56 protein-coding genes, 1 tRNA gene, 1 pseudogene and 1 riboswitch are annotated in these 54,517 nt (G+C 61.7%); of the genes and pseudogenes, 35 read left to right on the forward strand and 23 right to left on the reverse strand.

Annotation, left to right across the window (positions count from 1 at the left end; translation table 11 throughout):
* The first annotated feature begins 916 nt into the window (after positions 1-916).
* On the forward strand, positions 917-2,395 hold the full coding sequence (locus B9A11_RS19225; protein ID WP_058249407.1) for a class I adenylate-forming enzyme family protein: 1,479 nt from the start codon (positions 917-919) through the stop codon (positions 2,393-2,395).
* A 27-nt stretch (positions 2,396-2,422) separates the two neighbouring features.
* Here B9A11_RS19225 and B9A11_RS19230 read toward each other — a convergent pair whose 3' ends face one another.
* The 3 genes from B9A11_RS19230 to B9A11_RS19240 form a co-directional block, all read right to left on the reverse strand.
* Positions 2,423-4,075 carry an FAD-dependent oxidoreductase gene (locus B9A11_RS19230; protein WP_058249406.1) on the reverse strand — a complete coding sequence of 551 codons (1,653 nt, stop codon included), beginning with the start codon at positions 4,073-4,075 and terminating at the stop codon, positions 2,423-2,425.
* A gap of 270 nt (positions 4,076-4,345) precedes the next feature.
* The gene (locus B9A11_RS19235) at positions 4,346-5,248 is read right to left on the reverse strand and encodes a 5-dehydro-4-deoxyglucarate dehydratase (RefSeq protein ID WP_200807322.1); all 903 of its coding nucleotides are present in this window, start codon (positions 5,246-5,248) and stop codon (positions 4,346-4,348) included.
* Between the two features lie 36 nt (positions 5,249-5,284).
* A complete protein-coding gene (locus tag B9A11_RS19240) occupies positions 5,285-6,082 on the reverse strand; it encodes an NAD-dependent epimerase/dehydratase family protein (protein WP_058249404.1) in 798 nt (265 codons plus the stop codon).
* Between the two features lie 115 nt (positions 6,083-6,197).
* Between B9A11_RS19240 and garD the strand changes: the two genes are divergently transcribed.
* The 4 genes from garD to B9A11_RS19255 all read left to right on the forward strand — a co-directional run bounded on the left by garD (position 6,198) and on the right by B9A11_RS19255 (position 8,927).
* Positions 6,198-7,706, forward strand: coding sequence for a galactarate dehydratase (gene garD, locus B9A11_RS19245; protein ID WP_058249403.1), 1,509 nt, complete (start codon positions 6,198-6,200; stop codon positions 7,704-7,706).
* 9 nt (positions 7,707-7,715) lie between these two features.
* Positions 7,716-8,402 carry a FadR/GntR family transcriptional regulator gene (locus tag B9A11_RS19250; RefSeq protein WP_058249402.1) on the forward strand — a complete coding sequence of 229 codons (687 nt, stop codon included), beginning with the start codon at positions 7,716-7,718 and terminating at the stop codon, positions 8,400-8,402.
* A 119-nt stretch (positions 8,403-8,521) separates the two neighbouring features.
* Positions 8,522-8,692 carry a hypothetical protein gene (locus B9A11_RS21485; RefSeq protein WP_159452527.1) on the forward strand — a complete coding sequence of 57 codons (171 nt, stop codon included), beginning with the start codon at positions 8,522-8,524 and terminating at the stop codon, positions 8,690-8,692.
* Positions 8,693-8,702: 10 nt separating this feature from the next.
* Positions 8,703-8,927, forward strand: coding sequence for a hypothetical protein (locus B9A11_RS19255; RefSeq protein ID WP_058249401.1), 225 nt, complete (start codon positions 8,703-8,705; stop codon positions 8,925-8,927).
* On the opposite strand, the gene B9A11_RS19260 is transcribed toward B9A11_RS19255, so the two are convergent.
* Together B9A11_RS19260 and B9A11_RS19265 are read right to left on the reverse strand one after the other, a co-directional pair.
* Positions 8,924-9,712: a metallophosphoesterase family protein gene (locus B9A11_RS19260; protein ID WP_058249400.1), complete on the reverse strand. Its 789-nt coding sequence runs from the start codon at positions 9,710-9,712 to the stop codon at positions 8,924-8,926. The two genes, B9A11_RS19255 and B9A11_RS19260, sit on opposite strands and share 4 nt — an antisense overlap.
* The gene (locus tag B9A11_RS19265; RefSeq protein WP_058249399.1) at positions 9,709-10,620 is read right to left on the reverse strand and encodes a diacylglycerol/lipid kinase family protein; all 912 of its coding nucleotides are present in this window, start codon (positions 10,618-10,620) and stop codon (positions 9,709-9,711) included. Before B9A11_RS19265 ends, B9A11_RS19260 begins: the two co-directional genes overlap by 4 nt.
* A gap of 93 nt (positions 10,621-10,713) precedes the next feature.
* Here B9A11_RS19265 and speD point away from each other — a divergent pair, with 93 nt between their 5' ends.
* Positions 10,714-11,088, forward strand: coding sequence for an adenosylmethionine decarboxylase (gene speD, locus B9A11_RS19270; protein WP_058249398.1), 375 nt, complete (start codon positions 10,714-10,716; stop codon positions 11,086-11,088).
* Here speD and B9A11_RS19275 read toward each other — a convergent pair.
* From B9A11_RS19275 to B9A11_RS19310, 9 genes are all read right to left on the reverse strand, one after another.
* Positions 11,055-12,587 (reverse strand): polyamine aminopropyltransferase, encoded by a 1,533-nt coding sequence (locus tag B9A11_RS19275; protein ID WP_058249397.1) that lies wholly within the window; start codon positions 12,585-12,587, stop codon positions 11,055-11,057. The genes speD and B9A11_RS19275 overlap by 34 nt on opposite strands.
* Positions 12,584-12,802, reverse strand: coding sequence for a DUF350 domain-containing protein (locus B9A11_RS19280; RefSeq protein ID WP_058249396.1), 219 nt, complete (start codon positions 12,800-12,802; stop codon positions 12,584-12,586). Before B9A11_RS19280 ends, B9A11_RS19275 begins: the two co-directional genes overlap by 4 nt.
* A gap of 23 nt (positions 12,803-12,825) precedes the next feature.
* The gene (locus tag B9A11_RS21490) at positions 12,826-12,990 is read right to left on the reverse strand and encodes a hypothetical protein (RefSeq protein WP_159452528.1); all 165 of its coding nucleotides are present in this window, start codon (positions 12,988-12,990) and stop codon (positions 12,826-12,828) included.
* Positions 12,991-12,999: 9 nt separating this feature from the next.
* Entirely contained in the window at positions 13,000-14,307 is a 1,308-nt protein-coding gene (locus tag B9A11_RS19285; protein WP_058249395.1) for a DUF4178 domain-containing protein, read from the reverse strand.
* Entirely contained in the window at positions 14,304-14,921 is a 618-nt protein-coding gene (locus B9A11_RS19290; RefSeq protein WP_159452529.1) for a DUF4178 domain-containing protein, read from the reverse strand. Before B9A11_RS19290 ends, B9A11_RS19285 begins: the two co-directional genes overlap by 4 nt.
* 129 nt (positions 14,922-15,050) lie before the next feature.
* The gene (gene repC, locus B9A11_RS19295; protein WP_058249393.1) at positions 15,051-16,121 is read right to left on the reverse strand and encodes a plasmid replication protein RepC; all 1,071 of its coding nucleotides are present in this window, start codon (positions 16,119-16,121) and stop codon (positions 15,051-15,053) included.
* Positions 16,122-16,295: 174 nt separating this feature from the next.
* A complete protein-coding gene (repB, locus tag B9A11_RS19300) occupies positions 16,296-17,252 on the reverse strand; it encodes a plasmid partitioning protein RepB (protein ID WP_058249411.1) in 957 nt (318 codons plus the stop codon).
* Positions 17,252-18,427: a plasmid partitioning protein RepA gene (gene repA, locus B9A11_RS19305; RefSeq protein WP_058249392.1), complete on the reverse strand. Its 1,176-nt coding sequence runs from the start codon at positions 18,425-18,427 to the stop codon at positions 17,252-17,254. Before repA ends, repB begins: the two co-directional genes overlap by 1 nt.
* Positions 18,428-18,718: 291 nt before the next feature.
* Positions 18,719-19,588 carry a hypothetical protein gene (locus tag B9A11_RS19310; protein WP_058249391.1) on the reverse strand — a complete coding sequence of 290 codons (870 nt, stop codon included), beginning with the start codon at positions 19,586-19,588 and terminating at the stop codon, positions 18,719-18,721.
* 147 nt (positions 19,589-19,735) lie between these two features.
* Here B9A11_RS19310 and miaB point away from each other — a divergent pair, with 147 nt between their 5' ends.
* From miaB to B9A11_RS19385, 15 genes are all read left to right on the forward strand, one after another.
* Positions 19,736-21,058, forward strand: coding sequence for a tRNA (N6-isopentenyl adenosine(37)-C2)-methylthiotransferase MiaB (miaB, locus tag B9A11_RS19315; RefSeq protein ID WP_058249390.1), 1,323 nt, complete (start codon positions 19,736-19,738; stop codon positions 21,056-21,058).
* Between the two features lie 221 nt (positions 21,059-21,279).
* Positions 21,280-21,879, forward strand: a complete 600-nt coding sequence (locus B9A11_RS19320; protein ID WP_058249389.1) for an OmpA family protein — start codon at positions 21,280-21,282, stop codon at positions 21,877-21,879.
* Positions 21,880-21,896: 17 nt separating this feature from the next.
* Positions 21,897-22,220, forward strand: coding sequence for a hypothetical protein (locus B9A11_RS19325; protein WP_058249388.1), 324 nt, complete (start codon positions 21,897-21,899; stop codon positions 22,218-22,220).
* Between the two features lie 187 nt (positions 22,221-22,407).
* Positions 22,408-23,388 (forward strand): PhoH family protein, encoded by a 981-nt coding sequence (locus tag B9A11_RS19330; protein ID WP_058249387.1) that lies wholly within the window; start codon positions 22,408-22,410, stop codon positions 23,386-23,388.
* 18 nt (positions 23,389-23,406) lie between these two features.
* Positions 23,407-23,799 carry a hypothetical protein gene (locus tag B9A11_RS19335; RefSeq protein ID WP_058249386.1) on the forward strand — a complete coding sequence of 131 codons (393 nt, stop codon included), beginning with the start codon at positions 23,407-23,409 and terminating at the stop codon, positions 23,797-23,799.
* 70 nt (positions 23,800-23,869) lie between these two features.
* Complete coding sequence (gene ybeY / locus B9A11_RS19340) at positions 23,870-24,403, forward strand: rRNA maturation RNase YbeY (RefSeq protein WP_058249385.1); 534 nt, start codon at positions 23,870-23,872, stop codon at positions 24,401-24,403.
* Entirely contained in the window at positions 24,403-25,338 is a 936-nt protein-coding gene (locus B9A11_RS19345) for a hemolysin family protein (protein ID WP_058249384.1), read from the forward strand. Before ybeY ends, B9A11_RS19345 begins: the two co-directional genes overlap by 1 nt.
* On the forward strand, positions 25,331-26,854 hold the full coding sequence (gene lnt, locus B9A11_RS19350) for an apolipoprotein N-acyltransferase (RefSeq protein ID WP_058249383.1): 1,524 nt from the start codon (positions 25,331-25,333) through the stop codon (positions 26,852-26,854). The genes B9A11_RS19345 and lnt overlap by 8 nt, the downstream gene beginning before the upstream one ends.
* Positions 26,855-26,890: 36 nt before the next feature.
* A riboswitch (SAM-SAH riboswitch) is annotated at positions 26,891-26,940 on the forward strand.
* Positions 26,941-26,943: 3 nt separating this feature from the next.
* Positions 26,944-28,122: a methionine adenosyltransferase gene (gene metK, locus B9A11_RS19355; RefSeq protein ID WP_058249382.1), complete on the forward strand. Its 1,179-nt coding sequence runs from the start codon at positions 26,944-26,946 to the stop codon at positions 28,120-28,122.
* A 115-nt stretch (positions 28,123-28,237) separates the two neighbouring features.
* The gene (locus B9A11_RS19360) at positions 28,238-28,870 is read left to right on the forward strand and encodes a COG3904 family protein (RefSeq protein ID WP_234988906.1); all 633 of its coding nucleotides are present in this window, start codon (positions 28,238-28,240) and stop codon (positions 28,868-28,870) included.
* A 40-nt stretch (positions 28,871-28,910) separates the two neighbouring features.
* Positions 28,911-29,624, forward strand: a complete 714-nt coding sequence (gene trmB, locus B9A11_RS19365) for a tRNA (guanine(46)-N(7))-methyltransferase TrmB (protein ID WP_058249381.1) — start codon at positions 28,911-28,913, stop codon at positions 29,622-29,624.
* 114 nt (positions 29,625-29,738) lie between these two features.
* Positions 29,739-31,082, forward strand: a complete 1,344-nt coding sequence (aroA, locus tag B9A11_RS19370; RefSeq protein WP_058249380.1) for a 3-phosphoshikimate 1-carboxyvinyltransferase — start codon at positions 29,739-29,741, stop codon at positions 31,080-31,082.
* On the forward strand, positions 31,079-31,579 hold the full coding sequence (locus B9A11_RS19375) for a hypothetical protein (protein ID WP_058249379.1): 501 nt from the start codon (positions 31,079-31,081) through the stop codon (positions 31,577-31,579). Before aroA ends, B9A11_RS19375 begins: the two co-directional genes overlap by 4 nt.
* Positions 31,580-31,636: 57 nt before the next feature.
* A complete protein-coding gene (gene cmk / locus B9A11_RS19380) occupies positions 31,637-32,251 on the forward strand; it encodes a (d)CMP kinase (RefSeq protein ID WP_058249378.1) in 615 nt (204 codons plus the stop codon).
* 58 nt (positions 32,252-32,309) lie between these two features.
* Positions 32,310-33,302 carry an aldo/keto reductase gene (locus B9A11_RS19385; RefSeq protein WP_058249377.1) on the forward strand — a complete coding sequence of 331 codons (993 nt, stop codon included), beginning with the start codon at positions 32,310-32,312 and terminating at the stop codon, positions 33,300-33,302.
* Here B9A11_RS19385 and B9A11_RS19390 read toward each other — a convergent pair.
* Together B9A11_RS19390 and B9A11_RS19395 are read right to left on the reverse strand one after the other, a co-directional pair.
* Entirely contained in the window at positions 33,299-34,489 is a 1,191-nt protein-coding gene (locus B9A11_RS19390) for a winged helix-turn-helix domain-containing protein (RefSeq protein ID WP_058249376.1), read from the reverse strand. The genes B9A11_RS19385 and B9A11_RS19390 overlap by 4 nt on opposite strands.
* A gap of 6 nt (positions 34,490-34,495) precedes the next feature.
* Positions 34,496-35,521, reverse strand: a complete 1,026-nt coding sequence (locus tag B9A11_RS19395) for a LacI family DNA-binding transcriptional regulator (protein ID WP_058249375.1) — start codon at positions 35,519-35,521, stop codon at positions 34,496-34,498.
* A gap of 108 nt (positions 35,522-35,629) precedes the next feature.
* Between B9A11_RS19395 and B9A11_RS19400 the strand changes: the two genes are divergently transcribed.
* The 4 genes from B9A11_RS19400 (at position 35,630) to B9A11_RS19415 (ending at position 38,739) form a co-directional block, all read left to right on the forward strand.
* A tRNA-Arg gene (locus B9A11_RS19400) sits at positions 35,630-35,706 on the forward strand.
* Between the two features lie 155 nt (positions 35,707-35,861).
* Positions 35,862-36,719: a hypothetical protein gene (locus B9A11_RS19405; RefSeq protein WP_058249374.1), complete on the forward strand. Its 858-nt coding sequence runs from the start codon at positions 35,862-35,864 to the stop codon at positions 36,717-36,719.
* Entirely contained in the window at positions 36,716-37,183 is a 468-nt protein-coding gene (locus B9A11_RS22655) for a plasmid mobilization protein (RefSeq protein ID WP_009810490.1), read from the forward strand. The genes B9A11_RS19405 and B9A11_RS22655 overlap by 4 nt, the downstream gene beginning before the upstream one ends.
* Entirely contained in the window at positions 37,183-38,739 is a 1,557-nt protein-coding gene (locus B9A11_RS19415) for a relaxase family protein (RefSeq protein WP_083499968.1), read from the forward strand. The genes B9A11_RS22655 and B9A11_RS19415 overlap by 1 nt, the downstream gene beginning before the upstream one ends.
* A gap of 199 nt (positions 38,740-38,938) precedes the next feature.
* Here the strand turns inward: B9A11_RS19415 and B9A11_RS19420 are convergent, their stop codons facing one another.
* Positions 38,939-39,355 (reverse strand): MerR family transcriptional regulator, encoded by a 417-nt coding sequence (locus tag B9A11_RS19420; RefSeq protein WP_058249369.1) that lies wholly within the window; start codon positions 39,353-39,355, stop codon positions 38,939-38,941.
* A 70-nt stretch (positions 39,356-39,425) separates the two neighbouring features.
* Between B9A11_RS19420 and B9A11_RS19425 the strand changes: the two genes are divergently transcribed.
* Genes B9A11_RS19425 through B9A11_RS19435 form a run of 3 tightly spaced genes read left to right on the forward strand, consistent with a single transcriptional unit; the run spans position 39,426 to position 41,379 of the window.
* Positions 39,426-40,196, forward strand: coding sequence for a transglutaminase-like domain-containing protein (locus B9A11_RS19425; protein ID WP_058249368.1), 771 nt, complete (start codon positions 39,426-39,428; stop codon positions 40,194-40,196).
* Positions 40,196-40,831: a cation efflux transmembrane domain-containing protein gene (locus B9A11_RS19430; RefSeq protein WP_058249367.1), complete on the forward strand. Its 636-nt coding sequence runs from the start codon at positions 40,196-40,198 to the stop codon at positions 40,829-40,831. The genes B9A11_RS19425 and B9A11_RS19430 overlap by 1 nt, the downstream gene beginning before the upstream one ends.
* Positions 40,831-41,379, forward strand: a complete 549-nt coding sequence (locus B9A11_RS19435) for a methyltransferase family protein (protein ID WP_159452530.1) — start codon at positions 40,831-40,833, stop codon at positions 41,377-41,379. The genes B9A11_RS19430 and B9A11_RS19435 overlap by 1 nt, the downstream gene beginning before the upstream one ends.
* Before the next feature lie 201 nt (positions 41,380-41,580).
* Here the strand turns inward: B9A11_RS19435 and B9A11_RS19440 are convergent, their stop codons facing one another.
* Positions 41,581-41,958 (reverse strand): hypothetical protein, encoded by a 378-nt coding sequence (locus B9A11_RS19440; protein ID WP_058249366.1) that lies wholly within the window; start codon positions 41,956-41,958, stop codon positions 41,581-41,583.
* Positions 41,942-42,517: a TetR/AcrR family transcriptional regulator gene (locus B9A11_RS19445; protein ID WP_234988907.1), complete on the reverse strand. Its 576-nt coding sequence runs from the start codon at positions 42,515-42,517 to the stop codon at positions 41,942-41,944. The genes B9A11_RS19440 and B9A11_RS19445 overlap by 17 nt, the downstream gene beginning before the upstream one ends.
* A gap of 138 nt (positions 42,518-42,655) precedes the next feature.
* Here B9A11_RS19445 and B9A11_RS19450 point away from each other — a divergent pair, with 138 nt between their 5' ends.
* From B9A11_RS19450 to B9A11_RS19460, 3 genes are read left to right on the forward strand one after another with little or no spacing between them, the layout of a single operon-like run.
* On the forward strand, positions 42,656-43,153 hold the full coding sequence (locus B9A11_RS19450) for a cytochrome b (RefSeq protein WP_058249364.1): 498 nt from the start codon (positions 42,656-42,658) through the stop codon (positions 43,151-43,153).
* A gap of 4 nt (positions 43,154-43,157) precedes the next feature.
* Entirely contained in the window at positions 43,158-44,456 is a 1,299-nt protein-coding gene (locus tag B9A11_RS19455) for an efflux RND transporter periplasmic adaptor subunit (protein WP_058249363.1), read from the forward strand.
* On the forward strand, positions 44,453-47,554 hold the full coding sequence (locus B9A11_RS19460; RefSeq protein WP_058249362.1) for an efflux RND transporter permease subunit: 3,102 nt from the start codon (positions 44,453-44,455) through the stop codon (positions 47,552-47,554). Before B9A11_RS19455 ends, B9A11_RS19460 begins: the two co-directional genes overlap by 4 nt.
* A gap of 416 nt (positions 47,555-47,970) precedes the next feature.
* Here the strand turns inward: B9A11_RS19460 and B9A11_RS19465 are convergent, their stop codons facing one another.
* From B9A11_RS19465 to B9A11_RS19475, 3 genes are read right to left on the reverse strand one after another with little or no spacing between them, the layout of a single operon-like run.
* On the reverse strand, positions 47,971-48,870 hold the full coding sequence (locus B9A11_RS19465) for an HNH endonuclease (protein WP_058249361.1): 900 nt from the start codon (positions 48,868-48,870) through the stop codon (positions 47,971-47,973).
* Positions 48,871-48,874: 4 nt separating this feature from the next.
* A complete protein-coding gene (locus tag B9A11_RS19470; protein WP_039966215.1) occupies positions 48,875-49,171 on the reverse strand; it encodes a hypothetical protein in 297 nt (98 codons plus the stop codon).
* 4 nt (positions 49,172-49,175) lie between these two features.
* Positions 49,176-49,598 (reverse strand): helix-turn-helix domain-containing protein, encoded by a 423-nt coding sequence (locus tag B9A11_RS19475; protein ID WP_058249360.1) that lies wholly within the window; start codon positions 49,596-49,598, stop codon positions 49,176-49,178.
* 367 nt (positions 49,599-49,965) lie between these two features.
* Here B9A11_RS19475 and B9A11_RS19480 point away from each other — a divergent pair, with 367 nt between their 5' ends.
* From B9A11_RS19480 to B9A11_RS19495, 4 genes are all read left to right on the forward strand, one after another.
* Positions 49,966-51,060 (forward strand): tyrosine-type recombinase/integrase, encoded by a 1,095-nt coding sequence (locus tag B9A11_RS19480; RefSeq protein ID WP_058249359.1) that lies wholly within the window; start codon positions 49,966-49,968, stop codon positions 51,058-51,060.
* A 493-nt stretch (positions 51,061-51,553) separates the two neighbouring features.
* The gene (locus tag B9A11_RS19485; protein WP_058249358.1) at positions 51,554-52,054 is read left to right on the forward strand and encodes a hypothetical protein; all 501 of its coding nucleotides are present in this window, start codon (positions 51,554-51,556) and stop codon (positions 52,052-52,054) included.
* A 16-nt stretch (positions 52,055-52,070) separates the two neighbouring features.
* Positions 52,071-53,276, forward strand: a complete 1,206-nt coding sequence (locus B9A11_RS19490) for a hypothetical protein (RefSeq protein ID WP_058249357.1) — start codon at positions 52,071-52,073, stop codon at positions 53,274-53,276.
* A gap of 62 nt (positions 53,277-53,338) precedes the next feature.
* Positions 53,339-54,085 (forward strand): phosphatase PAP2 family protein, encoded by a 747-nt coding sequence (locus B9A11_RS19495; protein ID WP_058249356.1) that lies wholly within the window; start codon positions 53,339-53,341, stop codon positions 54,083-54,085.
* A 108-nt stretch (positions 54,086-54,193) separates the two neighbouring features.
* Here B9A11_RS19495 and B9A11_RS19500 read toward each other — a convergent pair.
* Positions 54,194-54,517: pseudogene (locus B9A11_RS19500) on the reverse strand (transposase); the annotation flags it as partial.

A 54,517-nucleotide genomic window follows, 5' to 3' on the forward strand; every position in this document is an offset into this window, starting at 1 on the left:
CCGTAGCGCCTCAGCGCCGCCGGTGAAGGGGGTTCTAAGGTTATCACCCAAAACCCGCAAGCGGTTTTTTCAAAGAAATCCAACTTTTCGCAAAAATTCGTGCAACCCTCTGTAAAGCAATGGTTTTGTTTCCCCTGAACTTCACTGATCCCCCTCTAAACGCTTCTGGGCGCTCCCCAACGGCTACGAATCCCACCGTGAATCAGTCTGAACCTGCCGCGCACAAGCCAAAGTCCAGCGCCTTGTCTGGCGCAAAGCCTCTTTCTCGGTAACGCGGCCCAAAAGCTGCGTGCACAGACCGTTCTATAGACTTGCACGGCAATCACGACGGTGCGGGGCCCGACCTGTATCTTATTGCCGCCAAGATAGTGGACAGAAAGCCGGTCCAATGGCCCGGCAGACTGCGCATGAGGATGCGTATGCCTTGGGCTCCGTCCCCGAACGCGTGATCCAGGCGGTTCAGCACTTGGAACGGTTTATTAAGCTTGGTGCTGCATGATGACATCTATAAAGGCGAAACCGGGACCCAGCGGACTTTGGGGTATGCAATCGAAATCGGCCACCCGGACGGCGGGACACGGTGCACGTTGGACATCCCCAACGTGCATACCAACTGCCATGACGTGCTGAATGGTGGGGGGGCGGGCACGCTGCTCGATAATGTCATTGGGGAGGTGGCTTTCTTGACCGTGAACCCAAATGGGCGCGCGCCATCTAGGACCATCCCGATGAGCCCGCCGTTTGTGGCTTTTGGGATGTGCCGCGACCGGCCTTGCCTGACTGGCACTATGCGAGGCGGCAAACCGTTTCTGGTCTTGGCCGCCGAGCAGACGTCCCAGCATAGTCGCTTGATCTGCACCGCCGCAGGCGTGTTCAAACACCCTCTCACGGACAAACGGCCCAAACGGAGCAACGCATGACCGGGCGGATCAGCGACCTTATTGCCCGCAACGTCGAAAAGCGGGCGGACGCGCCCGCGATCAAGGATTACGACGGGCAGGTCTATGATTGGCGCAGCTATGCCGGGCTGATCGATACCGCCGCTGCGCTGCTGCGTGCCAATGGGGCCGCCCCGGGCGAGCGTGTGATGATCGTGGGTGAAAACTGTCTTGCGGTGCCGGCGCTGATCTTTGCCGCAGCCCAAGTCGGCGCGTGGGCCGTTCCGGTCAATGCCCGTATGTCCAGCTCGGAGCTGGCCCAGGTCACCGCCCACGCCAAGCCCGCGCTCACCCTTTATACCAGCCACGTCTCCGAAGAGGCCAAGCGCCACGCTGGGGACGCCGGGCCCATCGACGCGGGTTTTGGCGCGCTCCAGATGCACCGAGACAAGCGCAATCCCGCGCCCGATCCAGAGATCGCCGTCCTTCTTTACACCAACCAATCGACCGACGGCCCAATGGGCGTGATGCTTTCCCACCAAAATCTGCTGTTCGCTGCCAAGGCGTCGGCGCAGCTGCGCGGCATGACCGAGCGCGACCATATCTACGGCGCTCTGCCGCTGACCCATGTGTTCGGCGTGGCCTCTATGATGATGGCTGCCGCACATGCAGGGGCGATGGTCGAACTGGTCACCCGCTTTGATCCCGCGCGCCTGTTTGAGGCGTTGCAAAAAGGCGCGACGGTCATGCCCGCCGTACCGCAAATGCACGCTTTGCTCATGGCCCATGCCAAAGAGCACGGGCATACCAAGCTGCGCCGGTCCAAGCTGCGCTACGTGTCGTCGGGCGCAGCCCCGCTGGACCCCGCCTGGAAAAAGCAGGCCGAGACCTTTTATGGGATCGCACTGCAAAACGGCTATGGCATGACCGAAAGCACCTCTGGGATCAGCGCCACGGGCAACCGCATGGGCGATCCCGACACCAGCGTGGGCCCGCCCCTGCCCGGGGTTGAGGTGGCTCTGGATTACGGTCTTGGCGCGGATGCCCAGGTGGGCGAGGTGCTGACCCGTGGACCGCACGTCATGGCCGGATATTTCCGCAACCCAGAAGCCACTGCCCAAGCGATAAAGGATGGCTGGCTGCGCACCGGCGATCTGGGCCACATAGACGACGAAGGGCGCCTGCACATCGTAGGCCGTGCCAAGGAACTGATCATCCGAGGCGGTTTCAACGTCTACCCCCCCGAGGTCGAGGCTGCGCTGAACAGCCACCCCGGCGTGGTGCAATCCGCCGTGATTGGCCGAGCCGCGAACGGCGACGAAGAGGTGCTGGCCTTTGTCCAACCGCGCCCGGGCGCGGGGGTGACGGTCACCGATCTGACCGACCATGTGGCGCGGCGGCTGACAGGGCATAAACGCCCAACCAGCATTGTGCTGGCCGATACCCTACCCGCCACCGCGACCGGTCAGATCCTCAAGCATAAGCTGCTTGAGGTCTTTGGCGGGCGGCTCTGTTAACGCACGCCAATTCTGTTCACGCCGCCCTTAGCTGGCCTTGGGCAGCGAGGATTCCACCTCGGTCACCTTCTTGGCGTGCCAATCGACGTGGTAAACGCGGCTCAGGTGATCCTCCAGGTAAGACCCCAGCGCGTCAAAGGTGCTGGACAGCTTGGTGAATTCTTCGCGGCCAAGTACCAGAACGACGCCATCCGTGACGGCTTTGACCGTGCCGTAACGAGTCGACTCGCCCATGATCATGCGCTCGCCAAAGTGACCGCCGGGGCCGACTTCGTGGGTGATGTCCTTGCCTTGGCCCTCGTCATAGTAGCTGACCTCGAACTGCCCGCTGACCACGGTGTAGAACCCGTCCGAACGGTTGCCGCGCTCGAACACCGGATCACCGGCGGCATAGTGGACATAGCGCGCGGCCTGCGCGTTGGGCACTTGCAGCGCCACAACCGACCGCGGGCGCAACCCGTCGAGCATCCAGTTCATAAAGACCCGCAGCTTGGTGTCGAACCCCGGCATAAAGCTAAGGTAATAGGCCCGCCACAGCAGCCACGCCACATACCCCGACAGCTTGACGCCAAAGACTTCGGCCACCCCGCGCCGCGCGCCGAGCGAAGCAAGCGCCCCCCGGCTCTTGTACTGGAACGGCTTCAGCGCCTTGCCCTTGACAGTGGCGGCAATGTTGCTGGCCAGCTGCGCCGCTTCGCGCACGGCAAATTGCGCGGTGGGCGGGGCGAAATCGTTGCGCTCGGTGGCGTTCTCTTTCATCGGGATCAGCGCGCAATCGCCCAGCGACCAGACGTTGTCATGCCCCTTGGCGCGCATGAAGCGGTCCACGGCGACGCGCCCTTGGGTCAGTTCCAGCCCCATATCCAGCACAACCGGCGACGGCGCGTTGCCGATGGTGGCGATGATCGTCCGCGTCGGGATCGTCTCGCCGGTCGAGGTGACAAGGCGACGCCCCGTGACAGACGCCACCCCGGTGTTGAACATCAGCTCGACGCCGCGCTTTTTCAGCTGGCGCACAGCGTAGGCGGCGAGGCTCTCGGGCAGTTCATTGAGCGCACGCGGCGCGAATTCCACCGCGATCACCCGCACTTCGGACGGGTCGATGTTGGGGTAATACTTGAGCGAGCGGTCAATCAGTTCCTTGACCTCGCCGATGGTCTCGATCCCGCTAAAGCCCGCGCCCACCACGACAAAGGTCAGCGCCTCGCGCTTGACCTCGGGCAGTTGCGTGACATCGGCGTGTTCGAGCCGTTCGATGATATGGGCGCGCAGACGGCGGGCATCTTCGAGCGTTTTCATCTTGAGCGCGTGCTCTTCGAGCCCCGGCACGCGGGACAGATCAATCCGAGAGCCCATAGCGACGACAAGGTGATCGTATGCGATCTCGGTCGGGCGGCGCTGCACCCCTTGGAAAACCGTCACGACCTTGCGGGCGAAATCCACCGAGTGGATTGTCGCCTTGCGCAGACGCACCTTTTTCAGCAGTTCGCGCAGCGAGGTGACCGCGTGCATTTCGGTGATCGCGCCTGCGGCGACCTCGGGCAGCAGCGGCTGAAAGACAAAATAGTTCTCTTCGCTGATCAGCTGAATATCGGCGCTGTCGCCAAAGCGTTTGCGCAATTCGCGCGCCGCATAAAGGCCGCCAAAACCGCCGCCCAACACCAGTAGTTTCTGTTTCATCGGCCTCATCCTTTGAATGTGTTACGAAGCCTCCCCTTGAGCGGCGAACTAGCACAGCAATCCTGACCTGTCATCTGGATTCTGAAAATTTATCGTTTAAAACCAAATATTTAGCGGTATGCAAATGTGTACATAGGTGGGCAATGCGATTTTTCCCCTGCCCGCAAGGCGCGTAAAAGCGAACAATCCCAACGGGCTAATTCACCCGCCAAACGCAAAAAGGCCCGCGCGTGCAGCACGGACCTAAGACAGGGCGAAAAACGCCGGAAATCAGGAATAATCGGCGATCAGGGTGCGCATCATCTCGACTTCTTCCTCTGTCAGAGAGGTCAAAGGCGCGCGCACCGGCCCGGTTTCGAAGCCGCGCAAGGCGACGCCTGCCTTGATGGCCGAGACCGCGTAGCCGGTCTTGCGGTCGCGGATCTTGGCGAAGGGATAGTAAAACTCGCGCAGCATCGCTTCGCAGGTGGCATCGTCGCCCTTTTGAAAGGCCGCGTGGAATTTCAGCGCCGTTTCAGGCACGAAATTGAACACCGCCGAGGAATAGGTATCCACGCCCGCGCCGCGATAGGCCTGCGCGAACAGCTCATGCGTGGGCATCCCACCGATATAGGCCAGCCGGTCGCCGTTGTTCACCGTGATGCGCTTGACCGTGTCGATGTCGCCGGTGCCATCCTTAAAGCCGACGAGGTTGGGGCACTCGTCCGCCAGCCGCGCCAACGTTTCCGCCGAGCAGACGGACTGCCCGCGATTATAGACGATCACACCCATGTTGGTGGATTTGCAAACGGCGCGGATATGCGCCTCGATCCCGTCTTGGGGCGCGCCGATCAGGTAGTGGGGCAGCAAGAGGATGCCGTCACCGTCCGCCGCTTCGATACCTTGGGCCAGCTCGCAGGCCAGCTTGGTGCCATAACCACAGCCCGCGATGATCGGGTCGTTGGGCTGGGCCTGCTTGGCGGTCTTGACCACGTCGATGATCTCGGACGGGGTCAGCGAGAACATCTCGCCCGTGCCGCCCGCCACGATCAGGCCAGCGATGGGGTGCGGCTGGAGCCATTCGAGATGCGCCGCAAAGGCGTGTGCGTTGAAATTATCCTCGGCATCAAAGGGGGTTACCGGAAAGGACAGCAGGCCCGAGCGGATGATATCGCGCAAGGCGTTCGGTTCGATCATGAGAGAATTTCCCTAAATAGCGCCGCGCGGGCGTCAGTCTTCGGAATGAATGCCGTCGGTGCAGAACAGCCCGCCCTGGTACAGCACATCGGCGGCATCGGGCGCGGGCTTGGGCGTGGTGGCGTCGATCTGCGCGCGGAACTGTTCCGAATTGTCCTGCGGGCGCCAGCCCAGCCAGTCGACCTTGGAGTTGTCCCAAAAGGACGCGCTGTTGGCTGACGCGCCGTAGATGATCGGGCAGCCCAGCTTCGGCACGTCGAAAATGCGCTCGATCATGCGGACAAAGTCGTCATACGACAGCCAGGTAGACAACATCCGGTGGTTCGCAGGCTCGGGAAAGCTGGAGCCGATGCGCACGATCGCCGTCTCTTGGCCGAACTTGTCATGATAGGCGTTGGCGACCGCCTCGCCAAAGACCTTGGAGATGCCATAGAGGCCATCGGGGCGCGGATAAACTGTGTTATCAATGACTTGGGATTGCGGATAGAACCCGATGGCGTGGTTCGACGAGGCGAACAGGATCCGCGGCATCCCGTGTTTGCGCGCCGCCTCATAGAGGTTCATCACCCCTTGGATGTTGGCGTTGTTGATGACGGACCACGGCCCTTCGGTGCTTTTGCCGCCGAAATGCACGATGCCGTCGCACCCCTCGACCAGCGCCTCGACCGCCTGCGCGTCGCCCAGATCGCATTGCACGATCTCTTCGTTCGCGGCGGCCTCGCCCATGTCGGACATGTCAGACAGGCGCAAGGTATCGGCCAGATGCGCCAGCCGAGTGCGCATGACGGACCCAAGGCCCCCTGCCGCGCCGGTGATAAGCAGTCGTTTCATGGTTTTCCTCCGCTGTGGCTTTAACTTGTCAGACAGGTTGTCGGGCAAGGGGTAATAAACGTTTGACAAGTTGTCCAGTGAAATGTCACCTCAGCCGCGAAGCAAGGACAAAGCCATGACCGATACCCCTCTCGCCATCACCATGCACCCCGCCGATAACGTCGCGATCATTGCCAATGATGCTGGCCTGCCCGCCGGGAAAGAGGTCGCCGGGGTGACGCTGCTGGACCGCATACCCCAAGGGCACAAGCTGGCCCTGCGCGACATCCCCGAGGGCGGCGAAGTGCGGCGCTACAACGTGGTGATCGGCTTTGCGGCGCAGGCGCTGCCCGCCGGGTCCTGGGTCTACGAGCATCGTCTGACCATGCCCCCCGCGCCGGACGTCGACGCCCTGCCAATGGCCACGCGCGTGAGTGATCCCGGCCCCGCCATCGAAGGGCGCACGTTTATGGGCTATCGCAACGCCGATGGCAGCGTCGGCACGCGGAACCTGCTTGCGATCACCTCGACCGTGCATTGCGTGTCGGGGATCGTGGACCACGCCGTGCGCCGGATCCGCGAAGAGCTGCTGCCGAAATATCCCAATGTTGACGGGGTCTTGGCGTTGGATCACATCTATGGTTGCGGCGTGGCGATTGACGCCCCCGACGCGGTGATCCCGATCCGTACCCTGCGCCACATCTCGATGAACCCGAACTTTGGCGGCGAGGTGATGACCGTCAGTTTAGGCTGCGAAAAGCTGCAACCGGATCGGCTCTTCCCCGAGTTTCAGACCGACCTTGTGCGCCTTCAGGACGAGACTGGGTACGCGGCGATGATCCGCCAGATCATGACGCAGGCAAAGGCGCATCTGGAACGGCTCAACGCCCGCACCCGCACCCCCTGCCCGGTGTCCGATCTGGTGGTGGGGATGCAATGCGGCGGCTCGGACGCCTTTAGCGGGGTGACCGCGAACCCCGCGCTTGGCTATGCCGCCGATATGCTGGTGCGCGCCGGGGCGACGGTGATGTTTTCCGAAAACACCGAGGTGCGCGACGGCATCGACCAGCTGACCGCCCGCGCCGCGTGCCCTGGCGTCGCGCAAGAGATCATCGACCAGCTGACGTGGTACGATGCCTATCTGGACCGCGGACAGGTGGACCGCGCCGCCAATACCACGCCGGGGAACAAGGCCGGGGGGCTGTCGAACATCGTGGAAAAGGCCATGGGCAGCATCGTCAAATCCGGCAGTGCGCCGATCATGGCGGTGATCCCTCCCGGCGAGCGGGCGCAGACGCGCGGCCTGAACTACGCTGCCACCCCCGCTTCGGATTTCATCTGCGGGACGTTGCAACTGGCGGCGGGCTGCACCTTGCACGTCTTTACCACCGGGCGCGGCACGCCCTATTCGTTGCAAGCCATGCCGACGCTCAAGGTCGCCACCCGAAGCCAGCTGGCGCGGCGCTGGCACGACCTGATCGACATCGACGCAGGGCCTGTGGCCACGGGCGAAGAGACGATCCAATCCATGGGCGAACGCCTCTTTGAGGAGTACATCGCCACCGCCTCGGGCCGGCCCACCTGGGCCGAACGGCACGGCATCCACAACAGTCTTGCGCTGTTCAACCCCGCCCCCGTGACCTAAGAGAGCCTCATGAGCGAGACAAAACCAGCCACACGGGTCGCCACGGTCGAAAGCGCGCTGCGCACCCGGATCGAAGACGGCACCTATAAGCCCGCCGATCGCCTGCCCTCGGAATCGCAACTGACGGCGGAATTCGGCGTCTCGCGCAGCGTCGTCCGCGAAGCCATCGCCCATCTGCGCGCCGAAGGCTTGGTCGAGGCGCGTCAGGGGGCCGGGGTCTTTGTCTTGATGCGCGCCGCGCCCCCTCCCCTGCCCTTTCACGACGTGGACCCGACGCGGCTGTCCTCGGTGATCGAACTCTTGGAACTGCGCACCGCGGTCGAGGTCGAGGCCGCCGGTCTTGCCGCACAGCGCCGCAGCCCCGCCCAAGAGGAACGCCTGCTAGAAGCCCTCGCCGCGCTGACCCAAGGCCCGCTGGCCGAGGCGGATTTCGCCCTGCATCTGGCGATTGCCGAGGCCACGAACAACACCCGCTTCCCCGAGTTTCTGCGCATGGTTGGCCCGTCGGTGATCCCCCGCCACGCCTTGGGCAGCGAGACCCCACCCGAGGGCTATCAACATCTGATCGACGCAGAGCACAGGCAGATCGTCGATGCGATCCTTGGCGGCGACGCGCCCGCCGCCCGCACCGCCATGCGCCGCCACCTAGAGGGCAGCATCGCGCGCTATCGGGCGGTCTTGCGTGGGGCGGTTTAGGGCCGTAGCCGCGAGGTCGCACAATCCCCCCGCCCCTGCCATGGAAAAGGCTTAATCTGACGTTAACCAAGGGTTAGGCGGGCGCAGAACGCGCCCCACCGTCAAACGAGACCCCGCCCATGACGCCCATCCAAGACACCGTCCTGACGCTTCCGTCGCTTGCCACCCTGCTCAGCGCCCTGCCCTTTATCGGCGGGGTGATCTACGTGCTTTGGGCCACGTCCAGCCCGCGCCGGTTTGAAAAATCGGGGTTGCTGGACCGGGACAGCCGTGTTGATGACAGCCACTAGGACTGACGCCATGACCCCGACCCAGATGATTATCGAAACCCTCGGCCCCTATGAAACCGAACTGACCTATGGCATCGTCGGGCTGATCGTGGTGCTGGGAATTGCCGCCGATCATAGCCCGTGGTTGCGCCGAAAACTGCGCCACAAGGGACGCCGGATCGATAACTACTCTGGCTCTTACGACAACGACGGGTTCATCAGCTGGGACTACGACAGCGGTGACACCAACGACTAAAGCCGCGTCCAGCGCCCCGCGTCATACTGAAACCGCAGGGGCGCTTGGGGTTCAAACCCGGACAGGCCTGCCACCATGCGCGTGATCCCCAGCCGGTTATCGGAATAGTCCAAGACCGCAAAATCGTTTTCCTCGCCGCGCAGGCGGTTCGAAAGACCGGTGCCCACGTGGACTTGCAGCATCCGATCGCCCACCTCGGGCGTCACGAACCCCGCCGCGCACCATTTATGCAAATGCCCAGAAAGCACGAGATTGGCGCCCGCCTCATTGAGCGCCTTCAATGCGGGGGCGGCGCGCTTCATCGGGGTCTTGTCGGAATAGCGCGGCTCTTCAAACGGGTGATGCCCAACGACGATGTTCAAACCCTCACTGCCCTGAAAGGCTTGGCAGGCGCGCCACAATTGCAGGCGCCGGACCTTGCCCGCCTGCCACGCCCACGGATCGGCGGTGTTGAAGGCTTGCAAAGTCACTCCGTCCTGCGACCAGACCGGGGCCAACTCGCGCGAGACATAGCGGCGGTAGCGGCCAAAGGGGCGCAGAATACGGTGCCAAAAGGCGTCCAGCGGCATGTCGTGGTTCCCCGGCACGCTCAGCCAAGGGCATTCCAGCCCGTCGAGGAACGCCCGCGCGGCGCGGAACTGGCTGTGGCGCGCGCGCTGGGTCAGATCGCCGCTGACGATCACCAGATCGGGGGTGATGGCGCGGATCGCCAACCGCAAAGGCTCCAGCAACTCGGGACGCTCGCGGCCAAAATGCAGGTCAGAGATATGAACAAGCCGGGTCATGCGGCCGGGGCGATCACGTGCAACGGCGTGGCGGAATGGGCAATGCGCAGCGGGCCTTTGATCCAGCGCCGCTCACCGTCCAGCGCCACCAGCGTCTTGGCGCGGCCAGAGGTCAGCGTGATCTCTCGCGCGGTGTCGATGTGGAAATCCTCACCCTTGCGGGCCGACCCGGCGGCCAGAGACAGCGCCGATTTCACCAAGTCCAAACGCCCCGTGTTCGGAGCGGCGAACAGGGCAAAGCGCCCGTCCCGCACGGCATCCGCCCCGGCAAGGTTATAGGTCTCGAGCTGATAGGCGGACGCCGCCACAAACACCAAGGGCGTACGGATACGGTGGCGCGCGCCGTCCAGATCGGCTTCCAACTTCAAGGGCCGGTGCACGCCCAAGAGGGTCAGTAAGGTTGACCAATGCGCCGCCAGCCGCGAGCGCCCGTAGCGGTTATAAATATCCTCGCGCCGATCAAGGATCGACGGGTACAGACCAAGGCTCACGTTGTTCAGAAACGCGCGGCCATTAACCGTACCGAGGTGTACGGCTTTACTGGCCCCCTGCCCCAGCTGCGCGACGGCTCCGTTCAGGTCCTCGGCCAGCCCCAGCGAGCGCGCGAAAAAGTTGAACGTCCCCATGGGCAGAACCCCCATCCGCGGCGCTTTCTTGTGACGCAGCAAAACGTCGGCGACGGCGGAAATGGTGCCATCGCCGCCCGCCGCGACAACGGTGTGGCAGCCCCCGCCGATGGCGTCCTCAATGGTACGCTCCAGGTTGGATTTGGGATGCAGTTCAATGATATCTGCGTGGACGTTTTCCTCGCGCAGCGCCTGCGCGATCCGATCCGTGCGAGAGGTGCCGCCATCGTCTTCGCCCGATTTTGGGTTCACAAGAATGCAAATGCGCTTGGACTGGGTCATGGCGGGCCTGTTTGGTTTCATCCCCTCTATAACCCGGAAGGCGCGCGGCGGTTCCCCATGGTCTTACACGCGCAGGGGCGGTATCAGGGCGCTATGACTCACCCTCACGCGCCGGGCGCGCATCTTTTAATGGATCTCTATGATGGGCGCGGGTTCGATGACCCCGCCGTGATCGAGGCCGCCTTGCGCGCCGCCGCCCGCGCCGCCGGAGCCACGGTGCTGAGCGCCGGTTTCCACCACTTTGGCACGGGGGCCGGGGTGACCGGGGTGCTGATGCTGGCCGAGTCGCATATCTCGATCCACACGTGGCCCGAACGGGGCTTTGCCGCCGTCGACATCTTTATGTGTGGCGAAGCGCAGCCAGACCGGGCGGCGCAGGCGATCGAGACCGCCTTACGCCCCGCGCATGTGGAGCTGACCCGCGTGCTACGCGGTCACTCGAACCACGCGCTCCAACCGTCGAGGTAATAACCGACCAAGGCGTGGGTCTGGATGTGGTTCGGCTCTGCCTCTAGCCGCGCCATATCGGGGGCAAAGACCTGCGCCGCGCTCCACGCCTGCTGGTCGAGATACCGCAGCCCTTGCGGCAGCGCCGGCGCGCGATCCAAACGCATGGGCGACACCATGGTAAATCCCCATTCGCCAAAGCTGGGCACATAGCTGTGATAGGGCAGCACGTTCAGCGCGCCGCCAAGCGGGTTGGCCGTCTGCTCCCACGTTTCGACGATGGACCAAAACGCCTGCCGCGCAAACAGCGGCGCGCCGCTTTGCGTGACGATCACCGAACTCGCTCCGATGCGCTGCACCAAGAGGGCGTAGAACTCGGCGCTATACAGTTTCGACAGCGCAAGGTTTTTCGGGTCCGGCAGGTCAAGGATCACCACGTCGTAGATGGTCTGATCGGCCTCGATGAACTGCCAGGCATCCTGGTTAATGATGGTCACCCGAGGGTCGCTGAGCGCATGATCGTTCAGGGGCGCCAGCTGCGGATGATCCTTGAACAGCCCCGTCACCGCCGGGTCCAGATCGACCAGCGTTACCTGCCCGACGCCGTCGTGACGCAAGACTTCGCGCACCGCCATCCCGTCGCCGCCCCCAAGGATCAAGACTTGGGTTTGGCGCGGCGCGAGGCCCATCGCCGGGTGCACGAGGCTTTCGTGATAGCGATATTCGTCCAGCGTATCGAACTGGATCGAGTAATCGAGGAACAGCCGCGTGCGGTCGCGGAACTGCGTCACGGTGATGTTCTGGTAAGGCGTGGTTTCCGACAGGATCACGTCGTCTTCAAACAGGCGCGCTTGGGTGACGTTCAGCATCTGCTCGGACTGGACAAGGGCCGCGCCCGTCGCGACCAGGGCCAAGGCCCAGACCACCCGGATCAACCCCACGACCTCTGTGCGAAACAGATACAGCGACACGCCCGCGACCAGCAGGTTGAGCAAACCGAACGCAAGGCTCGCCGACATCAGCCCAAGGTGCGGGACGATCAACAGCGGAAAGGCAAGGCTGGCGATCAGCGCCCCGGCGTAATCCACCGTCAGCACGTTTTCGAAGTGAAAGCGCTTGGCCCCGATCTGTTCCAGCACGCGGGCGATCAGCGGGATTTCCATCCCCGACAGCACGCCCACCGCCGCGAGGAACCCATAGAGCATCGGACCCACACCGTTCAGCGCGCCGTAGGCGTAGAACAAGGCCGGAGCCATAAAGCCGCCGACCAACCCGAGCAGGATCTGGATCCACACGAACCCCGGCATGGCGTCGCGCACAAACCGAGACAGCCACGCGCCCACGCCCATGGACGACAGGAAAACGCCAATCACAACAGAGAACTGCCGCACGCTGTCGCCCAGCAGATAGCTCGACACGGTCGCGGCGATCAGTTCATAGATCAGCCCGGCGACAGCAACGAGGAACGTCGCCAGCAGCAGCCAGACGTCGCGATGCCGCGCCGTTTCGGTTTGGCTCATGACAGGATGACGGCCGCGATGATGATGGCGATGGACAGGAACAAGAAGCCGAACAGGATCGCCAGCGCGATGTTCTGGTCCTCTTCGATTTCCTTGATAATCTCGAAGGGGGTCGCCCAGTCGATGACCTTCCACACGATATACATCATGATCGCGCCCACCGAGGTGAACACGATGGTGCTGATGATGTCGGTAAACATTTGAGACAGGTCCATCACAGGCCCCCTTTTTCAGAAAATCATTTCACACTGCCGCCGGCGTAATACCCGCCAGAGGACCCGATCCGCACGGACCCCCTGCCCGGCACGTCCTGACTTTCGCCGCCAATGCCTTGCGCCCCGAGGTACGTCGCCCCACCGATCAGCCCAAGGCCGACCAAAACAAAGAAAACGCGGAAAATCATGGCTTTCTCCTAGTCATCGGACCAATCGCTGCCGAACCAGCGCGCTTTATGCGCCAAATACCGGCGAAGCAAGGGTATTCCGGCCACCAAAGAAAACAGAATACCTATATAAAACAGGTACTTACCGCTTGTTTGACCCTCATATACGGTCATTCTGACCAATCCGGCGGCGCGTTTCAGGCCCGCAGGCGTAAATTTCTGCTCTCGGCCCCCGGTCCAGCCCGCCGCCTCGGTGACCGAAAGGGTCAATTCATAGGTTCCCGGCATATCCGGCAAAAAGCGGATGTCTGACGCGCGGTTGGTTTCGGTCCATGATCCGTCGGCATCGCGGCCAGAGTAATGCTCGCTGATCCGCCCGGTTTCAAAGCGGGTCTCGCCCTCGGGGTCGGTCAGCTCGGCCTCGATCCAGATCCAGCCGTTTTGCACCGCGCTGGTCAAATGGATCTCGGTCAGCCCGCCAGTGTCGGTAATCTCAATCGGGATCGTCTGAGGTTGGCCTGTGTGCAAGGCTACATCATCGGACCGCACAAGCGCGCCGCGGTCAAAGCCCAAGGCAACCGCAAGAACGAAACTGACAAAGGCCAAAACGCTCCCTGCCCCGATCAGGAAACTCCCGTGACGCAGCTTGTTGACCGGAGAGACCGGGATCACCCCGCGCGGCTTGGGCGGCTGCGCGAGCTTAAAGGTCTGGAGGTCTTCGAAGGACAGATACTCTGTCAGGTGGATTTCGCGTTCCCCGTTGGTGACGGAAAATTCAAGCATCTGCCCGGTGGTCAAAGCCGAGATCGTTTTCGTCATCGTGCCCTTGACCGGAACATAGCTGAACTCGCCCTCGGCAAAGGTCAGCTTGGCATTCGTTGTCTCGTAATAGCGAAACGTTTTGCCAAAGGCGGCAACGGTGGGGCGGCTGTCGGAAGTCTCGACCCGGTGTTCGGACATCCAAAAGTCTTCGCGCAGGCGCCGCGAAAAGGTGACATGCCCCTTTTCGACATTCAGCCAAGCGTAGCCGTGCGTCTCGGAAAAGACCTGATGTTCGACCCATTTCCAGACCGTATCCTGGTGCCATTCCTGCATTCCCAGCGTACCGATCACCGTATAGCGCACGCCTTTGATGGTGCCCGTGTCGCCCAGCGAAAACGGAGTCTCGGGGCGCGGCAGATCGTTGAACTTGCGCAGAACGCGGTACGCGTTGTTGGCGTCCAGCTCTGCGCCGCAATAGGGACAAATATGGGTTGTCACCCGTCCGCCGCCGTAAATGTCCAAGCCCGCCCCGCAGGACGTACAGTTGACCGAGTGCAATTCCGGAGAGCGAGTCATGCGCGACCCTCGATCTGGATGTCATAGGGGCTGAACCAGCGGCCCACATACAGCAGCGCACCGCCCTCCCAATACTCACAGGACAGGATCTGCGCCCTTGGTCCTTGCGCGTTAAAGAATCCATAGCGCTCGCCCACATGCAGTTCGTGATCAAAGCTGCCGCGAATGGCGAGACATTCGGCGGTCTCTTTTTCGTTTACCGCGTATTGTTCGCCGTCGATGGTCCACATGGCGCCCAGCTGTGTGCCTTGGGCTTGCGCCGGCGAAATGCTCTGATCCAAGAATTCGCGCTGGACGGCGATGTCGCCTTCATCGACCGAGACCCAGACCGGGGCACCGTGCTGATCCAAGCCCCAGAACTCATCCCAAGTGCCGCGGCCATAGGAAAACCGCGCTTGTCCGAAAATCCGGATCTCATCCTTGCCGGCGCGGATCGTATCGCCAATCGCAAACAGGGCAGGGGTGTCGTGCATCACGCCACTGTCCCCGGCATTGCGGACCACGTCATCCTCGATCAACAGCGCCGTGCCGCAGCTTTCGCAGCTGACCATCCGCACGAAACGGGTCTGATCGGGAACCGGTGTTCCACAATTGGGGCACGTAAACTCGGGCACGGTAAATCCATTGGGTTTCGACTTTGGGGCGACCTTAACCAGACATTTTCCATTATGCCAGAGGCAGAACTTCGGCGTGGTTTGGATCATCACCGGATGAATTGTCAGCTGACAATTTGCCAGACGGGCTTAGATTGTCAGCTGACAATTTCGGGATTTACCCGCTGACAACACGCTGTTGACCATCGGCATAATGTCAAAATTTCCGCAACGCGCGTTTTGCGCCAAACGCCTTAGATAGGCTCCGGGGCTTTGGATGTGCGCCAACCTTTCGTGAATACACAGCACGGAAAGGGTCGCGACGAGGGCGCCCATGTGGCGCTTGGCCTCGTCCCAAACAGGCCCATCAATCCCCAACATTGGTGCAAGCCGTGAGGCTATTCCGACCAAATCGGCTTCTTGTTGGATTGGTTCGGCAAAGAGACTGCGCGTCTCATGGCAAGCTTGCACAAACTCAGACAACGGCACATTCGGGTTTGTTTTTTTTACGGGCGTTGGCGTTGCGGCGGTTTCAGAGTCAAAAGCAAGTTTATTTTTATTGTCTATGTGCCGCTCATTTTGGACGTCAGGGGCGCTCATTTCTTGTGACTCAGAGACGGTTTTCAACAGGTTTTCCACATCTCTTTCCAGCTGCTGCAGCTCGGGCAGGGACAGCTTGCGACGCAACGCCAGTCGCAGATGATCGCAGGCTTCGGCAAAGGTCTCTCCCAGCTCGATCAAACGATGGCGAAGACCGTTCAGCCGGTCACGCAGTACATGCTTTTGTTCAGCGAGTTCGCGGGCAGCACGGCTGGCCTCGGCGGCCTCAGAGGCGCGTTCGACCATCGGCGTCAGATCAAAGCCAAAGGCGATCTCGACCCCGCCAGCGACGCGGCGGGCATAGCGCTTGCCATTGGGCGAGGCGTGACGGCGGACAATCCCGCAATCCACCAGCCGTTTCAGGTGCCGCCGCAGGGTGCTGTCGGGCATCCCGTTCAGGCGGTCACACAGCGTGCGATTGGACGGAAAAACGATCACACCGGCTTCGATATGGCGATCGGGATGAAAGGTCAAAAGAGCCTTGAGGACAGTGAGCGCACGATGCGTCAATCCGAAGTGCTCGGAGGCATCGGTCAACGCCTGCAACAGCGCCCACTTGTCCAAACCGTACGGGACAGCCGTCTGCGGCCGCCCGACGTCGATTCGGGACGTTTTCTGCATCAAATTTTCACGAGACAACAGAAAACCACCCACTTCGCGGCAACGAAGCGTTGACAGATTCCAGTCTGGCGGCTATCTCAAAGGTGCTAAGATCGAGAAGGGCCTTCCGGGATTATCCTGGGGGGCTTTTCTTTTGTCGGGGTCGTGCCTCCTATTTAGGTTTCCATTCTGCCATCAACCTTCCGACCGGTCTTTTTGCCAGCGGTCGTGAAGCTCTGCGATCAGCGTGTCGGCGTTCTCTTCCATCCACTGATCGAATCCGTTTGCGGTCCGCGCCGGAACCGTGACCACCAGCCCCTTGCCCGTGCGCTTCATCTCGGCCACGGCGGTGCCATCGGCCCCCAGCAAGACCACCGGTTTGACCGGGGCAGGGGAGGGGGCGTTTTCCTTGGCGGCGGCGCAGTCGAACACCATCTCGAACCGCTCATCGCTGGGCAGCCGGGGGAACACGTCCGTCTCGGTCGCACGCAGGGCGCGGCGTTCGGCGTCAGGTTCGGCCATCATCTTGACCAGCGCGATCCAACGTTCCCGCCCGATGCTGGGGGCAGAGCCGATCAGCCGCAGGAAAGACAGCGGAAAGGCCGTGCCGACTTTCAGCATCCGGCTGACCATGGGCAAATCGATGCTCAGCGCCGAACAGATCGTCGGACGGTCATAGCCCGCCTCTTGCAGCTGCGCGGCAAAGCTCGCCTTTTCGATAAAGGACAGATCCTGCCGCGCGGTGTTTTCCTGGCCCTGGGCCATGACCAGCGCGTGATCGTCCAGCTGCCGGACCATCGCCTTGATCGGCAGACCCAGCTCGCGCAGCGCCTTGAGACGGCGACGCCCGTAGACAATCTCGTAGCGGCCATGGGTGCTGGGATGCGGACGCAACAAAACGGGCACTTGCTGCCCGTAGACCTTGAGGCTCTCTTTGAGCTGCTCCTGCGCTGCGTCATCCAGACCAAGCCGGTCCTCAAAGCCCGCATCGTCGATCAGCTCGGCGTCGATCTCTTGAACCGCGTTCTCTTGAAGCTTGGACAAAGACGACTGAAGCGCCCCAACCGCGCCGCGCGGCATCATGCGCGCTTCGGCGGGTTTAGGACGGTCAGACTTGGACAAACCGGGCGATAAAATGCCTTTTCGTGCCATCAGCGACCCCATGCTTTCTGGATCAGGCTCTCTATCTCGTCATTGACAGAGTTGAGGCTGTCCACCGCGCGATCATAGGTGTTGCGGTTGAACTGTGACCGATCCACTTCATATAGTGTTTGATGCGTCAAACCGGCGTCAGAAATCGCCGTGGTTTTCAGAACCGGGGCGACCATGACCTCTTCGCCGAACAGTTGGCGCAAGAAGGCGACGACCTGCTGCTGCGGGCCATCGTTTGGCTCGTAGCGGTTGATCAGGAAACGCAAGAAATCGAACTCCATCTTGGCACCGGCGTCCGACACCACGTCCAAGAGGTCCGCGCTCATTTGCAGGAACTGCGACATCGACGCGACGTCCAGCATGTTCGGCACGATGGTGATCAACACCCCGGTCGAGGCACAGAGCGCCGACATGGTCAGATAGCCCAACTGCGGCGGGCAGTCGAAAATGATCACGTCGTATTGGTCTTCAACCTCGGCGAGACAGGCGGCCATCCGTTGGAAGAACGGTGGCTGGATGTTCGCCATCAGCGCCTGCGGCGTCTCGTGCTCGAACTCTTGCAGCATGAGCCCGCCGGGGGCGAGGTCGATGCCGGTAAAGAAGGTCTTTTGGATCACCGACGCCAGCGGCACCGGATCCTCGTAGCGGATCGCGTCATAGATCGTCCCGCTTTGGAGAAAATCGTACTCGGGGCGATAGCCGAAGAGCGTGGTCAGCGACGCCTGCGGGTCGATGTCAACGCACAGCACGCGATAGCCCTTGAGCGCCAGCCGCTGGGCGTTGTGGATCGACGAAGTCGTCTTGCCCGAGCCACCCTTGAAGTTCAGGAAGGACAGCACCTGCACAGAGTCGCCCTCGCGGCGACCTTTGAGGTAGGCGCCCTTGGTCTTGGCCGACGCCTCGAGCGTCTGGCGAATCTCCAGAAGGTCCGAGGCGGAATAGTGCCGCCGCCCGCCGGGTGTCATGTGCACGTCAGCGATTTTGCCATCAAAATGCAGCTTGCGCAGGAAGCTGGCGGAAATGCCCAGCAGCTCTGCCGCCTCGCCCGCCGAGAACAGCCGAAGCTCTTTTCTTGCGTCAGGCGCGAAAACCGTGTGCATATGGTCTTCGAGTGCCGACGCGAGGTTCTCCGCGTTCTGACGAACGCGTTCGTTGATGTGGATCTGTCCGGGCATTCAAGCCTCTTGCTCGCCGTTTTGTTGTAACGCTGTTTTTCGCCAACGCCTTATTTACCGTTTCTTTAAGCAAGCGCTGAAACGTTTGGCAACAGATTCGTGGGCAGGCTGTGGATGAAATCGGCACCACAGAGACCTTGAAATCGCGAAAATCGGCCCCAACGGGCGCGATAAGTCTTTAATATAAAATACAAAAATGACGAAAAACCGTCTGTGTCCCGGCGAAGAAAGAATTTTCCGAAAATCGCCGCGCCCTGTGGATAAATCAGCCGCCAAGGCGCGAATCGAGAATCAGAACCACTGCCCCGGTTCCATCAGCCCAAGGTCCAGCAACTGGCGCGAGTGCCATTCAAACGGGGTCGAGTTGTGCCAGCGAAAGCTGCGAATATCAAAGGTTGAACCGGGGTTGCGCTTCAACGCTTTAGCGGTGCGGAACGAGGCAATCGAAGCGGTCAGATTGTTGTGCCACGGGCAGGCGTAGGTGTTGTATTCCTCGTCGTTAAAGGTGTGATCGTCGCGCAATTCCAGCCCCGGCTTGGACAAAAACAGCCCGATCCGGTCGATCTTGCGCCGCTCGGCGGGCACGTGTTCCTCGTAGCGCCAGCGCAGCCCGCCAAAGAAATCCAGCTGCCGTTCCTTGGGGTGGTTGTGGTTTTCAGGATCGTTGCGCGCCAGCGCGTAATAGCCGGACCGGTCCATATGCGCATCGTCCAAGGACACCGCATTGGGGCAGCGGTCCAGATCTCCGGCATATAAATCAATGACATAGGTCAGCATGGCGTCGCGGCGTTCCTCGGCGTGAAAGGCCAACAGCTCGCCCACGGTGCGCGTCTCGCAGAACGGATAGAACAGGTATTCGGCGTTGTAGCAGTAATACATCCAAATGTTCGGCGCGGCCTCGATCACCTTGTTGACGGCGGTCTGCACCGCGCCGTCGACGCGCATGTCGTAGGAAATGCGGTGAACCTTGTCCTCAAGATCGGCGGGCATCTCATACAGATCGTCCACGAAACACAGCACCGCGCGAAAGCCCGAGTGCCGCGTGTGCCGCAAGGTGGTGTCCAGTTCGACCTCATCCTCGGCAAAGACCATCGCAATCGGGCCTTTGACCAAGGCGTCCTGGCCGTTTTTCAGAAAATCATCGAGGTTCGTGTACTGCATCGTCCGCCCTTTTTGGCGCAGAATCGGTGAAAAACTCGTGCATTGCAAGACAAGGGGATTCTGCGGTATCTGCCGCCTCTGACAGGACCGCCGGGTGGAGCGACCAATTGCCCACCCAGGCAGACGCAGCGCGACAGGACCGATCCCATGAGCCAGCCGAAAAAGCTTTTCATCAAGACCTATGGGTGCCAGATGAACGTCTACGACTCCGAGCGTATGGCCGAGGCCATGGGCGGGCAGGGGTATGAGACCGTCGACAGCCCCGATGATGCGGACATGATCCTGCTGAACACCTGCCACATCCGCGAAAAGGCGGCGGAAAAGGTGTATTCGGAACTTGGGCGCTACAAGGGGCTCAAGGCGGAAAAGCCGGACCTCAAGATCGGCGTCGCCGGCTGCGTCGCGCAGGCCGAGGGCGAAGAGATCATGCGCCGCCAGCCGATGGTCGATCTGGTGGTCGGCCCGCAAAGCTATCACCGCCTGCCAGAGCTGACCGCCCGCACGCACAATGGCGCCAAGGCGATCGACACCGACTTCCCCGAGGAAGACAAGTTCGAGCACCTCAAATCCCGCCCCAAGGCCAAGCGCGGCCCGACCGCGTTCCTGACCGTTCAGGAAGGCTGCGACAAGTTCTGCGCGTTTTGCGTGGTGCCCTATACCCGCGGGGCCGAGGTCAGCCGCCCGGCGCAGCGCATCATGACAGAGGCGCGCGATCTGGTCGAACGTGGCGTGCGTGAAATCACGCTGCTGGGCCAGAACGTGAACGCCTATCACGGCCATGACACTGGCCTCGCCGGTCTGATCCGCGAGCTGTCCACCATCGACGGGCTGGAGCGCATCCGTTTCACAACCTCGCACCCCAACGATATGGACGACGCCTTGATCGCGGCGCATGGCGAGTGTGAAAAGCTGATGCCCTACCTGCACCTGCCCGTGCAGTCTGGATCGGACAAGATCCTCAAGCGGATGAACCGCAGCCACACCCGCGACCAGTATTTTGCGCTGATCGAACGCCTGCGCGCCGCGCGCCCCGATCTGCACATGTCTGGCGACTTTATCGTCGGCTTCCCCGAAGAGACCGAAGAAGACTTCCGCGACACGCTCGATCTGATCGAGCAGGTCAAATACGGCAGCGCGTTTTCCTTCAAATACTCGGAACGTCCGGGCACCCCGGCGGCAGAGCGCCCGCAAGTCCCCGAGGACGAAAAAGACGACCGCTTGCAACGGCTCCAAGCCTTGCTCAAACGCCAGCAACAAGACCTGCAAGACGCCATGGTCGGGCGCGAGGTTTCGGTGCTGTTCGAGCGGGCAGGGCGCTTGCCCGGCCAGATGGTCGGCAAGTCCGAGTATCTGCACGCGGTCCATGTGACCGCCCCCGAAAACCAGGCCATTCAGCCCGGCGACCTGCTCAAAGTGCGAATCGAGTCGTCCGGCCCGAACTCGCTCTCCGGGGTATTAATAGGGCGTTAATACGCCCCCCGAACCCCTTGGTTTAAAAAACTATCCTCGCTTATCCACATGATTCACAAGGCGTTGCGAGAATTGTTTCCGATTCCGGCACAATAGCCGTTCCTTTTCGCTTCACACGCGAAGAGGAATTGCTAAAGTACTGATTATAGTAAATTTGCGCGTGCCTCTGCCTTTTGATCGGGTACTCGCATGGGGGAAACACGAACCAAGGGACTGAGGCTGTGGCGACAAGCATCACCAAGGCCATCGGCGCATTTGCGCTGGCTGCTCTCGTAGGTCTGTCGGCGGTTGCGCCGGTGCAGGCAAACGAGGCAGGGCAGAATACACCTTTCATTTCTACACAGAACACCCGCACCATTAAGGGTGAACAGTATATTCCCGGCATCTGGGTCGACCCCGATGGCTGCGAACACTGGGTCATGGATGACGGCGTCGAGGGCTACATGAGCCCCCACGTCAACCGCAAGGGCATCCCGGTCTGCCGCCGGGGCAACACCTGCGGCGTGCTGAACACCGACCAGTATTTCGCCACCGACAGCTACCGCATCTCGTCCGCCGGCCAGCAGCGCCTGCGCGAGTTCTTTGGCTCGACCTCGGCGATTGCCTTTGTGATCGCAGGGCACACCGACAGCCGCGCCTCGGATGAGTACAACATGAAACTGTCGTACAACCGCGCTCTGGCCGTGGCCAGCGTGGCGAAATCCACCGGCGCGCGCATCACCGACGTGCGTGGCTATGGCGAGCGGATGCCGGTGGCGTCCAACGGCACCACGACCGGCATGGCCAAGAACCGCCGCGTCGAAATCATCTGCATTCGCTGAGTTAAGGGGCATTTGACATGAAACTGACCAAAATCGCCCTGATCGTCGCGGCCACCGCCGCCCTTGCGGGCTGTGAAACCGGCCTGACCGAAGGCACCTACGGCCCCGACAAATCCATCGACCGCGGCATCGACGCCAAGGATCTCAGCCAGCTCAAGGCCGGCGTCTGGATCGACCCGAACGGTTGTGATCACTGGATCATCGACGACGGCGTCGAAGGCTACCTGTCCGCCCGTCTCGACAAATACGGCAAGCCGGTCTGCTCGGGCACCGCGCCTCCGACCATCGCCACCGGCGACTTCAAAGGCGGCTCGACCTCGATCATCGGCGACCCGCTGTAAATCGCCAGGCCGTCCAAAATCTAAGCCCGCGCAAGTGCCTCTTGCGTGGGCTTTTTCGTTTCATTTGCGTGACAATCGGGCAGATGGGCTTGCGTGACTTCCCTAGGAAAGGCACCATATCTAGAGGGCAGCCCGGTTGCCGCAAGGTGACGCGACTGCTCCAACCCTTCAGGCGCAGGAGAATTGCGTGAACACAGGCACCTTGACCCAGGCCATTCTCGAATTTCCCGACAACCGTTTGTTGATCGATCTCTGCGGTGAGTACGACCGCAACCTGACCGACATCGAAGCCCGAACCGGCGTGCAGATTCTCAGGCGCGGCAACCAGCTGGCGGTGCATGGCACCGACGAGGCGATTGCCGAAGCGACCGAGGTTCTCCAGCATCTCTATGAGCGTCTCGAACAGGGCCGCGAGGTCAGCCGCGGCGACATCGACCGCGAATTCCGCCTCAGCGATGACGCAGGCCAGGCCCCCGACGAACAGCTCGACATGTTCGGCAGCGGCAAGGTCGAGATCAAGACCCGCAAAAAGCTGATCGAACCGCGCACCGACGCGCAAAAGGCCTACGTCAAAGCGCTGTTCGCCAACGAACTCGCCTTTGGCATCGGCCCGGCGGGCACCGGCAAGACCTACCTCGCCGTGGCTGTGGGCGTGAACATGCTGATCACTGGCCTCGTGGACAAGATCATCCTCTGCCGCCCGGCTGTCGAAGCGGGCGAACGCCTCGGCTTCCTCCCCGGCACCCAAGAGGAAAAGGTCGATCCCTACATGCAGCCGCTTTACGACGCGCTCAACGACTTCCTCCCCGGCAAGCAACAGGCCAAGATGCGCGAAGAAAAGATCATCGAGATCGCGCCGCTGGCCTTCATGCGCGGGCGCACCCTGTCCAACGCCTTCGTGGTGCTGGACGAGGCGCAGAACGCCACCACCATGCAGATGAAGATGTTCCTGACCCGTTTGGGCGAAGGCTCTCGCATGGTCATCACCGGCGACCGCACCCAGATCGACCTGCCGCGCGGCGTCCCTTCGGGTCTGGCCGACGCCGAACGCCTGCTGGGCAAGGTGGACGGCATCAGCTTCAACTACTTCACCGCCAAAGACGTGGTCCGCCACCCCCTTGTGGCCAAGATCATTGACGCGTATGAAAAGGATGTCGAACAATCCTAACGTGTAAATGGTGAAGCCGTGTCGAAATTCGCAGGGTACGGGGCCGCGGGCCTCAGCCTCCTCTGGGCCATCGTCCATACCTTTTTAGGCGGCCCGGAAATCGCCGCACCGCTGCTGGCGTCGGACCTCCCCCAAGTGGTCCGCGCCACGGCTTGGATGGTCTGGCACATGACCACCGGGGTGCTGTTCCTGCTGGCCTTGGGCTTTGCCTTGGCCACCTATCTTTCGGCACGATCCGCCCTCGTCACCCTCACGGCGCTGTCAGCCACCCTGATGTGCGCCGGGATCTTCGCGCTCTTCAAAACCGGCACGGATATCGCAACCCTCCCCCAAGCCCTGCTCTTCCTCCCGGTCCTGCTTCTGGGACTCGCGGCGATACGCCCGCTTGCTCCAGTTCGGACAATCGCGTAACGCCCCGCCCAAGGCTTCTTTTCTTCAAAAATATCCTGGGGGTCCGGGGCAACGCCCCCGGGGTCAAAACATGCAAATCGACACGATCTATGAGGACGACCGCTGGCAAGCGGCAGATCTCGAAACCCTCGCGGAACCGGCCATCGCGCAGACCTTTGCGCAGCTCGGCCTTGACCCGGCGCCCTATGAAATCGCCATCCTCGCTTGCGATGACGCGCGCATCGCCGTGCTCAACGCCGAGTTTCGCGAAAAACCCACCCCCACCAACGTGCTCTCCTGGCCGTCCGAGGACCTCGCCGCCGACACCGATGGCGACACGCCCTATGCGCCCGAACCCGAGGACGATGAACACCACCTCGGCGACATCGCCATCTCATACGACACCTGCGCGCGCGAAGCGCAGGAGGCGCACAAGCCGTTTTCCGCCCATGTGACCCATTTGATCGTTCACGGAACGTTACATTTGCTGGGATATGACCATATCCGTGACGCAGATGCCACGTTGATGGAAGGCTTGGAAACCGTCATACTTGGCAAATTGGGTCTACCGGACCCATATTCACAGGATCAAGGGCCCGATGGGCCGGCAACTGGTAAGGATTGATGGGCGACAACGACGACTCGTCTAATGCAGCGCAAAGCGCGCAAGACATGGGAACCACCAACGGCCACGGTGCAGAACCGGGCTTTTTCCGGCGTTTGTTCGGCCTGAAATCGAACGGCGACAGCCCCGCGCAGGATCACGTGACCCCTGCGGTCGGGCCGTCCGACCGGCCAACCCACGGCATGATGAACCTGCGCCGGATGCGCGTCGAAGACGTGGCCATCCCCAAGGCGGACATCATCGCCGTTCCCGAAACCATTTCCCGCGACGATCTGGTCAAGGTCTTCCGCGAAAGCGGCCTGACCCGCCTGCCGGTCTACGACGGCACGCTCGACACCCCCGTCGGCATGGCCCACCTCAAGGATTTCGCCCTGAGCCAAGGCTTTAACGGCGCCGAGGGGGAATTTGACCTCAAGGGGATGCTGCGGCCTTTGCTGTTCGTGCCGCCTTCGATGCCGATCGGCGTGCTGCTGACCAAAATGCAGACGGAACGCCGTCACATGGCGCTGGTGATCGACGAATACGGCGGCGTGGACGGTCTCGTGACCATCGAAGACCTGATCGAACAGGTCATCGGCGAGATCGAGGACGAGCACGACACCGAAGAGGACCAGTTCTGGACGCGCGAGCGCACCGGCTGCTACCTCGCGCTGGCGAAAACCCCTCTGGATGAGTTCGAGGATGAGCTGGGCGTGGCCCTGACCGACCACGAAGACATCGACGAAGAGGAAATCGACACCTTGGGCGGGCTGGTGTTCATGCTGGCGGGCCGGGTGCCTGCGCGCGGCGAAGTCGTCCAGCACCCTGCGGGCGTCGACCTCGAGGTCGTGGATGCCGACCCGCGGCGGATCAAGCGCCTGCGCGTGCGTCTGCCCGGTGCCAAGCGTCCCAGCCCGCCCCCTGCCCAAAAGGTAGAAGCCGACCACCATGCCTAACCCTTCCGTGGCCGAGCGCGCGCCCCTGCCAAGATGGGCGCGTTTTCCTCTGGCCATCGGTGCGGGGGTTCTCATGGGGCTGGGGCTTGCGCCCTACGATCTGTGGTACCTGGCCTTTACCGGCTATGTGGTGGCGATCTGGCTGTTTCAGGCCGCCCCGCGCGGGGTGTTCGCCGTGGGCACCGGCTGGGCCGTGGGCCTTGGGTATTTTGGCTTTTCCCTCGGCTGGATCATCGAGCCGTTCTTTGTCGATCCGTCCACCATCTGGATGGCGCCCTTTGCGCTGGTTGGCATGGCGGGGGGGCTGGCGCTGTTCTGGGCCTTGGCCTTTTGGATCGCCGCCCACGCGCCGCGCCGGCCGCTGCTGGCGCTGGTGCTGGCGTGGACGGGGGCAGAGCTGGCCCGCGCTTATGTATTCACCGGATTCCCTTGGGGCATGGTGTCCTACATGTGGTCGTCCGTCGCGCCGATCCAGCTGGCGTCTTTGCTCGGCCCGCACGGGTTGAACCTTGCCACGCTGGCCACGGCAGCGATGTTTGCCGCCGCCATTCCGCGCGGGGGGCTGCGGCTGTTGCCTGCCGTCTTGGGTGTCACGTCGCTGCTTGTGCTGTTCGGCGTGGGGCTGATCCTGACCCCGCCTTACCAAGACCTGTCGGGCCGCCCCGTGGTGCGCCTGATCCAGCCCAACGCGCCGCAGCATGAAAAGTGGGATCCGCTCAAGATCCCCATGTTCTTTGACCGCCAGCTGCGCCTGACCGCCGGGCCACCCAAGGATGACTTTACCGAACCGCAGTTGGTGGTCTGGCCGGAAACCTCGGTGCCGCATCTGCTGCACCGGGCGGGCGACGCGCTGGGCCTGATCACCCATGCGGCGGGCAGCGCGCAGGTGGTGGTGGGCATCCAGCGCGCGCAGGACGGCAACTATTACAACTCTCTGGCCTTGATGGATGGCACCGGCGCGCTGCGGCAGGTCTATGACAAGCACCACCTCGTGCCCTTTGGCGAATACATGCCCGCCGAAGCGGTGTTTCGCCGCTGGAATATCCTTGGCCTCGCCTCGCGCGCCGAAGGGGGCTATTCCGCCGGGCCGGGGCCGGAACTGCTGGACCTTGGTCCCTTGGGCAAGGCGCTGCCGCTGATCTGCTACGAGGCGGTTTTCCCGCAGGATGTCTACCGCACGCCCGAGCGCCCCGATTTTCTGCTGCAAATCACCAATGATGCGTGGTTCGGAGAATGGTCCGGGCCGTATCAGCACCTGGAACAGGCCCGTGTGCGCGCCATCGAGCAGGGCTTGCCCATGCTGCGCGCCGCCAACACCGGCGTGTCTGCGGTCATCGACGGGGCAGGGCGCGTGCTGACCGAACTGCCCTTGGGCCGCGCGGGTTATGTGGATGCCTACCTGCCGCCCCCTCTGCGGTTAACACTTTATTCACAATTCGGGGACTTCCCCGTGCTGCTTTTGATGTTTTTGTCTGTCTTGGGCTTTATTCGCGCTGTGCGTGTGAATTCCGATTGACCGCCCTGTATAGCGGGCTTACCCCTTAGGTATAAACGACTGTCACAACGGCTTCCTGGCGTGACGGCGATAACATCAATGGAGCACTTATGTCCCGACAGAACTATACTTTCACCTCGGAATCCGTGTCCGAGGGGCACCCTGACAAGGTATGCGACCGCATCTCTGACGCTGTTCTGGATGCGTTTCTGGCCGAGGACCCGCTGGCGCGCGTCGCCTGCGAGACCTTTGCGACCACCAACCGTGTGGTCATCGGCGGCGAGGTCGGTCTGACCGACCAGGACAAGCTGGCCGAATACATGGACAAGATCGACGAGATCGCCCGCGCCTGCATCAAGGATATCGGCTACGAGCAGGACAAGTTCCACCACGAGACCGTCGAGATCACCAACCTGCTGCACGAGCAGTCCGCGCATATCGCGCAGGGCGTGACCGGCGAGCAGGGCGACGAAGGCGCAGGCGATCAGGGCATCATGTTCGGTTACGCCACCAACGAGACCGAGGCGCTTATGCCCGCGCCGATCCAGTACAGCCACGCGATCCTGCGCCGCTTGGCCGAAGTGCGCAAGAACGGCACCGAGCCGGCGCTTGGCCCCGATGCGAAATCGCAGCTGTCAGTTGTCTACAAAGGCGGCAAGCCGGTGGGCGTGTCCTCGGTGGTTCTGTCGACCCAGCACCTCGACCCCGACCTGACCAGCGCCGACATCCGCGCGATTGTCGAGCCGTACATCACCGAAGTGCTCCCCGAAGGCTGGTTGTCAGCTGACACAGCCTGGCACGTGAACCCCACGGGCAAGTTCGTCATCGGCGGCCCCGATGGCGACGCGGGCCTGACCGGGCGCAAGATCATCGTCGACACCTACGGCGGCGCGGCCCCGCACGGCGGCGGCGCGTTCTCGGGCAAAGACCCGACCAAGGTGGACCGCTCGGCCGCCTATGCCGCGCGCTATCTGGCGAAAAACGTCGTCGCCGCGGGCATGGCGGATCGGTGCACCGTGCAGCTGTCCTATGCCATCGGCGTCGCCCGTCCGCTGTCGATCTACGTCGACACCCATGGCACCGGTGACGTGGACGCCGCCGCGATCGAGGCTGCGATCCCCAAGGTCATGGACCTCACCCCGCGCGGCATCCGCACCCATCTGGGCATGAACAAGCCGATCTATGCGCGCACCGCGGCCTACGGCCACTTTGGCCGCACCCCCGATGCGGACGGCGGCTTTTCGTGGGAAAAGGACGATCTGGTCGAGGCGCTCAAGAAAGCGATCTAAGCCAGAGACACATGTTTCGCGAATGGCGCTCTCTCGGGGGCGCCATTTTCGTTTGCGGGAAAAGACTTGCCCCCCGTGCGTCCGCGCGCTTTCATAGCCGCATAGGGAGGTGCCGATGCTGTGTAGAACGATTGTGACCTGTATTTTCCTGCCCGGCATCGGCTTGGCAGAGCCTGCCTCGGACAATCCCAAGTTCGACGTGGTGGACCAGACCTTGATCTACGACACCGACCGCGCCAAGGCCTCGATTGATCAGGAAATCGTGGTCGAAGACCTTGATGTCTTTCTCGACCTGCTGCGCGAGCATGATGGCATCACCACCGTGCAGCTCAACAGCACCGGCGGCAGCATCTGGGCGGGCCGGGAAATCGCGCGCGTTGTCATGGACTTTGAACTGGATACGCGGGTCGAGGGCGAATGCTCGTCCTCTTGTACGCAAATCTTTCTGGGCGGCGCGTCGCGGGTGTTGGCGCGCGGGGCCAAACTGGGCTTTCACCAAAGCTCCTGGTCCTCGGATTCGATCAAGACCTACTATGAAAACTGGCGCGAGGACGAAGGCTGGGACACCCCCTATGACTTTGGCTCTTGGCTGTACAAGGACACCCAGTCCGAAGTCTACAAGGGGCTGACCTTTATGATCTCGCGCGGGGTGGACCCGGAATTCGCGATTGAGACGATCCGCCTGCGCAACACCATGTGGTTCCCCACCCGTTCAGAGCTGCGCGCGGCGGGGGTTCTGGTCGACTAAGACTTGCCCCAAGGCGGTGGGGCGGGTAAAGCGCTCGGCCATGACCACATCGAACAAACATCCCGGTGCCCCGTGGCGCAACTTTTACGGCCGCGTCAAAGGCAAGACCCTGAAAGCCTCGCAAGAGACCTACCTCGAAGAGGATCTGGGCAAGCTCTCGCCCGGGGCTGTCGATTGGGATGTGAACCCGGACCGCACGCCGCTGGACTTGGGCGCGCTGTTCGGCGGCAAGGATGTCTGGCTGGAAATCGGCTTTGGTGGCGGTGAGCATCTGGTCCACCAAGCGGTGACCTACCCCGAGGTGGGCATCATCGGCTGCGAGCCGTATATCAACGGTGTGGCCATGCTGCTGGGCAAGATCCGTAAGGCGGGCGCGGACAACCTGCGCGTCTATCCCGGCGATGCGCGCAACATGTTCGACGTGCTGCCCGAGGCGTCAATTTCCAAGGCTTTCCTGCTGTATCCCGACCCGTGGCCCAAGGCGCGCCACCACCGTCGGCGCTTTGTCACGCAGGAACACCTTGAACCGCTGGCCCGTGTCCTGAAACCGGGGGCCGAGTTCCGCGTCGCCACCGACATTCCCGACTACGTGCGCCAGACCATGATCGAAGTCCCCAAGGCGGGCTTTGAATGGCTGGCCGAAGGGCCGGACGACTGGCGCAATCCGTGGGGCGACTGGATTTCCACGCGCTACGAGCAAAAGGCCCTGCGCGAGGATCGCACCCCGCATTACATGACCTTCCGCCGGCTCTAAGCCGCGCAAAGGCCCGCGCCCCCTGTAAAATCCGCCACGCAGCAGCCCTTGGGCTGGACGCCTGCCTATGGGCGGTCTATCACCGCTGCGACTTTGCCCGAGGAGAGCGCTAACATGTCCGGCCATGGTGACCCGATTCCGATGACTTCCCGCAAGTGCGGCCCGCTGAACGGCGAGGCGCATGTGCCCGGCGACAAGTCGATCTCGCACCGCTCGCTGATCCTTGGGGCGATGACCGTTGGGGAAACCAAGGTCACCGGCCTGCTCGAAGGTCAGGACGTGCTGGACACCGCCAAGGCGATGCAGGCCTTTGGCGCGCAGATCGAAAAGATTGGCGACACGTGGCACGTGCATGGCGTGGGCGTCGGCGGCTTTGCCGAGCCGGACAACGTGATCGACTGCGGCAACTCGGGCACCGGAGTGCGGCTGATCATGGGCGCCATGGCGACCTGTCCGATCACCGCGACCTTTACCGGCGATGCCTCCCTGAACAAGCGGCCCATGGCGCGCGTGACCGATCCGCTCGCGCTGTTCGGCGCCAAGGCCTACGGCCGCTCGGGCGGGCGTCTGCCGATGACGATCATCGGTGCAGAAAACCCCGTGCCGGTGCGCTACGCGACCCCCGTGCCGTCCGCGCAGGTGAAATCCGCCGTGCTGCTGGCGGGGCTGAACGCCCCCGGCGAGACCGTGGTGATCGAACGCGAAGCCACCCGCGACCACTCGGAACGGATGCTGGCGGGCTTTGGCGCGACCATCTCGACCGAGGACACGCCCGAAGGCCACGTCATCACCCTGCAAGGCCGCCCCGAATTCACGCCGCAGACCATCATCGTGCCGCGCGACCCGTCCTCTGCCGCCTTCCCGGTCTGCGCCGCGCTGATCACCGAAGGCTCGGACGTGCTGGTGCCCAACATCGGCCTGAACCCGACCCGCGCGGGGTTGTTCTTTACCCTGCAAGACATGGGCGCGGACCTGACGTTTGAGAACATGCGCGAAGAGGGCGGCGAGCCTGTGGCCGACCTGCGCGCGCGCTTCTCGCCTGACCTCAAGGGCATCGAAGTCCCCGCCGAACGTGCCGCCTCCATGATCGACGAATACCCGATCCTGTCGGTGGTTGCCGCCTTTGCCGAGGGCAAGACCCACATGCCCGGCGTCAAGGAGCTGCGCGTCAAGGAATCCGACCGCATCGACGCCATGGCGCGCGGTCTGCGCGGCGCGGGTGTGCGCGTCGACGAGGGCGAGGATTGGTGGACGGTCCACGGTCTTGGCCACGGCAACGTGCCGGGGGGCTTTACCGCCGAGACGTTCCTTGATCACCGCATCGCCATGTCGTTCCTGATCCTCGGGATGGCCTCCAACGCCGCGATGTCCGTGGATGACGGCCAGCCGATCGCGACGTCCTTCCCGATCTTTGAAAGCCTCATGGGCGCGCTGGGTGCCCAGATCGAGCGCACGTGACCCGCACAGCCGCATATGCCGCCCTCAGCGCCGCGGTGCTGGGGCTGTATCTGGTGATGGTCCTGTGGACCTTGCCCGCGATCAAGGACGCTGCCGGGGGGCTCGCGCCCTTTGACCTGCGGCCCTTTGGCTATTCGGTGGCCGAGGCCCGCGCCTTTGCTGAGACGCTCAGCGACTATGGTCGCGCGCTGTACCTTGGGCCGCAGCACCGGCTGGACACGCTGTTCCCGGCGCTGCTGGTGGTCTGGTCCTGCTGGACCTTGCTGAAACTGCTGCCGCGCCGGGTGGCCGTGGCGCTTTGGGCGGTGGTCGTCCTGGGGATGATCGGCGACTATGGCGAGAATATCTCTGTCACGTCCCTGCTGACCCAGTTCGATGAGGCCACGGCGCAGGCCGCGAGCCGCTTTACCATCGTGAAATCCATGGCCTCGACGCTGGTCTACACCGTCATGATCGGCGCGCTGATCGCGCTGGGCTTGAAACGCCTGCGCCGTTAACCCCTTTAGCCGCCCGCGCATCCGCGCTAAAACCCCCCGCAAAAAAGGAGAACGCATATGGCTTTTACTGTAGCCATCGACGGACCCGCCGCCAGCGGCAAGGGCACGATTTCCCGCGAAATCGCTGCGTTTTTCGGCTTTGAGCATCTGGACACCGGGCTGTTGTACCGCGCCGTGGGCTTTCGCCTGCTCGAAGGGATCGAACCCATCGAAGCCGCCAAGACCCTGGACATGAGCGCGCTGGACCCGGATGCGCTGCGCACGCCGGACGTGGCGCAAGCGGCGTCCAAGGTCGCGGCCATCCCCGAGGTGCGCGCCGCCCTGGTCGACTTTCAGCGCGCCTTTGCCACGCGGGCCGGGGGCGCGGTTCTGGATGGGCGCGACATCGGCACGGTGATCTGCCCTGAGGCCAACGTAAAGCTGTTCGTCATCGCCAGTCCCGAGGTCCGCGCTACCCGCCGCCACAAGGAGCTGGTGGAAAAGGGGCTGGAGGTCAGCTTTGACGAAGTCCTTGCCGACGTTCTGGAACGCGACGCGCGCGATATGAACCGTCAGGACGCGCCGCTGAAGCCCGCCGAGGATGCGCTTGTCATCGACACCACCGACCTCAGCATCGCCGACGCGGTGGCGCAGGTTGTCGAGATCATCACCGAGGCAGGCGGCGCCGACTGACCCTTTCCCTTTGCGGCGCGCGGTGCCACTGTGCGCGCAAAGATCAAGGAGAGGTGTCATGCGCAAAGTCAAACTTGGAACCGCCGAGGTATCCTGTCTGGGCATCGGCGCCATGTCCTTTGCCGAGTTCTACGGGCCGACCACGGACGAAAACTCTTACGCGATTTTGGACGCGGCGATGGCGCTGGGCGTCACCCATATCGACACGTCGAACGTCTACGGCATGGGCCGCTCGGAAAATGCCATCGGTGCGTTTTTGCGGGCCAACCCCGGCGCGCGCGATCATTTCCACATCGCAACCAAGGGCGGGATCAACCGCAGCGGCGAGGGTACGCAACCCTTTGACAATTCGCCGGACCACCTCGAGGCGGCCTTGGACGCGTCGCTGGCGCGGATGGGCATCGACTGCGTTGACCTGTACTACGTCCACCGCCGCCAAGAGGCGCGCCCCATCGAAGAGGTGGCCGAGACACTCGCCGCTTTGGTGAAAAAGGGCAAATGCCGCGCCATTGGCTTTTCCGAGATCGCGCCGTCCTCGCTGCGCCGCGCGCAGGCGGTGCATCCGGTGGCGGCTGTGCAGTCGGAATACTCGCTTGGGACGCGCTTTGCCGAGATGGGCTTGGTCCAGACCTGCGCGGAATTGGGGACCACGCTGGTCGCCTTCTCGCCGGTGATGCGGTCGATGCTGACCGATACGCCCTTGGCCGAGGATGTGATCCCGGGCCTGCCGTTCCTGAAAACCAACCCGCGCTTTATGGCCCCGAACTATGCCGCCAACCGCGCGCTGACCGATGGGTTCCGCGCTTTGGCCGCCGAGATGGGCGTGCCCGCCGCCTCGCTTGCCATCGCGTGGGTGCTGCATCGCGGCGCGCATGTGCTGCCCATTCCCGGCACGCGCAACGTGGCGCATTTCCGCGATCTGGTGAAGGGCACCGAGCTGAGCCTGTCGCCCGAGGATATGACGAGGATTGAGCAGGTCTTGCCCATCGGCTGGGCGCATGGCGACCGCTATTCCTATGACCAGTGGTACGGGCCGGAGCGGTTCTCTTAAAGTGCCTCGCGCCGCCAGCCGTCGGCCCAGGTCACACGCTCCATCCCGGTAAAACGCGCTAGGCGGGCCAGTTCCGCCTCTAGGCGTGCCTGCCGCCCGTCGCCCCAACGGATGCCACGTTCGGGCCAGACGGCGGTGACATGCAGCGCGCCCGCGTCGCGCCGTGTGGCCACGTCGATGCGGCCCACCAGACGGTCGCCTTCGAGCATGGGAAAGACGTAGTAGCCGTATTTGCGCTGCGGCGCGGGGACGAAGATCTCGATCCGGTAGTGAAAGCCGAACAGCCGCTCGGCGCGCTTGCGGTCGCGCAAGGCGGGGTCAAAGGGCGACAGGATGCGCAGCCGGTTTGGCGGGGCAGGGGCGGCGTCCACGTCCAGCCCGTCAAATGTCAGACATTTACGAAGGCTGCCATCGGCGGCCACGATTTGCACAGGGAGCAACGCGCCCGAGGCCAGCCGGGCCTTGGCCCAATCACTGACCTCGGCGGGTTTGAGATGCCCCCAAAAGGCGGCGATCTCGCCGGGGGTCGCGAACCCCAGCCGCTGCAAGGCCTGCGTGCACAGCGTGTCGATGGTTTCGGCCTCGGTCGGGCGCTGGGCGCGGAGGCCCTCGGGGATCACCCGCTCTGTCAGGTCATAGATCTTGCGAAACCCCTCGCGCCGCGTCACCGCCAGCGCGCCAGCGCGCCACAGGTACTCCAAAGCGGTCTTGGACGGGTGCCACTCCCACCAACCGCCCTTGCTGCGGGCCTCATCGGTGCCCACATCGCCCGACCCGCAGGGGCCATTCTGCGCGATGTGGCTGAGCACTTCGTCGAACTTGGCGGCAAAGTCGTGTCTCTGCCACGCTTCCCACTTGCGGCCCAGCCGCACCTTGTCGCGGGCAAAGCGCAGCTGCCACAGCGGGTAAAACGCCATGGGCACCACCGAGGCGTCATGCGTCCAATGTTCGAACAGCATCCGGTCGCGCAGCAGGGGCGCGAGGTTCTCGGGGCGATAGCTTTGACGGCGGGCAAAGAGGATCATGTGATGGGCGCGCTCAACCGTGCGCACGCTGTCCACCTGCACAAAGCCCAGCCGCTCGATCAATGCGTGCAAAGCCGCGCCCTTGGCGGGGCCAGTGGGCGGCTCGGCCAGCGCGTGGCGGTCCAGAAAGACCCGCCGCGCCTGCGTGTTGTCCAGCCGCATCCGCCTTTAACGGCGCTTGAGCGTGTCCCCAAAGGTCAGCTTGGGCGTCAGTTCAACGATGCGCTCGACTTCTGCCTTGGGGTCTTCGACGCGGGCGGCAATGATCTGCGCGGCCTTGGTGCCGATTTCGGTGCGACAGGCGTCCATCGTGGCCAGCTGGCGCGGCAGACCTTGCAGCAGCTCAACCCCGTTGAACCCGGCCAGACCGACCCGGCCGGGAATGTCGATGCCCTGATCCAGCAGTTCCATCAGACCACCCGCAGCGATCATGTCGTTGGAATAATACAGGAAATCCAACTCAGGCTCGCGTTCCAGCATCGCCTTGGTCATCTCGCGGCCCTTTTGCAGGGCCGAGCCGCCGGAGTAAAACTCCTGATCGGCAATCTCGACGCCTTCCTTGGCCAGCGCCTGCGTGAACCCTTCAAAGCGTTTGCGCGCGCGGTGGTCCAGCGGCATCTTGGTGCCCATGAAACCGATGTTCTGGTAGCCTTGCTTGAGGATCGCCTTGGCCATCTCGCGGCCCGCGCGGCGGTGGGAAATGCCCACGGCGCAGTCGATAGGCGTGCCGTCGGTGTCCATGATTTCGACCACCGGGATGCCCGACGCCTTGAGCATCGCCTTGGACGCGTCGGTATGTTCGAGCCCGGCGATGATCACGCCAGAGGGGCGCCACGACAGCATCTCGTAGAGCACGCGTTCTTCTTTTTCGGGCAGGTAGTCGGTGACGCCGACCACCGGTTGCAGGTCGGTCTCTTCGAGCACGGCGGAAATGCCCGACATCACTTCGGGGAAGACCATGTTGCGCAAGGACGGGATAATCACCGCCACGAGGTTCACCCGTTGGCTGGCGAGCGCGCCTGCGATCTTGTTGGGCACGTATCCCAGCGCCTTGGCCGCCTCGAGCACCTTCTCACGGGTCGCCTGACTGACATCGCCGCGGTTACGCAACACTCGGGAAACGGTCATTTCCGAAACGCCAGAGGCTTCGGACACATCACGCAGGGTCAGCGGGCGGGTATCGTCATTGGACAAGGGCGGGTTCCTTATTTGAGTGCTGCAATGGTGAACCCAATCGCGGCGGGGTGCAAGTGCGCCAGAGCAGGTGACAAGCGCTTCGCGGCAGGTTATGCACATGCCGACGGCCCCGTGGCTCAACTGGATAGAGCAGCCCCCTCCTAAGGGGCAGGTTGCAGGTTCGAATCCTGCCGGGGTCGCCAAAAACACCTGAAAAATGTGGCTTATTTACAGGGCGTTGTGCGGAAGCGTGCAGAAAGCCCCGCCAGCTTTCGGGCCGAAATCGGCTGAAACGGCCGATTTCTCGTACAAAACCTGTACAAAATTCGCACGTTTGTGCGTATTTCGGGGGTCAATCATGAGCCGCCATAGCTTTGATCCCGAAATCGCCGGACGTGTCGGTCTCAATGCAGCGGTGATTTTCCAGAACATCACCTTCTGGATCGAGAAGAACCAAGCCAATCGCCGTAACCTTCGAGACGGGCGGTATTGGACCTACAATTCGATCTCGGCCTTTGGTGACTTGTTCCCCTATCTGAGCGAGAAGCAGATCCGCACGGCGCTCGAAAAGTTGGTCAGCGCAGAGCTGATCATCAAGGGCAATTTCAGCGATGATCGCTATGACCGAACCTGTTGGTATGCCCTGGGCAACTCCATTTGCCCAAATGGGCAAATCGATCCGACCGAAAGGGAAAATGATGCATTTGCCCCTGAGGGCAAGCCATCTGCCCCAGAGGGCAAATCCTATAAGAACAGATATAAACCATATCAAAAACCAGATCCTTCGCACGCGAAGGCGGCGGTGGAGGATGAAGCTTCTGAAAAGATTCTGTCAGCCTATCCGGAGGATCGCATTCGCGGCAAAGCGGTTTGTCTCTCACAAATCCGCCAAGCGTTGGCCGACGGAGTGGATGCCAAAGACCTCGAGGGCGCCGTGCGGGCCTATGCATCCGAAAGCGAAGGCTTCACCCGCTCCAAAGTGTGTTTCTCCGACAATTGGTTCACGTCTGGCCGTTGGTTGAAATACCTTCACGATGTTGTGGAGGCGCGAGAAGCAGGCAAAGCCAAAGAAGCCGAACTGCTGAAAGGCTTGGCCGACTGGGTCACGGACAAGCACCCCCTTTGCCGCCATATCACGCCCGGCCAAGTAACCGCTTTGCTGGCCGCAAACCTGGTCAGCCCTGCTGAAATCGAGGCGGCGGGGCTCAGAGCATGAGTGCGACCGATCCCAACAAAGAGCAGAGAGCAAGGTTACCCACCGATTACATCGGCGGGACTTGTGAGGGGCGGCAAGCCTCCCCTTCAAACCCCAACCAGACGCGCGCAAGCGGCGTCAAAGAGGGCCTTTCCGAGAGTGTGATCTTTCGATGCACCCCGTCGGAAAAGGCAGCGCTTGTGGCCAAATCACACGCCGCTGGCCTGCCCAATGCCACGTTGATGCGTGAGGCCTTGGGGCTGACTGAGGCACGTCGGCGCAAGCCCGTCCCCCGTGTTGACCCGAAGCTGACCTTTGCGATTGCCCGCGTCGGCGGCAACCTCAATCAGCTCTCCCGCTGGATCAACGGCGCGGTCAAATCCGGCCGCGCGAGCCAGATCGATGCGCTCAAGGTCGCGACACAACTGGTGGTCATCGAGCGGCAGATGGCGCAGATCGTGGCGGCGCACACAGGCGGTGGCTAATGATCATCTCGTTCTTCTCCACCGGCACTGGTGGCGGTGCAGCTCCCGTAGACTACCTGACAGCGCGTGAAGTTCTGGCCTATGACGAGAACCGCAATCTGATCCGTGATGACAACGGCCAGCCGCAAACCAAGATCCGCGACCCGCTGCCCGAGGTGCTGCACGGCAATCCCGATCAGACCCGCGACCTGATCGATGCGAGCCCCAACAAATGGAGCTACACGGCAGGTGTGATCAGCTTTGCCGACAGCGACGATCCCAGTCCCGCCGCCCAGCAAGAGGCCATTGAGCTATTTGAGGCTCTGGCCTTTGCTGGGCTGGACAGGGATCAATACGACTGCCTTTGGGTGCGCCACTCGCATGAGGGCAACGTCGAGCTGCACTTCTGTACGCCACGCCTTGAGCTCAGCACCGGCAAGGCGCTGAACATCGCACCGCCAGGCCATGAGAGCGCTTTTTCCAGCCTGCGCGATTTGATGAACAAGACTCACGGTTGGGCAGACCCTTTGGACCCAGAACGCGCCCGTGAAGTGAGAGCGACGATTGAAGCGCCGACGCGCGCGCAAGGTCGCGAGGCGCTGCACGAATGGATACTCGATCAGATCAGCGTCGGCATCATCACTGACCGCGCTAGCATGATCGACGCACTCACTGACGCGGGCTTCGAGATCCCCCGTGCCAGCAAAGATTACATCACCGCCAAAGACCCGGACACCGGTGAACGCTGGCGCTTGAAAGGAGAGATTTTCCATGACGACTGGCAAGCCGAACCGCCTCGCCGAGAAATTGAACGCGGACCTGGAGACAATACGCAGCGACCACGCCGCCTTGATGGCATCTCAGCTGGAGAGCTTCAGGAGCGATTTCAGCAGCATTGCGACCAGCGCGCTACATACAATCGAGACCGATATCAGGTTCTTTCTGAGCGACAGCAGGAGCGAGTTGGAGAGGCGGAGCGAGACGATCAGGCGCTGGTTGACGATCTCACCCTGGGTGATCGTGGCGATGGTCTCATCCTGGATCGCAACAGTGCTGATCGCGAGTTGGTTTTGGACGGGCTTGTTCACGCGCTCGGAGATGACGAGGCTTGGCCTGACACGGATCGAACAGGCTGGGCAGACATGGGTGACGCTGGACCCCGACCGGACCGAATTGAAGACCTGCACCATGGCCGGGACGCTGGTCATCTGTATCGAGATCAAGGAACCCTAGATGACACAGACCCTGACAGCATTGGAACGCGAATTGCTCGCATCCGTCGAGCGGTTGGTGACGGCCTGCGAGAGTTCAGCCAAGGAATTGCACGCCTTGGAGAAGCGCTCGACCAGCAGGATCGAAAGCAAGGTGAATGGCTTGGCGCATTGCGTGGCGCTATTGATGAAATCACATCTCACGTCCGTCACCACATTGGCCGACTTGCTGCGCGAGGAGCAGAATTACGCGACGCTGCAGGCGGGGTTAGAGACCAGCAGGAAACTAGCGAAAGACGCCGAGAAGCGGTTGAAAGAGAGTTAGACGCGAGAGATAGCCACCGCAGCGCCGGACATTCGCTTTGATCTTATTGCAATTTCTGACGTGGTTCGAAGGTCTTTAGCAGGAACCCTGAATTCGATCTTCAGCAAAACGCTGCATGTATGCGATTTCCTTGGGGGGGGCGCAGCGGAGAAACCAGTCATTCGCGAGCCTGCGAAGGATGGCCGTGTTGCGGGACTTTGCCGCCGTTGCCGTTGCGATTTGGAATGTCTGCTATCCCCGTCAGTGTTCCCTGCTACAAAGCTCATGATCCGCCAGAGATGCCAGCACATAGCAATCTTCAGATATGCCCTGTCCATCACAGCCCTTGGAGATTCGGATCAGTTCCTTTTCCAATAGCTTGAGCCGTTTGATTTTCTCACGCACGTCCGCTAGCTGCGACACGGCGATGTCCGTCGCGGTTTCGCACGATCGGTCTGGATGCTCCTGTAGTTCAATAAGCGATGAAATGGCTTCAATCGAAAACCCCAGATCGCGCGCATGGCGGATGAAACTCAGCCGTTCCAATCCGGTTTTGTCATACCGTCTTTGATTTCCACTTGTGCGCTCAGCTTCTGCCAACAGCCCCATTTCCTCATAGTAACGGATGGTTGGAACCTTGACCTTGGTGCGCTTTGAAAGCTCGCCGATAGAAAACATGAAGAAACCTCTTGAACCTCTAGTCACTAGAGATTGTAGATAGGGTGGGACACAGACTCAAGAGGCTACCATGACCGACCAATACCTGTCCCCGACCCCCCTTCTGGACTTCGAAGCGCCACCCATCCAGCACCTCGTTACGGACCGTGGCTGGCTGAACCTGTCTCAGACCGACCGGATTGGCGCAGCCTATGACTTTGTCCGCAACGAAATCCTGTTCGGCTACAATTCCGATGATGCGTTGCCAGCTTCCAGGGTGCTGGCTGATGGCTATGGGCAGTGCAATACGAAGGGCACTTTGCTCATGGCACTCCTGCGCGCCCTTGACGTGCCGTGCCGCTTCCATGGTTTCACCATCGACAAACGGTTGCAGCGCGGGGTGGTGCCGGAGTTGGTCTACCCGCTTGCCCCCGCAAACATCATCCATTCGTGGGTCGAAATCCAACACGAAGGACAATGGCTCGAGCTGGAGGGCTTCATTCTGGACCCACCTGTCCTTGCTGCGCTGCAAGGTGCTTTTCCAGATCGCAACTCGCTATGCGCTTACGGCGCAGGGACAAATTGCCTCCAAAACCCTGACGTCGCTTGGCGCGGCGCAAGCACCTACATTCAAAAGACCGGAATCAATCATGACTTCGGCACGTTCGATGATCCTGACGCGTTCTATGAAAATCACAGGCAGTTGTCGGGTGTGAAAGGAGTTTTGTATCGCCTAATCGTGCGTCACTGGATGAACCACCGCGTCAAGAAAATGCGGATAGGCCATGTCCCAACGATCCCCGGGGGCGAGGCGAACCTTGTTCCGGTTCAATCAAACTTTCAAACGCGGGAGGCGATCTGATGGCTGGTTGCTGCGGACATGACGCCAAGTTTGACGGCGTTTCAGATGATTACAAACGACGGCTCTGGATCGTCATTGCCTTAAACGCGACAATGTTCGCGGTTGAGATGACTGCGGGCCACTTTGCCAAGTCACAGGCGTTGCAGGCCGACGCCCTCGACTTCGCGGGTGATGCAATGACCTACGGCATTTCTCTGGCCGTCATTGGGGCGTCACTTCGCGCCCGCACCAATGCCGCGCTGTTCAAAGGTTTCAGTCTTTTGCTGATGGGGCTGTGGGTCTTCGGATCGACCGTCTACCGCGTCTTCTATGTCGGAGTTCCAACAGCCGAGATCATGGGCGCTGTTGGCTTTCTGGCTTTGCTCACCAACCTTGCCAGTGTGTTCTTACTGGTGCGCTACAAAGACGGCGACGCCAACGTGCGGTCGGTTTGGCTCTGTTCGCGCAATGACGCCATCGGCAACGTCGCCGTCATGTTCGCGGCCTTGGGCGTCTGGGGTACAGCAACAGGCTGGCCTGATTTGATCGTCGCAACGATTATGGCTGGACTGTTCCTGTCGTCCGCTTTCCAAATCGTGCGGCAAGCCCTCGCAGAGCGACGGGAAACAATCGACCACAAACACGCGGAGGCATGATGCAGGGCTTTCTCATTATGCTGGGTCTGGGCGTTGCCGCCATGACGCTAGCAGCAATCCTCTGGTCGATTGCCTTTCCTGAGCGGCGGATATGGCCGCCAAGACGCTACACGACACTCACGCCTTTCTTTGTCTGGGTGCCAACATTCACGCTGTTCGGGGTTCTCATCCTGCTTGGTGTCTGGGGTTGGGCTGATCTGGTCATTCCAAGTTGGTTGCGGTTTGGCGTCGGCCTGCCGCTCATCCTGATCGGCAATATTGTCGTGTGGATGGAAGTCTCACATTTCGGGGTGCCGCAGACAGGTGGAGCCAAAGGGACCCTGCGCACCGAAGGCATGTATGGCTACTCGCGGAACCCGCAGTATATGGCTGACATTGGCATCGTAAGTGGCTGGATGATCTTGTCAGCAGCGCCTTGGGCCATGGTTGTCGGACTGGCTGGGATAGTGGTGCTTATTGCCGCGCCATTTTCCGAGGAGCCTTGGCTCAAAGACCAATACGGCACCGAATTCGAGAACTACTCGTCGCGGGTACGGCGGTTCCTCTGAGGTAGGGCCAAAACCTGAAAAGCTGCCTTTCGCGGCGCGATCAACGAACTGGTAAGATGCGGGACGAAACCGACAGTCGATCAGCGGACTTCAAGTTCGGCTGCAACACGCTTTGCAGACATTTCAAGAATCGCCGCGACTGGCATTTTCCGAAGTGGCTTTCGTGGCGGACCTCAACCGCTACACGCTAGCCGATCGCGTCTACCGTCCGAAAAACGCCTGACGCGCCACCACTGCGATCCCGCCCCAAACCGCACTGCGAAGGGCCATCGCGAAAACGGTGCGCATCTCGAAAGCTCCACCCTGCGCCACATGCAAACCGAACGCCGCGAAGACTAACAGCGTTGCGGCGAAGATCGCAAGCGACAGGGGCCAGGACCATTGCCGCCCCTGCCACAGGCCAACGCCCGCGACGACATAGGCAAGCCCGGCCAGCGTGTTGAACCACAGAACAAACAGGACGATCGCCCCCATCTCAAGGCCGCCGAGAAGCGTGGCCCCGCCCGAAGCAACCGTCAAAAGGCCGAAGGCTGTCGCAACACCCCCTGCGATGCGCAGCACGTTACGTTGATTCTTCATCGGAAACGTCCTCCTGAGCTGTCAAAAGCGCCAACTGCACCTCGAACAATCGCAACCCCTCGGGCACCAGCAAAAAGCCCCGTGCGCCAAGCGTCCAGCGGATCGCGACGCCCTGCACCAGCGCAGTTAGCAGGATGGCGACATCCTCCGCACTCACATCGCTGCGCAGGTCACCTGCCGCCTGCATGTCCCGGATCGCGGCAACAAGGCGGCCCTGAAACGCGCCCAGCAGCCTGCGAAACACGTCGCGCAGGGCTTGATTGTCCACCTGCAATTCGCGCGAGAACAGGATTGACGGCAGGGCGGGCGTTTCGGAAATGGCTGACAACTGCGCACCGATGAGCGCCCGCAGGCGCGCCTTTGGCCCGGCGGCCTCGGCCTCGGCCCAGGAGCCTTGAAGGCGGTTCGCGATATGCTCGGCCACCGCCAACCAGAGCGCGCCCTTCGTCGGAAAGTGCCGGAAGATCGCGGGCTGGCTGAGGCCTACGGCGCGCGCGACATCAGTGGTGCTCAGCCGGTCCGGTCCGATCTCATCGGCCAGTCGCAGCACCTCGGCCACGATCTGTGTCTTTCGCTCTTCCGCGCTCTGACGACCCGACATACATCACCTCTTGTTAGTTATAACTCACTAACATATACTACCGACAACCGCAACCTCTAATCCGAGTCGCACACCCCGACCGAAAGGACCCTCACCATGCCCGTCAAGACCGCCCCGATCGGCTATTCCCGCCTGCAGATCGCGCTGCACTGGCTCGTCTTCGTGCTGGTTGCGCAGCAATACCTCTTCAAGGACGCGATGTCGGCCGCTTGGGACCGCGTCACCGACGGGCTGGAAGCCGGGTTCGACCCGCTCGTGCTGGCCCATGTGGCGGGCGGCGCGCTGGTGCTGATCTTCGCGCTGTGGCGGCTGACGCTGCGCGCCCGGCGCAGCGTATCTCCGGCGATCGAGGTCAACAAGCTGCAGGGCATCCTTGCCAAGCTCACCCATGTCGGCCTGTACGCACTGATGATCCTGATGCCGATCAGCGGCTTGGTCGCGTGGTTTGGCGGGGTCGAGACCGCGGCGCAAGGCCACAACGTTTTGAAGATTGTCCTGCTGGCACTGATCGCACTGCATGTCGCCGGCGCGGTCTACCACCAGTTCGTGCTGCGCGACGGCACTCTGGCGCGGATGCGCAGGGCACAGGGCTAAGCACATGCGTCTGCCCCCCCTTCTCGCCCTGCCGCCCATTGCGCTCGGCATCGTCGCGGCGGTCTGGATGATCTCGTCGGCACCCGGACCGGCCCAGATCGAGGGCAACGGATCCGCCCTGCCGGTCCGTGTATTGACAGTCGCGGCAGTAGACCTCCGCCCAATTGCCACGGCGTGGGGCAACCTGCGGGCGGCCGACACCTGGGTCGCCGTGGCTGAAGTGCAAGGCGAAGTGATCTGGCGCCACTCCAACCTGGAACACGGCCGCCTAATCCCGGCGGGAACCGAGGTGCTGCGGATCGACCCTGCCGACTATGAGTTCGCGTTGGCGCAGTCGCAAGCCGACCTTGCAGCGCTGGACGCCGAACAGGCGCAACTTGCGACGGAGGCCGAAAACACACGCCGCATTCTCGATCTGGAACGTGCGCGACTGACGCTCGCTGAGGCAGATCTTACGCGCACGCGGACCCTGGCCCAACAGGGTACGGCCCCGCAATCGCGCGTCGATGAGGCCGAGCGTGCCACGCTTCTGGCCCGCCGCACGGTCGCGGAACTCGAAAATGCGATGGCTCTTATCCCGTCCCGCGAGGCACGGATCGCGGCACAGGTCGCGCGCAGCGAGGCCGCCATCGACCGCGCGCGCCGCGCGCTCGACCGCACAACCCTGACGACGCCGTTCGGCATGCGTGTGACCGAGGTAAGTGCGGAGCTGTTTCAGACCGTCGCCCCTGGTCAGGTGGTGATCCGTGCCGACGGAATTGCGGCGGCCGAGGTCGTGGCGCATCTGCCAATCGACAGCTTTCGACGCCTCGTGGGAAATGCACCCGAGGGCATCACCCTTGCCGACATGATGCGCGACATGCCCACCTCGCAGATCGAGGTCACACTCAGCCCGCTGTCAGACCCGACCCAAGTCTGGACCGCCCGTGTTGTCCGGATCGAGGGAGCGCTGGATGCCCGTGCGCGCACCGTGCCGGTCGTGGTCAGGGTTGACGACCCCTATGAAGGAGCGGACCCGCCCCACCGCCTACCGCTGGTGCCCAACATGCAGGTGCAGCTATCCTTTTCGGGCGCATCCCTCGCAGGCGTCATCGCTATCCCCGAGGCAGCGTTGCATATGGGCACGGTGCGGATCCTCAGTCCCGATGATCTGCTGGAATTGCGCCCCGTCGTCGCGGCCTTTGCGCAAGATGGCCGCGTCGTCATCGCCGCGGGCCTGTCGCCGGGCGACCGCGTGGTGATCGACGACATCGCTCCGGCGATCCCGGGTATGGCCCTGACCGCGGTCGAGGCCCCGCAATGATCCGCTGGTTCACCGGCCACCCGACGGCGGGCAACCTGCTGCTGCTTCTGTTCCTCGCCGCCGGCGCCTTTGCAGCACCCGGTCTCTTGCGCGAAACCTTCCCCGATTTCCGCGCCGTCGAGGCCGAGATCACCGTGCCCTACCGGGGCGCTGCGGCCGAGGATGTGGAGGCCGCGATCTGCGCGCCTCTTTGGGATGGGGTGCAGGGTGTCGAGGGTCTGGAGACCTTCACCTGCACCGCACAGACCGGCCGTGCCCGTGCCGTGGCAACCATGGCGCCTGGCAATGACGCACTACGCTTCGTCAATTCGCTGCGGACCGAGGTTTCAGCCATCGACACTTTCCCCGACCGCGCCGATCCGGCCGTGGTGCGCGAACTGCACCGTTCCGATCCCGTCACATCGGTCGCCATCTCGGGCGATCTGCCTTTGGCCGAACTGGACCTTTATGCCGACGCGCTGTCCGACCGACTGACCGCCCTGCCGGGTGTTGCCCGCGTGACGCGTGGGGGCCTCGGCATCCGGACACTCAACATCACCGCCACCCGCGCCGTACTCGACAGCCACGGTCTGACACCTGCCGCATTGGCCGCCGCCGTCGCCGCGCAAAACATCGACCTGCCCGCCGGTACGCTACAAGGGCCGGGCGCGGACCTGACCTTGCGCTTCACCGCCGAACGCGACACGGCCACTGCCCTTGCTATGATCCCGGTGCTGGTTTTGCCGAATGGCGCAACGCTTACGCTGGGCGACGTGGCGGCGATCGAGGAACGCTTCGAGCCGCCGCAGGACCGCGCCTTTGTCGATGGCACCCCCGCCATCGTGCTCGATGTCGCCAAGGCTCTCGATTCCGACGCGCTGCGCGTGCTCGACGGGGTCGCAGCGTTGGTGGCCGAGGAAAGCTCCCGCCTGCCCGCCACGATTTCGATCGAGGTGGTGCAGGACGTGACATCCATCATCCGCGACCGGCTGGTGATGCTGGTTCAGAACGGGGTGATTGGGCTTGTGCTGGTCGTCATCGTGATGAGCCTGTTCTTCCGCCCCGGTTTCGCGATCTGGGCCGCCATGGGCCTGCCCGTGGCCTTTGCGGGCGCATTTGTTTGGATGGCGCTGACCGGGCTCAGCCTCAACATGATGACGCTGGTGGCGCTTTTGATGGCGATCGGGATCGTGATGGACGATTCCATCGTGATCGCGGATTCCATCGCCGTACACGGCGCCAAGGGAGCCGCGGTCGAGAACGTTGCGGCAGGCGTGGCCGCCGTAGCCCCCGGTGTGATCTCGTCTTTCTTGACGACACTTGCCGTGTTCCTGCCCCTCGCCTTCCTTGCAGGGGAACTTGGGGCTGTGCTCGAGGTTCTGCCGGTGGTCCTGCTGGCGGCTCTCGCCGCGTCACTGATTGAGGCATTCTTTATCCTCCCTCACCACTTGAAAGGCGCGATAAAGGACACTGCCCCATCGCGCTTCCGCATCCGCTTCGACGCGGGCTTCGATGCCCTCCGCGAACGCGGCGTGGGCCGCCTCGCCGATGCCGCGATCAAGGCGCGCTGGCTGGTCGCAGGGTTGGCCATCGGTGCCTTGATCCTGACCGTCGGCGCCCTGGGCGCCGGCGTGGTCAAGCGCGAGGCGATGCCCGAGATTGACGGCGATGTGCTGGAGGCGCGGCTGATGCTCCCTGCAGGAACCACGCTGACGCGCACGACAGAGGCGGTCGCACAAGTCGAGGCTGCGCTTGACCGTGTGAACGTCCTCCTGACCCCCGAACAACCCGAGGCGCAACCGCTTGTCGTCCGCCGCATCACCCGGCTTGGCCGCAACTTGTCGGCAGGCGAGACCGGGGCTCATGTCGCCACCGTTGCGGTGGACCTCCTGGGTGCCGAGACACGCACGAGCACACTTGACGATATCGTCACGCTATGGCGCGCGGAAATCGGCGCTCTGCCTGGTATTTCCTCGCTGATCCTGACAGAGCCGGGGATAGGCCCACAGGGCATCGCGGTGGAATTGCGCCTGAGCCACCCCGACCTCGCCACGCTGCAAGCGGCTGGACGCGCCACGCTGGCCGAGTTGGAAACCTATGCCGGTGTGCGCAACGCGATCCTCGACCTGCGCCCGGGCGCACCCGAGCTGCGGCTGAGCCTGTCGCAGGGCGCCGAGGCCTTGGGGCTGACCGCCACGGATGTGGCCGGCCAGCTCCGCGCGGCATTTCTCGGCACACAGCTTTCGGAAATCCGGCGCGGCGACCTGGCATGGGACCTTGAGGTGCGGCTAGCCGATGATGACCGCGCCACCCCCGGCGACCTGAGCGTCTTCGAAATCGCCCTACCCGGTGGCGGCACCGTGCCGCTGTCCAGCATCGCCACGATCACGGAGGCGCGCGGCTGGGGCACCATCACGCGGCGCAACGGCCTGCGCACGCTGACCGTCGCGGCCGATGTGGACGGTCGCATCGGCAATGCCGATGCGATCACTGCGCGGCTGTACGAGGGCTTTCTGCCCGATCTGACCGCCGCCACCCCCGGCCTTACCTTCGAGATCGGGGGGCAGGCCGCCAATTCGGCCGAAACCGTCGCCTCGATCCTGCGCGGGTTCCTGATCGGGCTCGTGGGTATCTACCTGGTGCTCAGCTTCCAGTTCCGCAGCTATGTCGAACCGTTGATTGTGATGCTGACCATCCCGCTGGCGTTTCTGGGCGTCATCTGGGGCCATGTTCTGATGGGCTACAACATTTCCATGCCGTCGCTGGTAGGGGCGGCATCGCTCGCGGGCATCGTGGTGAACAACGCCATCCTGCTGGTCGGCGTTATCAACGCCCGCCGCGCCGAGGGGCTTTCCGCCGCGCTGGCCGCAGGAGAGGCTGTGCGGTCGCGGTTCCGCCCGATCTTCGTCTCGGTTTCGACCACCATCATGGGGATGGCACCGTTACTCTTGGAATCTTCGACCCAGGCCCAGACGCTCAAGCCACTCGTTATCTCGGTCGTCTTCGGGCTCTTGGCGGCAACGGTTCTGATCCTTTTGGTGTTGCCCGCATTCTATGCAGCGCTCGAGGACATTCGGCCAAGGAAACAGCGCCATGCTGCCGTTCCAGAAGGTCGCTAACCCCACCCCGCCTGATGAATAGACAAGACAAATTGGGACTGGCGGAGACCTAAGCAAATTGTCGAACGGACGTTCATTCCGCGTCAGATTTCGCACGGATTTTGTCCGGTAGCAAGTTGGAAAATTAGCGCGGATCGCGACCCCAAATAACCTGCAACTGACCACACCTGCCTGAAAATCACGCGACGAACCGCGATGGAGTGCGATCAAGAAATGAACATATTGTGAACCGGATACTACTTAAATTATTGATATAATTAAAAATATTTTCCCGCCATGATTGACCGCGTATCACAATGAAGCTGGACGGCCGCAATGCTGCGAGCCTCGGACATTCGTTTAGTACGCAGCATCGGTTTAAGGGGCTCTTTCCGGCCGTTAGCTGCGTTTTGCACCAATGTCCGCACTGAGTATCGTTAATGCTTGAAACAGTTCTCTCTGTGCCAATTCACAAATTCCGCCCTTGGCCGGTTGGCGAGGCGGTCCGGCACCAAGATCTTGCCGGACGAGTTGATCATCGATGCCACTGCTTCGATGTCGTTGCTTTGGCGGGAAACCAGAATAGTCAGGTCGTCAGCCAATCCAACGAGACCGCGATCAAACATCCAATGTGCAGTTCCGGACAGGGCGAGCCCGTTGCTGACGATATCAGGGCCGTCATGCTCTACAGGTCTGATATGAGCGGCTTCTACTTCAGCTCGGCCACCGCCGTTGATGAGACGTAAACCAGTTATAGCGCAGCGCTCGCCGTAGGCGCGCAGGACGTTCTTTCTGAAATTACGATCGCGAACCGCGCGATTGGTCAGCTGGTTGACGCGTTCTCGAGCGGGCATGTGTTGAAAAGGTGTTTGAGCATCTTGAAATCCTGGCATCTGCATCGTGTCGCCCACGCGAGGCAGGATGTCCTCATCTCGTCCAAGGCCACGTTCGACTATTCGGGCAAAGTCTTCAGCTGAAAGGGTTCTGACCGCGGCTTGCGCGCGTCCGGATATCTTGCCTTGATCGTTCAGCAATCCTCTTTCGATGACTGAGTTCTCGTCTCGGAATGAAACAGGGTCGCCGAAATCAAGATACGTTCCTGGCTCGATGACCGCCAAGAACATGTCCTGCTTCCTAGGATCCGGAATGATTTCCTGCACTTTGGCGACAGCAAAATACCCTTTGGTCTCTTTGACCTTGCTTGGCTCCAGGTAGACGATCCAATCCCCTTCGCACTGATGGGCACGCGAGAGGTATTGCTTGGGAAACTGATACCGCTCCGAGGGAATATCGTCGTAGATCGAGTCGCTGCGGTGGATGAAGATGCCGAAAGCCATCGGATCACCTGCGTTGTAGGCGTTCCAATTTTCGATCGGCCGCGCGTAGGGTCAGCACCGCACCTGTCAAAAATGGAAGTGCCAAGCCCGCTGCAGCGATTGCGAAAATCATGATGGTGGCCAAAACCGAGTATTCGGCGGTCTGTTGTGCCAGTGATAGTCGACCCAAGCCAATCAGGTAGAACACGCTGGTTCCCAGGAAGATCAGGTAAAGCGGCCCAAAGGGTTCGATCACCTCACGGCGGGTGCGCTCCAAGACTGAATGTCGCAACATGTTCCAGCGTTTGCTTGCCTTGTTCACCAGATTACTCCCTTACCAGCTCGATCCATGTGTGCACGTCATCATCCGTCACTTCACGGCCTTCGACTTGCGATTGATACCAGCGCGCGACGATGGCCCCGCGCTTCTCGCTTTTGACTTTTATGCCCTCGTCGGTGAGGTGCTTATCCAGCGAGCTTTCGATGTGTTTGAGGGCCTCGAAATCATGCCCAGCCCGAATGGATTTGGTGCCGAGCAGTAGCCAAGCGACGTCAACATCGTAGCGGCTTTGCATCTTGACGAGGGCCTCGACCGGGACGCCGCGTTTGCCCTTTTCGTAGCTGTGATAGGCACGATGTGACACGCCAATAGCTTCAGCCATAGCGGCCTGCGAGACGCCTATCTCATTGCGACAGATCGCGAGGCGAGCGCCAATCTCTGCAAACAATTCAGCATCATCTCGCACCATGCAAGTTTCCCAATTGACGAGTGCGCAATTTTGTATAAATATAGCACAAAATGACGCATATTTACGGTTTGATCCATCTGACCACGTCAGAAGGTGCAGAACAAGCGATTCCATGCGTGTCGCCGATTCAACTTACGCGGACAAGGACAACTGAAATGGCAGAGACCAACTATTCAGAAAGCTCTCAGATCCTGGGGCTTGGAAAAACACCCGCGCAGTGGGTCGAAGCTATGGCCGGGATGGGGATCGATATTTCAGAACGCACTTTGCGTGAACGCGCCAATGAGACCGGCGCCTTTTATCGCCTTGGGCGGACTATGCTCATCACGCCCGCGCAAATTGATACGATTTTTGAAGGAGGCCAGTCATGCCGCTCCAAATCTACAAAAGGGGCCGCGTCTACTGGGCTAAGGGCTGGGTCGAGTACAACGGCAGGCCAATCGCAGGCCCATACCGGCGAAGCACTAAGGCATCTACAGAAGCAGGCGCAAGGGACTGGATAAACCGCGAGACCGAGCTTCAGATTCGTCGCCATGTCGTTGGCGACGAGCCGAGCAAGACGTTCTCAGATGCAATCATGCTCTACAACGGCTCCCCAAAGACCGCGAAGCAGTTAATCCCGATTGTCGAAGAGATTGGGGACATGCCGTTGGGGGCTATTTCTGGCGCACTTCTGAAGGGCCTTGGACCAAAGTTGAAACCCAATGCCTCGACCGATACTTGGTGGCGAGAAATCGTGACGCCAGCGAGTGCTGTGATCAACAACGCGCATGAGTTGGAGGGCACGCCCTTAATTCGAGTGAAGCCCTACGACAAGTTCGAGCGGATCGCCCAGGACAAGCGGCGCGGCAAGCCCAGCCGGGTTGAACGCACACCGGCGGACAAGGAATGGATCGAGGCGTTCTGCCGAGCCGCTGATCCGTACAATGCCGCCCTGGTTCGGTTCATGTTCGAGACGGCAGCGCGGATCGATCAAGCTGTTTCAATCGAGCCTGACGATCTGAGGCCTGCCGAGAACAAGGTCAGGGTGAAGGCGCAGAAGGGCCACCCGGAAAGCTGGATAACCGTCTCGCCTCAGATGATGGACGAGCTGCTGGACCTGCCGCCGAAACGGCCCAAGAACCGCAAGACTGGCAAGCTGATGAAGCCCCGCGTCTTCGGCTATGGCAGCTCTACGGGTTACAACACGCGCTGGAAGACGATCTGTAAGCGTGCAGGCATTCCATACCTGTCGGCACACCCGGCAGGGCGGCATGGGTTTTTCACCGAATTGGTCGTGCGCCAAGGCGTCGATCCGGTCACCGCCGCCAAGGCTGGGCGCTGGTCGGACCCCAATTTGCCGATGCGTATCTATGCCCACGCAGAGACGGATGAGGCCGATGTCAGGGCCCGTTTTCGTACAAACCACGTACAGCCGGACACTGTACAAACACCCAAGAGCAAGAAATCAAAGAAGGAATAGCGCTATGAACGGTTCCCTCCTAAGGGGCAGGTTGCAGGTTCGAATCCTGCCGGGGTCGCCATCGTCTCCTTGAGTCGGAAAAAGCATATTAGTGCGCAAACGACGGCATAAGTCTGCGCAAAGGCTATCAAGCGGGTTGGCCCAAATATAGACCCGTTCCAAACCTGAACACAGATCAAAAAGCTAAGATGCTGGTTTTGCCTGTCGGACACCCGATGCGGCTGTTGCGTCGGATTTTAGAAGTCAATTTCCGTTTTCAACGGAATGCGGCGCTCCTCGGAAACAGACGGGCAAGGATGTGCTCAACCGCGTGAGCGACGTCCGCTCGCAAGGCTAATTGTGGGCCTGAATCAACCTGCCCCGCTCTCTCGAAACATGTTTGGACTGTTTTGACATTAGGGGGCGGATCTGAAAATTCTTAATGATTTCAGGCAATTGACGTTTCGCTGACGCATGTCCGCCTAACATGAGGTGAAATGACAAGGAGGACACCATGTTGCCAACCACATTTCGGATCGCAATGCTGAACCGCATTACCCTTGCGCCCTACTATACCCCGTCGGTGCCGGACGCGTCTGGTTATGAGTGGCTTATCGTCGAACGCGCTGGCCCCGTCTTGAGCATTAGCGACGGGACTGTCTCCGCTGACGGCACAGAAACCAAAGCGCCGGATGACCTGAACACAAACAACACGCTTGCCAGTGTCTTGATCGAGCCGGGAAGCGAAATCGAGACTTTCCTCTTCATGCGCCACCTGCCGCCACCCGCGGTGACTGAAGGCGCGTTCTTTCCCGCCGACGGGTATGCACGGCTCGCTCGCTCGCAAGGCGGTGATCTGACGCTGAGCGCGCACGGCCGACATGCACTGCTCACCGAAATCCGCGCCGGGCGGCCTGTCCACCTCGACGTGTCTATTCCTCCCGCGAATTTTGGGGGCGCGCGTACATGGCATTTCGAGGCGGCCCAAAAACCTTGGACCCAACAGGTGATCTGATACGGAGGAAATAAACATGAAACCGACTTCATTGCGCCCGCACCTGACGGGTCTCGACCGGGCCAAGGCTGCCCAAAAGCGCCGTTTTCTGGCCGCCGACTTGAGCCAGTCACCTGACCGCCCGCCTTTCGAAGCCAGCGACAACGGTGACAACGCCACCTTCGACAAACTGCCCCTTGCCTTCACCAAGGGGCTTGAACACAACGCCTATGGCATTCTCGAGGATCCGGGCCACTATGCCAAGTTCGAACAAGCCCTGACGCAGAAGGGTCCGGACGGTGCGGAAACTGATTTCAAATTTGACGTGCCGGGCACCAAGGTCCAGCCTGGCTTCTCGTTCCGAACAATGGTCAAAGGTACCGTCGCGAAGGCGCGAACCTGGGAAAGCCCACTGTGTGGCGTGACCTATGTCGAAGAAGGGCCAGACCCGGGCTCTGTCGGTATGCCGCCCGCGCCCCGTCTGGGTAGCAGCGAGCTTTGCGCGGAAATGGCCGAAGTTTATGCCATGGCTCTTGTGCGTGACATGTCCTTCGAGGAATTATCTGACCGGAGCAAGAAGCTGTACTATATCGACGACACCGGCGCGCCGGTGGACCATACACTGGACGATGGCAGCCCGGTAACCGTCGGCGATTTGATCGATGCGTTCAACAAGTTCAACTGGTTCAAGCCCGATGGTATGCCCTTTGGTGGCGAGGACGCAACGCTGTCGACGCATTTGACCGAACCGGAAATGCTGCGCCGCAAGCGTGGCCATACCATGGTGACGGCACAGGACACGAACAGCTTGTTCCGTGGCTCGGCTCCCGGTGTGCAAAAGGGCGACTATCTTTCGAAATTCCTGACACTGGCAACCGTCGCCTATGGTGCGCATACCATCAACCAGCGCATCTATCCGGCCAAGCCCGGCCTGGACTACATGTCCAACTGGACCGCATGGCTGGATGTCCAGAATGGTGCGAACCTAAAAGAAGGCGGCGCGATTTCGGATGAGGACGCCGATTGCACGGTGATCAAAACCGGACGCCATCTGGCGCGCTATGTGCATGTGGACCAGCTGTACCAAGCTTACCATATTGCGGCGCTGGTGCTGGCTCAGTCCGGTTTTACCACCTCGGTCGGGTTTCCCGAGAACGGCGAACACCCACGCGCGATGCCTTTGCGACGTTTGGTGGCCCACATGTTCTGGCCCTGTTTGCCGAAGTGTCGAGCCGCGCCCTAAAGGCTGTTCGTCGACAAAAGTTCCAGATCCACCGCCGTGGTCGTCCCGAGCGGCTGGCGGCCATGATCACACTGGCGGCCAATGGGCATTCCGACAAATTGGGCACGGCCGCCCCTGTAGTGGACAACATGCTGACCGAATTGAAGGACAATTTCGGCCCGTTCCTCGAACTGATTGCCAAGCACAATGCGCGGCAGAACGGCACACCATGGAGCAGTATTCGCGCCTCGGAAGGCAAGATTGAACTCACCGAAATGGGCACGTTCGAGCCGCACCCCGACAAGAACTATTTGCTACCGATGGCCTTTGCCGAAGGTTCTCCCATGCACCCGTCCTATGGTGCGGGCCACGCCGCCGTCGCCGGGGCCTGCGTGACAGTGCTCAAGGCCTTCTTCAAGACGGTCGACCCGGACAACAGTTGGACCCAAACTCTGATGAGCGAAATCGATGCAGAAAAGGTAAAAGGCCTAAAAGACATCAAAGATCTGACGGTCGAAGGTGAATTGAACAAGCTGGCTGCCAACATCGCGATCGGGCGGGATATGGCTGGGGTCCACTATTACTCGGACTACTACGAAAGCTTGCGTTTGGGCGAACGCATCGCTGTCGGCATCCTGCATGAGCAGATGAGCAACTATAACGAGCCTGTCTCCATGTACCTGAAAAGTTTCGACGGCGACCGAATTACCATCAAAACCGATGGCAAATTCGATGTCGAGCTCGACGTTGAGGGTAAGACGGCAGACTGGTGGTTGCGCAATACCGGCCAGACGCCAGGGCCGAGCCTGTCAAATTGGCAAGGCCTCTGAAGCAACGATCCCGGCCCTCGGGCCGGGATCCGTAAGTCGGAGATGGCTTCGGAAGCCGAATAAAAAATGCTAACAATCACGCGGCCTAGGCTCAGGACTCATTTCCATTCACAGCCAGAAGATGACGATGGCGGCGAGAGCGATGGCTGAGAGAAAGATGACCGGGTTTCGGTCGTAACGCGTCGCGACCCGTCGCCAGTCTTTCAGTCTACAGAACATGATCTCGATCCTGTTGCGGCGGCGGTAGCGACGCTTGTCCACTGCCCGGCAGGGTATTGCGCAGCAATGTCCCGAGAGGGGTATTTTACGGGTGTCTTGCGGCTTTTCCTGCCTAGTATACAGGCGCGTATCTTCTTGTCCTGCAACGTTTCCGTGAACCAGTCGGCATCGTAGCCTCGGTCCGCCAGAAGCCACTTGGCCGAAGGCAGTGCG

The organism is Tropicibacter naphthalenivorans, from assembly GCF_900176475.1.
Classification (GTDB): domain Bacteria; phylum Pseudomonadota; class Alphaproteobacteria; order Rhodobacterales; family Rhodobacteraceae; genus Tropicibacter; species Tropicibacter naphthalenivorans.

Coding starts and splice junctions, on each gene's coding strand:
- B9A11_RS21485 (WP_159452527.1), top strand. CDS start 8,522: ATGACGCCCATCCAAGACACCGTCCTGACGCTTCCGTCGCTTGCCACC.
- B9A11_RS19495 (WP_058249356.1), top strand. CDS start 53,339: ATGATCACACTGGCGGCCAATGGGCATTCCGACAAATTGGGCACGGCC.
- B9A11_RS19230 (WP_058249406.1), bottom strand. CDS start 4,075: ATGAAACAGAAACTACTGGTGTTGGGCGGCGGTTTTGGCGGCCTTTAT.
- B9A11_RS19285 (WP_058249395.1), bottom strand. CDS start 14,307: ATGACTCGCTCTCCGGAATTGCACTCGGTCAACTGTACGTCCTGCGGG.
- B9A11_RS22655 (WP_009810490.1), top strand. CDS start 36,716: ATGAGTGCGACCGATCCCAACAAAGAGCAGAGAGCAAGGTTACCCACC.
- B9A11_RS19430 (WP_058249367.1), top strand. CDS start 40,196: ATGGCTGGTTGCTGCGGACATGACGCCAAGTTTGACGGCGTTTCAGAT.
- B9A11_RS19485 (WP_058249358.1), top strand. CDS start 51,554: ATGTTGCCAACCACATTTCGGATCGCAATGCTGAACCGCATTACCCTT.
- metK (WP_058249382.1), top strand. CDS start 26,944: ATGTCCCGACAGAACTATACTTTCACCTCGGAATCCGTGTCCGAGGGG.
- B9A11_RS19490 (WP_058249357.1), top strand. CDS start 52,071: ATGAAACCGACTTCATTGCGCCCGCACCTGACGGGTCTCGACCGGGCC.
- B9A11_RS19455 (WP_058249363.1), top strand. CDS start 43,158: ATGCGTCTGCCCCCCCTTCTCGCCCTGCCGCCCATTGCGCTCGGCATC.
- aroA (WP_058249380.1), top strand. CDS start 29,739: ATGTCCGGCCATGGTGACCCGATTCCGATGACTTCCCGCAAGTGCGGC.
- B9A11_RS19405 (WP_058249374.1), top strand. CDS start 35,862: ATGAGCCGCCATAGCTTTGATCCCGAAATCGCCGGACGTGTCGGTCTC.
- miaB (WP_058249390.1), top strand. CDS start 19,736: ATGAGCCAGCCGAAAAAGCTTTTCATCAAGACCTATGGGTGCCAGATG.
- B9A11_RS19360 (WP_234988906.1), top strand. CDS start 28,238: ATGCTGTGTAGAACGATTGTGACCTGTATTTTCCTGCCCGGCATCGGC.
- B9A11_RS19280 (WP_058249396.1), bottom strand. CDS start 12,802: ATGGACCTGTCTCAAATGTTTACCGACATCATCAGCACCATCGTGTTC.
- B9A11_RS19435 (WP_159452530.1), top strand. CDS start 40,831: ATGCAGGGCTTTCTCATTATGCTGGGTCTGGGCGTTGCCGCCATGACG.
- lnt (WP_058249383.1), top strand. CDS start 25,331: ATGCCTAACCCTTCCGTGGCCGAGCGCGCGCCCCTGCCAAGATGGGCG.
- speD (WP_058249398.1), top strand. CDS start 10,714: ATGACTCACCCTCACGCGCCGGGCGCGCATCTTTTAATGGATCTCTAT.
- repA (WP_058249392.1), bottom strand. CDS start 18,427: ATGCCCGGACAGATCCACATCAACGAACGCGTTCGTCAGAACGCGGAG.
- B9A11_RS19420 (WP_058249369.1), bottom strand. CDS start 39,355: ATGTTTTCTATCGGCGAGCTTTCAAAGCGCACCAAGGTCAAGGTTCCA.
- B9A11_RS19265 (WP_058249399.1), bottom strand. CDS start 10,620: ATGACCCAGTCCAAGCGCATTTGCATTCTTGTGAACCCAAAATCGGGC.
- B9A11_RS21490 (WP_159452528.1), bottom strand. CDS start 12,990: ATGATTTTCCGCGTTTTCTTTGTTTTGGTCGGCCTTGGGCTGATCGGT.
- B9A11_RS19480 (WP_058249359.1), top strand. CDS start 49,966: ATGCCGCTCCAAATCTACAAAAGGGGCCGCGTCTACTGGGCTAAGGGC.
- B9A11_RS19250 (WP_058249402.1), top strand. CDS start 7,716: ATGAGCGAGACAAAACCAGCCACACGGGTCGCCACGGTCGAAAGCGCG.
- B9A11_RS19440 (WP_058249366.1), bottom strand. CDS start 41,958: ATGAAGAATCAACGTAACGTGCTGCGCATCGCAGGGGGTGTTGCGACA.
- B9A11_RS19460 (WP_058249362.1), top strand. CDS start 44,453: ATGATCCGCTGGTTCACCGGCCACCCGACGGCGGGCAACCTGCTGCTG.
- B9A11_RS19425 (WP_058249368.1), top strand. CDS start 39,426: ATGACCGACCAATACCTGTCCCCGACCCCCCTTCTGGACTTCGAAGCG.
- B9A11_RS19240 (WP_058249404.1), bottom strand. CDS start 6,082: ATGAAACGACTGCTTATCACCGGCGCGGCAGGGGGCCTTGGGTCCGTC.
- ybeY (WP_058249385.1), top strand. CDS start 23,870: ATGCAAATCGACACGATCTATGAGGACGACCGCTGGCAAGCGGCAGAT.
- B9A11_RS19345 (WP_058249384.1), top strand. CDS start 24,403: ATGGGCGACAACGACGACTCGTCTAATGCAGCGCAAAGCGCGCAAGAC.
- B9A11_RS19225 (WP_058249407.1), top strand. CDS start 917: ATGACCGGGCGGATCAGCGACCTTATTGCCCGCAACGTCGAAAAGCGG.
- B9A11_RS19415 (WP_083499968.1), top strand. CDS start 37,183: ATGATCATCTCGTTCTTCTCCACCGGCACTGGTGGCGGTGCAGCTCCC.
- repC (WP_058249393.1), bottom strand. CDS start 16,121: ATGCAGAAAACGTCCCGAATCGACGTCGGGCGGCCGCAGACGGCTGTC.
- B9A11_RS19260 (WP_058249400.1), bottom strand. CDS start 9,712: ATGACCCGGCTTGTTCATATCTCTGACCTGCATTTTGGCCGCGAGCGT.
- B9A11_RS19390 (WP_058249376.1), bottom strand. CDS start 34,489: ATGCGGCTGGACAACACGCAGGCGCGGCGGGTCTTTCTGGACCGCCAC.
- B9A11_RS19450 (WP_058249364.1), top strand. CDS start 42,656: ATGCCCGTCAAGACCGCCCCGATCGGCTATTCCCGCCTGCAGATCGCG.
- B9A11_RS19275 (WP_058249397.1), bottom strand. CDS start 12,587: ATGAGCCAAACCGAAACGGCGCGGCATCGCGACGTCTGGCTGCTGCTG.
- garD (WP_058249403.1), top strand. CDS start 6,198: ATGACCGATACCCCTCTCGCCATCACCATGCACCCCGCCGATAACGTC.
- repB (WP_058249411.1), bottom strand. CDS start 17,252: ATGGCACGAAAAGGCATTTTATCGCCCGGTTTGTCCAAGTCTGACCGT.
- B9A11_RS19325 (WP_058249388.1), top strand. CDS start 21,897: ATGAAACTGACCAAAATCGCCCTGATCGTCGCGGCCACCGCCGCCCTT.
- B9A11_RS19310 (WP_058249391.1), bottom strand. CDS start 19,588: ATGCAGTACACGAACCTCGATGATTTTCTGAAAAACGGCCAGGACGCC.
- cmk (WP_058249378.1), top strand. CDS start 31,637: ATGGCTTTTACTGTAGCCATCGACGGACCCGCCGCCAGCGGCAAGGGC.
- trmB (WP_058249381.1), top strand. CDS start 28,911: ATGACCACATCGAACAAACATCCCGGTGCCCCGTGGCGCAACTTTTAC.
- B9A11_RS19255 (WP_058249401.1), top strand. CDS start 8,703: ATGACCCCGACCCAGATGATTATCGAAACCCTCGGCCCCTATGAAACC.
- B9A11_RS19385 (WP_058249377.1), top strand. CDS start 32,310: ATGCGCAAAGTCAAACTTGGAACCGCCGAGGTATCCTGTCTGGGCATC.
- B9A11_RS19475 (WP_058249360.1), bottom strand. CDS start 49,598: ATGGTGCGAGATGATGCTGAATTGTTTGCAGAGATTGGCGCTCGCCTC.
- B9A11_RS19465 (WP_058249361.1), bottom strand. CDS start 48,870: ATGGCTTTCGGCATCTTCATCCACCGCAGCGACTCGATCTACGACGAT.